Consider the following 55,554-nt stretch of genomic DNA (forward strand, 5'->3'; position numbering starts at 1 on the left):
ACCGCGTCGGCCGAGCTCGTCGCGCAAGCCGGGGTCGTCCGCCAGGCGCAGCACGGCTGCGGCGAAGGCCTCGGGATCGTTGGGCGGCACGCAAAGAAATGCCCCGGTGGCTTCCCGCAGGCGCCACAGCACCGTTCCGGGCAGCGCCGTGGCGACGAAGGGCCGCCCCACCGCCATGATGTTGAACGCCTTCGAAGGCACCGCGAACGCCGCGGCGTCGGGGTTCTGCGGCACCAGATGCACGTCTCCGGTGGCCAGCGCCGGGCCGAGGGACTCGTCCGGCTGCAGCTCGGAGAGCCGGATGTTGTGCAGGCCCAGCCTTTCGACCTCACCGGCCAGCGCACCGATCTGGCTGCCGCTGCCACGCAGCACGACCTCGATGTCGGGTCGGCGAATCATCAGCAGCTCGGCAAGGGCGATGACCTGGCCCAGGCCCTGCTTGCGGCCGAAATTGCCGCTGTAGAGAATCCTGACCGGCCCGGGGGCCGGCGGCCCGGCTGGTCGCACGCGATCGGTGTCGACCCACAGGGGCACGACCTCGATCGGCGCAGTGACGCCGATGCGGCGCAGGTGATCGCCCATCTCCTGCGACAGCACCACGACCAGGTCGACGCGGTTGAGCACCAGACGCTCGCAGGCACGCATCAGGCCGGCGAGTCCGCCGCCCTTGACCATGCCGAGGCCGGCGGCCAGCCCGGACTGGATGTCGTGCACGATGGCGACGCAGACGCCGCCTCGGCTTCGCGCGGCGACGCCCAGCGCCACGCCGAGCACCGAGGGGCAGAGCGCCAGCACCACGCGATGGCGATCGAAGCGGCCGATGGCCAGCGAGCCCAGGCCGCGCAGCAGGAACCCGACCTCGTTGGCGATGCGCGCGGCAGCCGACGGGCGACGCGGTGTGCCGCTCGGCACGCGCTCGACCCGTACGCCATTGAACTCCTCGCGCAGGCGAACGCCATCGCGATAGTCGGGAAACACCTCGGCCATCGGATAGTGCGGCAACCCGGTGACGACGGTGACGTCGCGACCGGTGCCGGCGAGGAACTCGGCCATGTCCGCAGTGAACGGCGCCGAACCGATCAGCTCGGGTCGATAGTAGCGCGTGACGAACAGGACCGGCGACGGCGAGACCATGCTGGTCGTCACGCGATCCTCGCCATGGTCGCCGGGCGCGGGTAGTCGTAGAGCGGCGTGCCGTACGCATACTGCCGGTACTGCTTGGCGACGACTCGCGAGAGCACGACGCCGGCGACGTCGCCCTGCGCCTCGAAGATCTGCTTGATCGCCTCGAGCACCGCCTCGCGGCGCGTGTGGCCCCAGCGCACGACGAACACCACCTTGCTGACCAGCCGCGACAGCGCCAACACCTCGGCGCCAACCAGCACCGGCGGCGTGTCGAGGATGATCGAGTCGTAGTCCGGCTCGAGCGCCGCCAGCATGTGGCGCATGCGATCCGAGCTGATCAGGTGCGATTGGCGGGGATTCCAGTTGCCCGCCGGCATGACGTCGACGCCCGACAGCGTGTCGTGGTGGATGGCGTCGGTGAGAACCGTGTCCTTGTCTCCCAGCACGTTGGCCAGCCCGACGCGGTTGGAGCAGCGGAAGGTCTGGTGCAGGCGCGGGCACCGCCAGTCGCAGTCGATCAGCAGCACGCGCTTGCCGTTGCTCGCCATGAGCCGGCCGAGCGAGGCCACCATGACCGACTTGCCCTCGGCCGGCGCCGCCGAGCTGAACAGCACGGTCCTGGGCGACTCGGCGGCCTCCGACAACTCGAGCCCGATATGGAGGCGGCGCAGCGCCTCGCTGAAGGCGGAAACCGGCTGGCGCAGAACGTGAACCGGCGCCGGCGTGCGGCCGGCCAGATGCGGCACAACCGACATCACGGGCAGGCCGGTCGTGCTGACGACCTGGTCGGCCCGGCGGAAGGTGCGGTCACTCCCTTCGCGCAGCAGCGCGATGGCTGCACCGGCCATCAGGCCGGCGAGCGTGCCGACGAAGACGATCAGCATCTTGGGCGGATAGCTCGGCGCCACCGGCGGGCTGGCGGGCGACACCAGCTTGGCATTGGCCTGCTGGAAGTCCTCGATGCCGATCGCCTGCTTGGCCCGCTGCAGCATGGCCTCAAGCAGGCTGCGGTTGACCGCGGCGTCGCGCTCCAGCGCCTCGAGCTGGATCGAGGCGTTGTTCACGGTGCCCATCGTCTTCTTCAGGCGCTCGAAGTTCTGGTTCAGCGATTCGTAGCGCGCCGCGGTCTGCCTGGCCTCGCGCGCCAGGCCGTCGATGGTCTTGGCGATCTCGGCCCTGACGCGGGCGGCGATATTGGCGGCGTCGGCGCGCGCGCTGCGCATCATCGGGTGACGCTCGCCGTAGGAGGCCGACAGCTCGGCCGCCTTGCGCTCGGCGGCGGCCTGAGCCTGCTTGAGCGAGGCGATCAGCGGCGAGCGCAGCACGTCGGGCACGCTGTCGTGGTCCTGGCCGCCGCGGGTCAGTTCCCTGGCTTCGCGCAGCCGGGCCTCGGCCTCGACCTTCGCGGTCTGCGCCGCGAGCAGCTGCGTGTTGAGTTCGCTGAGCTGCTGGGCGGTGACGCTGCCGCTCGAAGCGCTCTTGTACAGGCCGTGCTCGCGCCGATAGTCCTCGACCGCCTCGTCGGAACGGCGCACCTGCTCGCGCAGCTCGGTGATGCGATTCATCAGGAACTGCTCGACGCGGCCCATGGAGGCGATCTTCTCCTGACGCTGGGTCTCGAGGTAGACCTCGGCGAGCACATTGGCGAGCGACGCGGCGGTCGCCGGGTTCTCCGACTCGGCCCTGACGCTCAGCACGTGGGAGCGGCCCAGGGTCGAGACGTCGACCCGCGACAGCAGGATGTCGATTATGCGGTTCTCGGCGGCGGCCGCCGCCGCCGCCGGATCGGGCGCGGTCGGAGCCGGCTTTGGCCGCCGCTCGTCGAGCCACTCCATCCAGTCGTCCGGCAGGTACCGGGCCGGATCGAGCACGCGGGTCCATGCCGCTGGCTGGCGGGGCGGCGGGTTGAACTCCGGATTCTCGCGCAGCCTCAGTCGCTCGATCACCTGCTTGGCGAGGATGCGCGACTGCAGGATGAAGCCTTCGTTCTGCACACGCTCGGCATCGGGGCTGACGTCGTTGACGGCCGCTTCGATGTTGAAGGCGCGAGGGCCCTGGATGCCGACCAGGACTCGCGCCTCGGCGACGTAGCGCGAGGGCAGGGACAGCGCGACCGCCGTGGTGGCCGCGGCGAAGACGAACGCGCAGGCCAGCACGATCCGCCGCTGGCGCCACAGGCGCCGCAGCGTTTCGAGCAGACCCTCGTCCTTCTCGGGTGCCGCCAGCTGCACTGGATCAACCGCGAGCGTGCGACGTCTCGGCTGATACTCGCGTAGCTGGAAGCGCCGTTGCGGCAAATGTGGTCGACGCTGCCCATCTGTCATCAGAAGTACCGTTCTCGCACCAGGATGGTGTCGCCGGGCCGGATCACCGTGTTGGAATCGGCAACGACACGGACGATCTGTCCGTTCTTGTCGGTGCGCTTGATGTAGAAGGAATTCTCGCGTGCGCGGTAGGTGTAGCCGCCGGCGAGGGCGACCGCATTGAACACGCTGATGCCGGAGACGTAGGGATAGCTGCCGGGGTTGCGGATCTCGCCGATGATGTAGAATGGCCGCTTGCTGGCCACCTCGACGCTGACGCTGGCGCCGCGGATGTAGTCGGGATCGAGCTTCGACTTGATGGTCCGCTCCAGCTCGCCGGGCGTCATGCCGGCGGCCCTGATCTGGCCGGCCAGGGGGAAAGACAGCATGCCGGCGTTGTCGAGCGAGTAGTCGCCGGTCAGATGATTCTGCCCGTAGACGATGATGCGCATCTTGTCGCCCGGGTTCAGCCGATAGCTGCCCGAAGCGTCGCCGCCCGCGCCCGCGATGCCCGGACCGCCGGCGTATTGCAGGGCATCACCGTCGTCCGCCGCGATGATGGGCGTGTTGTCCGTGTCGCACGCGGCCAGCGCGATCGCGCCGATCAGAAGACCACGACGCGACATCGAGAAGGCGTTCACGACCTTGTATGTCATCTCACCACCTGTAGCGCTAAGTGACGGTCGCTCGCCCGAATGGGGCACAGCTCCCTTGAAGCGGATTCTTACCAACGGGCGGCGCGCACTCGGTGTGACCAAACCGGGGCATCGGCGGATGCTTCAGGCGCGGCCGTACTGGTCCTCGACCCGCACGATGTCGTCCTCGCCCAGGTACGGGCCGGACTGCACCTCGATCAGCTGGAGCGGCAACTTTCCGGGGTTCTCCAGGCGGTGCTCGGTGCCTATCGGGATGTAGACCGACTCGTTCTCGCGCACGAGCATGCGCTCCTGCCCGCGCTGCACCAATGCCGTGCCCTGGACGACGACCCAGTGCTCGGCGCGATGGTAGTGCTTCTGCAGGCTGAGCTTCGCGCCGGGCTTCACCATGATGCGCTTCACCTGGTAGCGCAGCCCGGCGTCGACCGTGCGGTAGTAGCCCCAGGGCCGATAGGTGGTGACGTGCGTGACGGGCTCGGACCGGTTGCGCTGCCGCATGGCCTCGACGAGTTCCGACAGCTCGCCGGCCGTGTCTGCGTCGGCCACCAGCACAGCATCGTCGGTGGCGACGATCACGACATTCTCGACGCCGATCGCGGCCACCAGCCTGCCATCGGTGCGGATGTAGGAATCGCGCACCAACCTGGTCACGACATCGCCGCGCAGCACGTTGCCGTCGCCGTCGGGTTGGCTGATCTCGCGCAGCGACTGCCACGAACCGACGTCGCTCCATGACATGTCGACCGGCACGACGGCGGCGCGATCGGTGCGCTCCATCACCGCGCGGTCGACGGCGATCGCGGGCGCTTCGGCGAATGCCGCATTGTCGAGCCTGAAGAAGTCGAGATCCTGCCGACCGGCGCGGACTGCCTTCTCGCAGGCCTCGAGCATCGCCGGGTTCAGCCGCGCCAGATCCTCGATGAAGGCGCGGGCCCCCAGCAGGAATATGCCGCTGTTCCAGTAGAACACGCCGCTGTCGACGAAGCGCTGCGCGGTCGGCCGGTCCGGCTTCTCGACGAAGCGTTCGACCGCGAGCACCTCGGGCGAGCCGTTCGCCGCGTCGCCGCCCTGGATGTAGCCGTAGCCGGTGTCGGGCCGCGTCGGCTTGATGCCGAAGGTGACCAGCATGCCGTTCTGCGCCGCGCCGAGGCCGCGCCGGATGGCGTCGTGGAACCGCGGCAGTGAGGCGATGACGTGGTCCGAGGGCTGCACCAGCATGAGCGCGTCGGGATCGCGGTCGAGCAGCCACAGCGCGGCGGCGGTGATGGCGGGGCCGGTGTTGCGCGCCAGCGGCTCGAGCAGGATGGCCTGCGGCTTGACGCCGACCTGCTTGAGCTGCTCGTCGATGAGGAAGCGGTGCTCCTCGTTGCAGATCACCAGCGGGCCGGTGAACCCGACATCGTCGAAATTGCGCAGCGCCGTCTCCTGCAGCAGGGTGCGGTCGGAGACCAAGCTCAGCAGCTGCTTGGGATACGATGCCCGCGACAGGGGCCACAGCCGCGTGCCGGAACCGCCGGACAGGATGACGGGATGGATCTGCGCCGAGCCCGGCTCCCGGAACCGCGCGAGGTTGGCGATGGTGTCCATGACTCGTGCGCTCCGTCGTTGCAGTGCTGCGACTGAAGCTAGGAGCGCGAGTCAGGGTCCTCCAGTGTTCAAACTGTGTTCGCCCGGCGACCGACTTTCAGCCGCCGTTGCGCGGCAAGGTCACCGTCACGGACAGGCCGCCGCCGAGACGATTCGCCGCCGTCACCCTGCCGCCCAGCGCCTCGACGTTGCGCCGCACGATCCACAGGCCGAGACCTCCATGGCCGGTGTCCGGCATGGTCCCCTCGCCGGGCGGGCGCGGACGCAGCGAGAAATAGCGCTCGAAGATGCGGTCCAGCTTGCGCGGGTCGATGCCGGGACCCTCGTCGTCGATCTGCAGCTCGATCGTCTCGTCGTTCTGCGTGAGCGTCACGACGATGGTGCCGCCGGGCGGCGTGAAGCTGATGGCGTTCTCGAGGATGTTCTGCAGCACGATCTCCAGGACGCCCTCGGCGGCTCGAACCATCACGCGCGGCTCGAGCCGGCGAATCAGGCGCACGTCGCGGCTGGCCATCAACTCCCGGAAATGCAGCACCGACACGCCGATGATCTCGGTGAGGTTCACGGTCGAGCGCGGCGCCTCGATCAGGTCGGCGGCGTTGTTGTCGAGGTGCTGCGCCGCCATCACCAATGCCGTCAGGCGATCGACCGACGCGTCGACGATCTCCAGCGCGCGCTGCGCGCGCTGGTCGGTGGGCGGCATCGCCCGGCGCACCGGCTCGAGCGAGGCCCGGATGGTGGCGAGCGGCGACTTGAAGGAGTGCGCATTGTCCTCGGCCGACTGGCGGATGTCGCGCGCCACGCGGTGCACATCCTCGACCAGGCGGTCGAAGTCGCGCGCCACGCTGCCGAGCTCGGGCACGATGTTGCGCTTGGCGAAGGCGTCCTCGCCGATGCGGCCCTGGCGCACCTCGTGCGCCACCTCGCGGAACTGGCGCAGGCTGCGGCGGATGCTGAAGGCGGTCAGCACCGCCAGCAGCAGGAGCACAGCGCAGATGATGGCGGCGACGCGCACCGGCCGGGTCTCCCAGTAGGGCTGGCCGATCGACGTGCGCAGGAACTCCGCGGTGCTGTGCGTCGACACCAGCACCCAGCAGCCGCGCTCGGTGCGCACCGGCACGATGGAGGTCAGCAGCTCGATCGTTCCGTCGGGCTGCCTGTAGCGGATCTCGCCGGGCAGATCCGCGACGCAGGCATCCGACAGCCGCGGGAGGATGCCGCGGTGGTTGAGCTCGTCGAGATCGGACTGCAGCTGCGCGGCGTGGATCGCCGGCGCGGCGGCGACGAAGAGGAAGCCGCCGCCACCGTCGTCCTCACGCGCCGGCTGGAACAGCAGCTTCAGGGCCATCCCGTCGGTCGCGTGCCTCAGCAGCTCGTCCGCCAGGTTCGGGTCGCCGGCGGGCATTCGCGCGAGCATCGGCGTGATCGCCTGGGCGATCAGCCGGCTACGGTCCTTCACCGAGCGGGTGACGAGATCGCGCATGTGCCGGTCGGCCGCCTCGAACTGGCCGTAGAGGATCACCGGCAGCACCGCGCAGATCACCGTCAGTCCCGCGAGCTTCAGCGTCAGCGACGCGCTGAGGCGGCGCGCCGAGGCGCGCCACCCCGGCCATGCCCCCTTCGCCTCAGGCGGCGTGCTGGGCCGGCGGACGGCCCCAGCGGTAACCGAACGACGGGAAATTCTCGATCTCGGCAAAATCGGGATCGATGGCGCGGAACTTGTTGCGGATCCGCTTGATGGAGGATCGGACGTTTGTTCGATAGCCATCCTCGCCGCTCCCCGCGATGAAGCCTTCGTAGTGCATGCAATCGTAGACGGCGCGATACGTCACGTGCTCGCCGACATTGGAGGCGAGCAGGCGCACGATGTTGAACTCGGTCAGGGTCAGGTTGACATCGAACTCGTCCCAGTAGGCGCGGCTGACGTGCGGCTTCAGCATCAGGCGGCCGCAATGCAGGATCTCGCCGGTCTCCATGACCGCCGGGCGCTTCGCCGAGTCGACGATCAGCCGCAGACGCTTGGCGAGGATCGGCACGCCGCGCGTCTTGTCGACAAAGTCGATCGCGCCGCGGTCGAACGCCATGTTTTCGTGCGCCGGCGAGGCGCGCCCGGTCAGGAACACGACGGGCACGACGATCCCCTTGCGCCGGAGCTTGGGCAGCAGGTCGATGCCGGACAGCGCCGGCAGGCTCCAGTCGAGCACGATGACGTCGGCGCTGGCGCCGGTGGCGAGGTGATCGAGCATCGCCGCGCCATCGGCGAAGCTGTCGACGACGAAGCCATGCTCGGCGAGCTCCGCGACGACGACCTCGCGATAGTGGTCGTCGTCGTCGACGAAGATCAGCCGGGTTGGTCCGACCTGGTCGGCGACGCTACCGAAGCCGGGCGCGAGACTGGAGCTGTCCGAGACAGAGTCGCTTTCCTTGATCTGTGTTGTCATCGCTCCTGACCTCATAGGCAAGGGTTGTGAACTTTCTCGTCTGGACATCGGGATAGAGGGAAACGTCCAGGGCGCACTGCCCGTTCCGGTAGCGCCACGTTTTTCCCGGCGCGCGATCCTCCTCGCTTGTGGGCGCGCCGAACCGCGCGCGGATATCGCCCTCGCTCTGGCCAACCAGGCTGAGGGGCGGTGACACGGTCTCCTCCTTGGCGGGAGCCGAGAGCTCCTTCGGGCTTGTCGTGGCCTTCGGATCGCCAACGTCGGCCACGTTGCGCCGCGGCGCGGGGGAAGCCGCGGGCGTCGGCGAGCGTGCCGGCCGGGACGAGGCGAATGGCGACTGGGCCGTCAGTCGGCCGAAATCGCGTCGCATGTCGCGGGAGAACTCCTCGCACCCCGAGAGCAGCAGCCCTGCAACACCGATGAAATGCGTGAGCCGCCTCGTGCGTATCATTGCCGTTCCTGCTGTGTGAGGCGCGGGACTCGGAATCGACTCCATGCAACCGACATGCCCGGGCGTCAGTCGGCGATGACGCTCGAGATTGGGCAACGGGTCCCGCGGTGCCGTAACGCCGGCAAACTGATCCTTGATTCTTGGCAAGTTTGGGGCGACAGGCCCGCCTCGACCGAAGAGTCGCAGGCTCCCATGTCACAGAATGAACACCGACGGCGGATGGTCATCGGGCCTCGCGGTGGGGTCTTGCCGGTTCAAGGATGTCCACAGCCCGATGAATGCGCCGCGCTGCCCGCCGGCCCGGAACGCATGCAGGCTGTGTATGGTGTCGCATCGCATGTGCCAGGCGGGAAGGAGAACCAGCAATGCAACGAAACCAACGCCGCGCAGTTCCGTCGGCGAAGGAATCCGCCGCTCGCGAGCCGGATAAAGGGCTACTTTGCACGGGGCCGGCATCGTAGGGTGGGGGTGTCGATGCGCGGCGAAGGGTAGGTGGAAGTGGCGGGACACGTCATGGTGAGGGCGGGAATCGCTGTGCCGGTGATCCAAGTCCGGCCTTGGGCGCCATTTCGTTCGAAGGCGAGGTAGGCTTTGCCCGCTACCGCCTCCAACGCTTCGTCCGAGCCGGCGCCGGTGAGCGTCAGCCCGTACACCGCGACCTATCTCGACGAGGCGGCGGAGATCGTCCGCCGGCTGGATCGCGCCCAGATCGACTCCATGGTGCGCATTATCGCCGGCGTGCGCGCCGGCGGCGGGCGGCTGTTCTTCCTCGGGGTCGGCGGCAGCGCCGGCAATTGCTCGCATGCGGTCAACGACTTCCGCAAGATCGCCGGCGTCGAGGCCTATGCACCGACCGACAATGTCTCGGAGCTGACGGCGCGCATCAACGACGACGGCTGGGACACGGTCTTCGCCAACTGGCTGCTGGGCAGCCGCCTGGGCGCCAAGGACGCCGTGTTCATCTTCTCGGTGGGCGGCGGCAACCTGGAGAAGAATGTCAGCCCCAACCTGGTGCGTGCGCTGGAACTCGCACGGAAGGTGGGTGCCCGGATCATCGGGGTCGTCGGCCGCGACGGCGGCTACACGGCCAAGGTCGCCGACGCCTGCGTGATCGTGCCGGTGATCAATCCGGGGACGATCACGCCGCATACCGAGGCGTTCCACGCCGTGGTGTGGCACCTGATCGTCACCCACCCCGAGCTGAAGGCCAACGAGATGAAGTGGGAATCGACCCGGTGAGCAGGAAAGCCTTCAGGATCAAGATCTTCATGGACGGCGCCGACATCGAGCCGATGAAGGCGGCCCACAGGGCGGGCACGGTGAAAGGCTTCACGACCAATCCCACCCTGATGCGCAAATCGGGCATCACCGACTACGCCGCCTTCGCCAGGGCGGCGATCGCCGCGATCCCGGATCTGCCGATCTCCTTCGAGGTCTTTTCCGACGACTTCGCCGCCATGGAAGCCGAGGCGCGCGTGATCGCGTCCTGGGGCGGCGACACCTTCATCAAGATCCCGATCACCAATACGAAAGGCGAGTCGGCCGTGCCGCTGATCGCCAAGCTGTCGGCCGAGGGCTTTTCGCTCAACGTCACGGCAATGATGACGCTCGCCCAGGTCGAGGCCGTGGCCGCGGCGGTGAGCCCGGGCAGCCGCACGATCGTGTCGGTGTTCGCCGGGCGTATCGCCGATGCCGGTGTCGATCCGGTGCCCGTGATGCGTCAGGCCAAGGCGGCGCTGGCCGGTCTGCCCAAGGCCGAGCTGCTGTGGGCCAGCCCGCGCGAGTTGCTGAACCTGGTGCAGGCCGACGAGATCGGCTGCGACTCATCACCATCACGTCGGACATCCTCGCCAAGGTGGCGACGATCGGCAAGGACCTCGACCAGTTCTCGCTGGAGACGGTCAAGATGTTCCACAACGATGCCAGGGCGGCGGGCTTCAAGCTGATCTGATGGCCGGGTCGTCGAGGTTGCGCAGGAAGTCGCGGCCGATGCGTGATGCGGCGCCATAGCTGTAGTGGCCCTTCGCGAACAGCGAGCGGAACCGGTCCTGGCGCGCCTCGTCGTCGGCGGTGTACACGGCGGCGCCCCCTAGCCGTTCAAGCATCTCCGTGGTCAGGGCGAGAATCTCGGCCGGCGTGTTGTTGACGATCTCCAGCCCTTCCTCCTCGTACTGCTCGCTGAAGCGATAGTTGCCGGCCGGCGATCGCAGCAGCGATCCGACGGACAGGAACGCGCCGTCGCGCTTCAGCCGCTTGGGGATGGCGAGGTCGTCGATGCCGATGCCGTAGACGCCCGACAGTGGCGCCTGGTTGGCGAGGGCGCAGGGCTTGCCGAAGGTCGCCGCCAGGATGTAGAGGCCCGACGAGTTGCCGAGCATGAAGCGGCATTCGGCGGCGAGGAACACATCCATCCCGGCGCTCTTGTGCGGCGAGAGCGCGTAGTCGATCACGCCGGAAATCGGCGGCGATAGCGGTCGCATCGTCGGATCGCCGACGCGAATGCACCAGCCGCCGGCCGCGACGATCGCCTGCATCGCCGGCACGTAGTCGTGAATGTCGCTATTGCGGTAGCTGTGCAGATGCTCATCGTGCGGCGAGTAGCCGCCTTCACGCGAATGCACGCAGACGAACCAGGCACCCTCGGGCACACCCATCTTCGCCAGGAGGGCGCGCCCTGCCTGCCGCTGGGGCGGCGGCAGCTTGAGCAGCGGATCGCGCCTGCCCCAGTTCCGGTGGGTCGTGTAGCAGGTGGCGGTGTCGTTGATGGCGACGGCGTAGGCGATCAGGAAGCGGTCGAGAAAGGGGTACTGCTGCAGCGGCCGCAGGAAGCGCATGAGCCGCGGGCTGCGCACCACGATATAGTGCTGGCGCCACAATTCGAGCAGGCAGGGATTGGCGATCTTGTCCGGATCCGCCAGCAGGACGGTGATCTCCCGCCGGCGAGCGAGCATCTTGTCCTTGGCGTAGCAATCGGGCTCCAGAGCCAGATGACCGATCCGTTCGGGGTGAGTCAGGCGGATGAAGCGGATGCGCAACAGCCAGACCAGGCGGGCCAGCACATTGTAGGCGATCCGCCTGTAGTAGATTTTCGGCACCCTAGCTCTCGGCGAGGTGGACGGGGTACACCGACACACGTAAACCGGGGAACGGGTTCAAGTCCACCTATGAGCGCACGCTTGATCGGTTACGCCGGCCTGACCCATCTCGGCTTGTGCTCTGCCGTCGGCGCGGCGACGAAGGGCCACAATGTTGTGGGCTATTCTGAGGACCGCGAGCTGGTCGCTCGGATCGAGGCCGGCCGGCTGCCTGTCGTCGAGCCTGGACTGGATGCCGCCTTCGCGGCCAACCGCGCACGGCTTTCCTTCAGCAGCGATCCTCGGATGCTTGCGGATTGCGAAGTCGTCTATGTCGCGCTCGACGTGCCCACCGACGATGCCGGCGGCAGCGACCTCGCGTCGATCAACGCGTCGCTGTCGGGCATTGTGCCCGCTATCGGGCCGCAGGCCACCCTGGTCATTCTCAGCCAGGTTCCTCCCGGCTTCACGCGTCAGGTCGCCTTCGACGCGGACCGCCTCTACTACCAGGTCGAGACGCTGGTCTTCGGACGCGCACTGGAGCGCGCGACCTTGCCGGAACGCTTCATCGTCGGTTGCGCCGATCCGGCGGCGCCATTGCCGCCGGCCTATCGCCGCTTCCTCGAAAGCTTCGGCTGTCCGATCCTGCCGATGCGCTACGAGAGCGCCGAGCTGGCCAAGATCGCGATCAATTGCTTTCTGGTCGCGAGCGTCTCGACGACGAACACGCTGGCAGAGCTTTGTGAGCGGATCTCGGCCGACTGGTCGGAAATCGCGCCGGCCTTGAGACTCGACGCGCGCATCGGGCCGTCGGCCTATATCACGCCGGGGTTGGGCATCGCCGGCGGCAACCTGGAGCGCGACCTCGCGACGGTGATGCGGCTGGGCGATCGCGAAGGCACCGCCACCGGCGTGATCGCCGCCTATGTCGAGAACAGCCGCCACATGAAGGACTGGGCCTATCAGGTGCTGAAGCGAGTGGTGCTCGACACGGTGAAGCGACCGCGGCTGGGCGTGCTGGGCCTCGCCTACAAGCAGGACACGCACTCGACCAGGAACAGTGCGGCGATCGGCCTTATCGGGCGGCTGCGCGATGTCGAGATCAGGGTCCATGATCCGGTCGTGCCTGGCACCGCGGCACCCGGCGCGACGGCCGTCGATGCGGCGGAAGCCGTCGCCGATGGCGCTGACGCCGTCGTGCTGATGACGCCCTGGGCTGCCTACCGCGCGCTCGACCCGGCCGCGTTGGCCAAACGCATGCGCGGTCGAGTGGTCATTGACCCATACCGTCTGCTCGATGCCGAGAAGGTTGCGGCAAGCGGCCTGGCACTTTATTCGATCGGCCGACCGCCGATCCTGCCGGGAAGGGACTGACCATTCTCACGCACACGCGTTCGCCCGCCGCTTCGCCGTCGCGAACGGTTGTGATCGGCGCCGCGGGCTTCGTCGGCCGCGCGGTGGCCGACAATCTCGCCTCGGTCGGGAACGATGTCCTGCGACTTTCGCGCGCCCGGGTCGATCTTGATGCCGACAGCGCGGCGGGCCAGCTGGTCGAGCGGCTTCAGCCCGCGGATTGCGTCGTGATCGCCGCGGTGAAAGTGCCGTGCCGGACATCGGACATGGTGGTCCACAACCTTGCGATGATGGCCCGGATCGCCAATGCCTTGAAGGCGCGTCCGGTCGATCACGTCGTGTATGTCAGCTCCGACGCGGTCTATGCCGACAGCGATGCGCCGCTGACCGAAGACTCGTTCAAGGGGCCGGATAATCTCTACGGCATCATGCAGCTCACGCGCGAGATCATGCTGCGCGAGGCGGTGCCGCCGTCCGCGCTGACTTTCGTGCGCCCGACCATGATCTACGGCGCCGCCGATCCGCATGGTGGCTACGGCCCCAACCAGTATTTTCGTCTTGCGCGGGCGGGCAAGGACATTGTGCTGTTCGGCGAAGGCGAGGAGCGGCGCGATCACGTCTTCATCGGCGATGTCGCAGACGTCATCACGCGCATCGTGCGGCAACGCTCGATCGGCGCCATCAACGTCGCGTCAGGCGCCGTGCATTCATTCCGGTCGATCGCCGAGCAGGTCGCCGCGCTGCATGGCGACAAGATCCGCGTGACGGGCACGAAGCGCACGGGACCGATGCCGCATGGCGGCTTTCGACCCTTCGATATCGGCGCCATCGGCGCGGCGTTCCCCGACCTGCGGATGACCCAACTGCCGCAGGGCGTCGAACGCCTGCATCGCGACCTCGACGGCTAGAGATGGCGAAGCTCGATCTGCTGGGCAGGCTGCCTACGACCCGGCGCAACGTCGCGGCGCGCGCGACGGCGAAGTCGCCCGAGCTGGTCGCGCGTGCGATGGAGTTCGGCTTCGACTATTTCGACGGCTCGCGCGACTGCGGCTATGGCGGTTACCGGTACGATGGACGCTGGGTGCCCGTGGCACAGGATATCGTGGCGCATTACGGGTTGCGCGCCGGTCAGCGCGTGCTCGATGTCGGCTGCGCCAAAGGTTTCCTGGTCAAGGACATGATGGGCGCCTGCCCGGGTCTCGATGTCCGGGGTCTGGACATCTCCCACTACGCGCTCAGCCATGCCGAGCCCGAGGCACAGGACCGGCTGGTTCGCGGCTCGTGCGATCAGTTGCCATTCGCCGATGCCAGCTTCGATCTCGTCATCGGACTTGATGTCATCCACAATCTCGACCGTGCCGGCGTCGTGCGTTCGCTCAAGGAGTTCGAGCGGGTCGGGCGGGGGCGCAGCTATATTCGCGTCGACAGCTACCATACCCCCGAACAGCGTGCGGCTTTCGTCGACTGGGTGCTGACGGCGCGTTTCCACGACTATCCACAGGGCTGGGAGGCGGTCTTCGCCGAGGCCGGCTTTCGCGGCGATTGGACATGGACGGTCATTGCCGCCTAGAAGGGCGGCGGTGATCGGGCGGGAGGATGCGCGCTTTGGGCAAGAAATGGGTCATCCTGGGGGGCGGCGGCTCCTTCGGCATCCACAGCGCCTTCTGGCTGCTGGACAACGCCGATCCCAAGAAGGTCATCGGCGTCGGGCGCAATCCGTTGCGCCCCGGTGCGTTCTCGCTGGGCATCGAGGAGCGCAAAGGCTTCGAGTACCACGCGCGCCATGTCACCCATGAGCTCGACCTGCTGCTCGAGCTGCTCGACAGGGAGAAGCCGGAGATCATCGTCAACTTTGCCGCGCAGGGCGAGGGTGCGGTGAGCTGGAAGAACTCCTGGCGCTTCTTCGAGACCAACAGCATGGCCCTGGCACGGCTCTGCGAGGAGCTGATGAAGCGCGACTGGCTGGAGCGCTTCATCCATATCGGCACGTCGGAGATGTACGGCTCGGTCGACAAACCGGCCGACGAGGAGACGCCGATCAAGCCGTCCTCGCCCTATGCCGCCTCGAAGGTCGCCTTCGACATGTACCTGGTGTCGGTATTCCGGTTTCTCAAGTTCCCGATGAACGTGATCCGGCCGTCGAACGCCTATTGCCCTGGCCAGCTGCTGCATCGCGTGGTGCCGAAGACCGTGGTGATGGGACTGAAGGGCGAGAAGCTGCCGCTGCATGGCGGCGGCAAGGCGGAGAAGTCGTACATCCACGCGCGCGACCTCGGCCGCGCCATCCAGCTGGTCGCCGAGAAGGCGCCGCTGGGCGTGATCTACAACGCGGGGCCGAAGGATCCGACCTCGATCCGCGAGGTCGTCGAGCGCACCGCCAAGGCGCTGGGCATCCCGTTCGAGAAGCTGGCCGAGGTCACCGAGGATCGGCTCGGTCAGGACAGCCGCTACTGGCTCGACAGCACGCGCATCAAGACCGATACCGGCTGGGAGCCGCAGATCGGCTGGGATGAGGGCTTGGGCGAGATGGTGGCCTGGGGCCGCAAGTATTTCGACCAGCTCAGGGACTGGCCCACCGACTACGTGATGCGCGCCTGATGCCCGACAACACCCGCCTCGAACTCTTTCGGCAGATGCTGCGCATCCGGCTGATCGAGGAGCGCATCGGCGATCTATACGCCGAGCAGGAAATGCGCTGCCCGACTCATCTGTCGATCGGCCAGGAGGCGCCGCCGGTCGGCGTGTCCGCCCATCTGCGTCGCGACGACCTCGTCTTCAGCGGCCACCGCAGCCACGCCCACTATCTGGGCAAGGGCGGCGACCTGAAAGCCATGCTGGCGGAGCTCTACGGCCGTGAAACGGGCTGCGCCGCCGGCAAGGGCGGCAGCCAGCACCTGATCGATCTCGACTGCGGGTTCATGGGCTCCGCACCGATCCTCGCCAGCACCATCTCAGTAGGCGTCGGCGCCGCCTGGGCGGCGCGGCTCGACGGACGCGATCAGGTGGTCGTGGTCTATGTCGGAGACGGCGGCACCGAGGAGGGCACCTTCCATGAGGCGGCGAACTTCGCCGGCACGCACAAGCTGGCCGTCGTGTTCGTGTGCGAGAACAATCTCTACTCGGTGCACTCCGCGCTCGATGTGCGGCAGCCTGAGCGGCCGATCCACGCACTGGCGCCGGCGCACGGGCTGCACGCGCTGCACGGCGACGGCAACGATGTCGACGCCGTTCACGACCTGGGCGGCCAGGCGGTCGCGCGCGCGCGGCGTGGCGAGGGGCCGAGCCTGATCGAGTTCGCGACCTATCGCTGGCGCGAGCATTGCGGTCCCAACGAGGATCTGGATCTGAAGTACCGCAGCGTCGAGGAGTTCAGGGCCTGGCAGGCGCGTGATCCGGTGCGCGTCTATCGCGACAGGCTCAACGCCGCGGGCGAATTGACCGCGGAGGCCGACAAGGCGATGTCCGCGGCGATTGCCGCCGAGCTCGACGAGGCCGTCGCCTTCGCCAAGACGAGCCCGTTTCCCGCGCCGGACGCGCTGGCGCGCTTCGTGTACCCCTCGTGAGCCAGGCACCGATGACGCGTCAGTTGCGCTATTTCGAGGCACTTCGCGAGGCGCACGCCCAATTGCTGGCGGACGACCCCCGGCACTGCGTCCTGGGCCTCGGCGTGCCCGGGCCGACCGGCGTGTTCGGTACAACCAAAGGGCTACAGGACGAGTTCGGCAAGGACCGCGTCTTCGACATGCCGGCATCGGAGAACGCGATGACCGGTATCGCGATGGGCCTGGCGCTGATGGGCCGCCGCCCGATCATCGTGCACATGCGCGTCGACTTTGCGGTGCTCTCCATGGAGCCGTTGGTGAACCAAGCGGCGAAGTGGCACTACATGTACGGCGGCAAGCTCAAGGCGCCGCTCACCGTGCGCATGATCATCGGCCGCGGCTGGGGCCAGGGGCCGCAGCATTCGCAATCGCTGCAGGCCTGGTTCGCGCACGTGCCCGGGCTGAAGGTCGTGATGCCGACCACGCCGCACGACGCCAAGGGCATGCTGATCGCCGCCGCGCGCGACGATGCGCCGGTGATCGTGCTGGAGCACCGCTGGCTCTACAACGTCGCCGGGCCGGTGCCCGACGCGCCCTACGAGGTCGCGCTCGACAAGGCCGCGATCATGCGCGGGGGACGCGACATCACGCTCGCCGGCACCTCGTACATGACGCTGGAAAGCCTGAAGGCGGCCGATCTGCTGGCCCAGGTCGGCGTCGATGCCGAGGTCGTCGACCTGCGTTCGATCGCGCCCATCGACACGGCGACGCTGTGCGACTCGGTTGGCCGCACCGGCCGGCTCATCGTGTCGGATACGGGGCACGAGTTCTTCGGCGTCGGCGCCGAGGTGATCGCCGCCGTGACGGAGAGATCCTTCGGCGCGCTGAAGTCGGCGCCGCTGCGCATCGGCCTGCCGCACATCCCGACGCCGACGACGCCGGCGCTGGCCGACCTGTACTACCCGCTGGCACGCGACATCGCCGCAGCGGCGCTCAAGAGCCTGGACTCGAGCCGCGAGTTGCCGCCGGACGATAGCGATCCGCGCAAGTGGAAGGACGTGCCGGACCCCTCATTCAAGGGGCCGTACTGACGTCCTTGAGGTGCGAGCAAACCGCCAGCAGGTAGTGCGCCATCGGGTAGTAGCCGGTGTGCACGACCTCGTCGTTCATCGAGAAGACGAAGACGGTGTGGAAGTATCGCTCCATCACCCGTTTGAGGTCGTCGCCGCTCTTGCAGTTGACATGGCCAGCCTTGCTCTGCGGTGAGGCATAGGCCTGCGACTCCAGCGACGGCATGCCGAGGATGGCGATGCCGGCCGGCCCGAGAGAGGCGCAGAAGTTCCCCAGGAACGCGGCTTCGTCCTTCGGCTCGACATGCTCCAGCACGTCGAGCGCATAGGCCGCGTCGAATGTGCCGGGCACCGGACCCTGCAGCATGTCGTGCACGAAGGCGGTGAGCGGCCAGTGCGGATCGGCCCGTTCGTGCACGTCGGCAATGAACACCGGATCGAAGTCGACGGCCGTCAACTTGCCCACGGCCTGCTGCACAATGCGGGTGGCGAAGGCGTCGGCGCAGCCCACCTCGAGCACGTTCTGGCGGCCCGCCAGCAGCTTGGCGACGAACTTGTAGCGCGCCAGCGTGAAGAGCGTGCGCTTGGGATCCTGGCTCCAGGATTCGTTGGCCATCAGCCCGAAGCGTGCGACGCCGTGGGTCTCCTTGACCTTGAACAGCAAGTCGTACTGCGGCTCTTTGGTCTTCGGCGGCTGGTCGCTCAATCAGGCCTCCATCGACCGCAGCGTGGCGCTGATCCAGACATCGTTCTTCAGATTGCCGGGGCCGCCGCTGCGGCACAGTGCCTTGAAGTGCGCGTACTCGGCCGCCCAGGTCGGATCGTCCTGCACCAGCGTCACGGATTCCTCCGGCGGCCGGCCGGCCGGCAGCACGCGGCGGCGATGACGAAAAGTCGAGGGGCCCCATTTGCACAGGCTCTCGATATGGGCGCTGCCGTGTTCGGCCAGCACGTCGCAGGTGAAGTGGTTGCGCCAGCTCAGCATCGTCATCTCGAGCTGGATGGCGATGCTGCCGGCGCTGCTCAGCACGACATGGTCGGGGCTGCGGTTCTCGAAGCGGTTGGCCACGGTCAGCGAGAACGGCGCCTCGGGTGCGCCGAGCCAGAAATGGATGGTGTCGAGCAGGTGCGAGCCGAGATCGGCCAGCACGCCGCTGCCGGTGTCGCGCCAGGCCGAATCGCGCACCAGCCGCGCCGTGCCGTTGCCGTAGAACAGGCGTACCGAATAGAGGCGGCCCAGCGCGCCGCTGTCGACCAGCGCCTTCATGCGCACGAAATGCGGTTCGAAGCGATGGTTGTACGCAGTGTAGCAGACCGCGCCGGTGGCCGCGGCGGCGTCGATCACGCGTTCGATCGCAGCGCCGTCGCCGAGCACGGGCTTCTCGACCAGGAGGTGCTTGCCGCGTCGCGCGAGGTCGAACATCAGCGCCAGCTTCGGCCCGTCGGGAACGCAGAGCAGCGCCGCGTCGTAGGAGTCCGGCGGCACGTCGGCCAGGCTGCGATAGTCGGCGGGCTGCACCGGGTCGACCGTCGCCACGACGTCGGAGCCGGCGGCGGCCCGCCGCTTGGCACCCTGCACGCCCATGCCGACGACGACGACACGCATGATCGCCTCAGATCTCCGCGCGGCTTTCCAGCGCCGCGAGCCTGGCCAGCACCGCGTCGGGCGTGACCGGGATGTTGCCGTCGTACTCGCACTCGATGGCGGCGGCGACCGAGCCGAGGATCGAAGCGATCACCGAATTGCCGCTGACCTTCAGCGCCAGGGTGGCGTAGGCGAGCAGCGCGTCGCCGGTGCCGACGGCGTCGGCGACCACGTCGACGAAGCTGTCGAGCACGAAGAACTGCGCGCGTTCGCTGGGCACCTCGACCTCGCCACGGAAGGTCATCAGCCCACGCGCGCCCAGCTTCAGCATCAGCACCTTGCATCCGGCCTCGCGGTAGAGCCTGGAGCCCAGCGGACGCACCACCGAATCCTGGTCGGCCAGCGCGAAGCGCGCCTCCTTCTCGTTGGGTGTGATCAGGTCGAAATCCTTGAAGTCGAGAATGTTGCCCCAGCGGCTGGCGACCTGGCTGTCGCCGACGCGGAAGACGCCGGCGGGGATGGCCTCGATCAGCGCCGGGACAGTGCCGCGGTTGAAGATGCCATGGCGGAAATCGCTGAACACGATGGCGTCGGTGTTCAAGCCGCGGACCTGCTCGGCCATGCGCGCGAGCACGCGGTCGGAGATCGAGCGGTTGTCGAGCGTATCGACCTTCAGCAGGCGATAGCCGTCGGCGACGAAGGCGTTCTTGTTGGTCGTCGGCCGCGTGCGATCGACGATGGCCTTGACCGTGACGCCCGCCCGCTCGAGGTCCTCGAGCACGAAGTCCTTCAGTGGATCGTCGCCCAGCACGGTGGTGAAGGCGACCTCCGCGCCGGCAGCGCGCAGGTGCTTGGCGACGATGCCGGCGCCGCCGACGAAGTCCGTCTTGCCGGCGTAGCGCACCGAGAAGGTCGGCGTCTTGGCGTTGGCGCCGATCAGCTCGGTGTGGGTCAGCGTATCGACGATGGTGTCGCCCACGACATGGACCTTTGTGCCGACGGCATCCGCCAGGGTCCGGCGCAGATCGGCGAAGCCGACGCTCTCCGCGCGCATCAGAAGCGCCAGCTTCTCGACCGAAAGGTCGGGCAGCTTGCTCTCGATGATCGCCGAGGAGGAGAACACCACGTCGCCCGGCGTGAAGATGATCTCGCCGCCGTAGCTCTCGACGCTGTCCTTCTCCTCCTGCGTCCTGGGCGGCAAGGGGCCCGAGCCGTACTCGTAGCCCTTGACGAAGAAATCGGGCTGGATCAGGCGGATGTTCTCAATCGGCGTGGCGTTGCGGTCGATCACCACGTGGTCGACCATCTCCAGCGCGGCGAGGTTCATGGCGCGCAGTCCCTCGGGCACGTGCGGCCGGTAATTGGCCTTCAGGATGTGCTCGTCGCAGGTCACGCTGACCACCAGCACGTCGCCCTTCTCGCGCGCGTAGAGCAGGTGGCGGATATGGCCGGGATGCACGATGTCGAACGTGCCATGGCACATCACCACGCGCTTCTTGCGCGGGAACGCGCCCACGACCTTCGCCAGCTCCTGGGCGGTGCGGATCTTGCGGTTGAATGCGCCTTCCAGCAGCGTCTTCATGTCTTCGCCATGTAGCGGTGCCACGATTGCGTGGCGGCTTCGATCGAGGCCGGATCCCACAGCGGCGCCTCGCGCCAGTACTCGATCTCGGCGAGGATGCGCGACACGCCGTCCTCGAAGCTGACCTTCGGCGCCCAGCCGAGCTCCTGGCTGATGCGCGAGATGTCGGCCCAGGTGCAGTCGGGCTCGCCGGGGCGCTTGGGGATGTGCACCGTCCCGCCGCCCAGCAGCTCGACCAGGCGGTTCACCGATTGCGGCCTGCCGGCGCCGAGGTTCCAGTAGCGGCCGGCGAATTCCGACTCGGCGGCGGCCACGAAGGCCGCGGCGACGTCGGTGACGTAGAGGAAGTCGCGCCGCTGCGTGCCGTCGCCCACCACGGTGAACGGCCTGCCGGCCAGCTTCTGCTTGAGAAAGACGCCGAATACCGCGCCGTAGGCGCCCGAGGTGCGCGAGCGCGTGCCATAGGCGTTGAAGATGCGGATGGCGTTGAACGGCAGGCCGTAGACCTTGTGCCAGTGGAAGCCGGCCTGCTCGCCCATCCACTTCGACAGCGCGTAGGGATACTTGGCGTCGATCGGATGATCCTCGCGCGTCGGCACGGCGGCCAGGCCGTAGCACGACGACGAGGCGGCGTAGACGAACTTCGCCACGCCGGCGTGCCGCGCCGCCTCGAGCACGCGCACCGTGCCCTGGACGTTGACGTCCATGTACTCGGCCGGCGCCTCGATCGAGGGCACGATGTCGCCGATGCCGGCGAAATGCAGCACATAGCGCGCGCCCGCGAACAGCGCGTCGTCGGGCGCCACGCCGCGGATGTCGCGGACCTCGACGACGACGTCGGGACTGGCCGCGTGCTGCTCGAGGTTGCGCTCGCGCCCGCCGTAGAGGTTGTCGATCACGTGCACCCGGAAACCGCGCGCGACCAAGAGGTCGACGGCGTGGCTGCCGATGAAGCCGGCGCCGCCGGTGACGACCGCGAGCGGCCTGGCCGCGCTCACGCGGCGTTCCGCTGCTTGATGGTGCGCACGTTGATGTAGCCGGGATCGTCCATGCTGCCGGGCAGCTTGCCGGCGGCGAAGGCGCGGCAGAGGTCGCGCACCGCGTCCTCGATGTTGCGCCTGGGCGTGAAGCCCAGCACCCGCCCGACCTTGTCGGAGTTGATGTGGTAGGAGCGGTTGTCGTTGGTCTCGGTGCGCTCGATGGCGATCGGCGCGCGTTCTGGCATCTCCTGCTCGACCACCTTCTTCACCATCAGGGCGATGTCCATCACCGTGTGGTTCTCGTAGCCGATGTTGAAGGTCTCGCCGGCGATCCTGTCGGCCGGCGCGCGCAGCATCACCAGATAGGCGTCGACCATGTCCTCGATGTGCAGGTTGGGCCGCTTCTGCGCGCCGCCGAACACGGTGATCTTGCCGCGGTTGACCGCGTGGTTGGTCAGGATGTTCACCGTCAGATCCAGCCGGCAGCGCGGGCTGTAGCCGCACAGCGTCGCCGGCCGGATGGTGACGCAGGTGAAGCCCGGCCCCTGGTGCTTCCACAGCAGCGGCTCGCACAGGCCCTTGTACTTGTTGTAGAGCGTCAGCGGCACCAGCGGATGGTCTTCGGTGACCTCCGGTGCGTCCGACACGCCGTAGACCGAACTCGACGAGGCGTAGATGAAGCGCTTCACGCCGGCCTGCTTCGACGCCAGCACCAGCGGCTCGAAGCAATCGTAGTTGATGCTGGTCGACAGCTTCTCGTCGAGCTCGAAGCTCGGGTCGTTGGAGATGCAGGCCATGTGGATGACCGTGTCGCAGCCGGAAACCGCCGTCTCGAAGGTCGTGGCGTCGCGGATGTCGGCGTCGAAGGTCGTGAGGTGCGGCTGGGCCGCGATCCTGTTGCCGAACAGCATGGAATCGTAGAGCACGACCTCGTAGCCCTCGGCGATCAGGCGCGGCACGAGGACATGGCCGACATAGCCCGCACCGCCGGTGACGAGGACGCGTTCACGCTTGGCTTCGCTCATGGATTCTTTCCACACGGTGTCGAAGAGGAGTCTAGCAACTGGGCGACGGCGTCGGCGAGGTCCGTCGCCACCAGGTCGGGGGTGTGGCGCAGCGATTCGGCATAGCCGCGATCGATGAAGATAGTGCGGCATCCGGCGTTGCGGCCGGCGCCGATGTCGCGCCAACGGTCTCCGATCATCACGCTCGCCGCCAGGTCGATCTTCCAGTCCCGCGCCGCGTCCAGCAGCATGCCGGGATTGGGCTTGTAGCAGGGACACTCGTCGACGCAAGTGCAGACCCGGATATCGTCCACCGGCACGGCCTCGCGCAGCCGCGCATGCATGGCCTCGAGCGTCTCGCGCCCCAGCAGGCCCTCGCCGACATCCTTCTGGTTGGTTGCGACAATCACAAGGAAGCCGGCATCCCTCAGCCGGCGCACCGCGGCCGACGCCTCGGGCAGGACGACGAAATCCTCGAGCCTGCGCGGCGCGTAGGGACGTCCGTCGCGGACGATCGCCTGGTTCAGCACCCCATCGCGGTCGAGGAAGGCGGCACGGGCCATGGCGAAAGCCTGTACCGTGGCCGCCGCGACGAGTCCATGATCCGGGCCAGATCGGGAGAGAGGAACCCATGGCGAAACTGGGATATCTGCTGCCGACCCGCGAGCGGGTCATGGAGGGCCAGGACGAGACCGGCTCGCTGCTGGTCCTGGCCGAGCGGGCCGAGCGGCTGGGCTTCGACTCGCTGTGGGTCGGCGACTCGCTGCTGGCGCGGCCCCGCCACGACCCGTTGACACTGCTGGCCGCCGTCGCAGCGCGCACGCGCAAGCCCGAGCTGGGCACCGCCGTGCTGCTGCCGGCCCTGCGCAATCCGGTCGTGCTGGCGCAGCAGGTCGCCACCCTCGATCGTATCGCCGAGGGCCGGCTGATCCTGGGCATCGGCATCGCCAGCGACGTACCCAACATTCGCGCCGAGTTCGTGGCCGCCGGCGTGCCGTTCGAAAAGCGTGTCGGGCGCATGGTCGAGGGCATCGCGCTGGCCAAGGCCCTGTGGAGCGGCAAGCCGGTCACCTGGGAAGGCCGCTGGTCGATGAAGGACAGCGTGCTGGGGCCGACGCCGCACCGGCCCGGCGGTCCGCCGATCTGGCTGCCCGGCTCGGTCGCCGCTGCGCGGCAGCGCTGCGGGCGGCTCTACGACGGCTGGTTCCCCAACGGCCCGGAACCGCACGAATACGGCCCCCAATGGGCCGAGGTGAAGGACGCCGCCAGGGCGGCCGGCCGCGACCCGGCGAGCCTCGCCGCCGCGATCTACGTCACCCTGGCGGTCGACGATGACGCCGCGCGCGCCAACGCGCGAATGGACGCCTACCTGGAGCAGTACTACGGCATGGCGGCGGCGATCATGCGCAAGCGCCAGAGCTGCTTCGCCGGTTCGGCCGCCGGTGCCGCCGCCTGGCTGAAGGGCTTCGCCGATGCCGGTGCCACGCATCTCGTGGTGCGCTTCGCCGGCGACCATGAACGGCATCTCGACATCGTCACCGCTCTGCGCCAATCCCTGAAGTGGTAGGAGTTCGACGCATGTTCTCTCGACACATGCATATTTGGCATTGTGTCGGGCTATAATGCGAGCATATGCTCAATCGATCGTTGAGCGGGGATAACCGTTCTGATTTGCAGAAGTAATGAAACTTGTGTCGCCACGTTGGCAGCTACCTGACAATTGTTACCGCATATTCCGATCCCCCTCTGAGGCTTTGAAGAATCTGTCCGGGCGACGCCAGGGGACGTCACATGGGCGATTGGTCGATCGCCGAACGTCAGGCACCGGCCTCCACAATGGAGGTTGGAGTCACCACCATCATCGATGCGATCGACGAGGGTGTCGTCGCGGTCGATCGGGCGTGGTGCGTCCAATATCTCAACAGCGCGGCGGCCTACCTGCTCGGGCTCGATGCGCCGGCGCTGCTCGGCCAGCCGCTGCTGCACGTCCTGGGATTGACCAGCGAGGCGCTGCTCGCGCCTGAAGGGCATAGCGCGGGCTTCAGCCTGTGCTGCGCGCGGCCCGGCGCCTGGCTGGAACTGCGCAGCCATGTCCACGCCAAGGGCGGGCTGGTGTTCCTGCGCGACGTGTCGCTCGACCGCGACGCGCACCTCGCCGGCCTGGCCGAGGCGCGTGCCCGAGAGGCCCGGCGCTCGGTCAACGAGGGCCTGTTCGCCACCTCGCTCGACCTGATCCTGGTGGCCAACAGCCAGGGCGACCTGATCCGCATCAGCCCCAGCAGCAGGGCGATCCTGGGCTACGGCCCGGAAGAGATGGCCGGCCGCAGCGCGATCCATTTCATCCACCCCGACGATCTCGAAGCTACCCGTGCGGAAATGCGCGCCGCGCGCCGCGGCCGCGTCATGCGCCAGTTCGACTGTCGCTATATGCACAAGGACGGTCGGGCGGTGTCGCTGCACTGGACCGGCGTCTGGTCGGCCGTCGATGCCCAGCACTTCTTCATCGGCCGCGACCTGACCGAGCGGCTGGCGGCTGAGGAGCGCGTGCAGCGCTCGCAACGGCTCGAGGCGATCGGCCAGCTTACCGGCGGCATCGCGCACGACTTCAACAATCTGCTCGGCCTGGTGATCAGCAGCCTGGAGCTGCTGCTCGATCGCACCGATCTCGCCGAGGACACGATGGAGCACGCCGCCGCCGCGCTGCACGGCGCGCAGCGCGGCGCCGACCTGGTGCGCGGCCTGCTCGCCTTCGCCCGCCAGCAGCCGCTCGAGCCGCGCACCGTCGACGCCAACGCCCTGCTGGGCAACACCGCGCGCCTGCTCGGCCGCATGCTGGGCGGCAACATCGTCGTCGAGTTCGACGGCGCGGCCGATCTGTGGCCGGTGCATATCGACGCGCCCAATCTCGAATCGGCGATCGTCAATCTCGCGGTCAACGCGCGCGACGCGATGCCGGACGGCGGACGGCTCACCCTGTCGACGCGCAACGCGACGCTGGGGCAGGGCGATCAGCACGACATGCCGGGCTTCGCGCCGGGCGACTACGTCGCGGTGACGGCGACCGACACCGGTGCCGGCATCCCGCCGGAAGTCATGGGCCGCATCTTCGATCCGTTCTTCACCACCAAGGAGCCGGGCAGGGGCACCGGGCTCGGGCTCAGCATGGTGTTCGGCTTCGTCAAGCAATCGGGCGGTCACATCCATGTCGACAGTGTCGTCGGCAGGGGCACCAGCGTGCGGCTCTATCTGCCGCGCGCGGTCGTTGAGGACAGCGCCGACGAGCAGGCGGCGGCCGCGGCGCAATCGACGCCCGCGGCGCGCGAGCGCATCCTGGTGGTCGAGGACAACGCCGCCGTGCGCCAGATCGTGCTCGTCCAGCTGCGCAAGCTGGGCTACGCCACGATGGAGGCCGACCGGGCCAGCGCCGCGCTGGCGCTGCTCGACGCCGGCGAGCCGTTCGACCTGCTGTTCACCGACCTCGCCATGCCCGGCGGCATCAGCGGCCAGGCGCTGGCGCGTGAGGCCCTGTCGCGCCGCGGCGATCTCAAGGTGCTGTTCACGTCAGGCCTGCCCGGCACGCTGGCCGGCGTCGAGGGTGGCGCCGACGCGATCCTCGCCAAGCCCTATCGGATCGACACGCTGGCGCGCAAGATCCGCCAGGTCCTCGATTCGTAGAGGATCGAGCGGTTGGTCGGACGCTCCTGTCATCCCGAGCGCAGCGAGGGACCCAGGGAAGCGGCCTAGATCCCTCGCTGCGCGCGGGATGACAGGGTGAATCCGATGCTGCGCGCGTCGCGCTGGTATTTCGGCCAGCGGCGAAACGATCGCCGCGCCGTTCGGCGCATGACTTCGCCGTCAACCACAGCGGAGTTCGCCATGCCTGCCCTCGACAATGCCAAGCCGCCGGTCTGCGGCACCGTCGCATTCACCATCACCTGGGAAGCCAAGCCCGGCGAGGTGGATGCTCTTCTCGACGTGCTCGACCGCATGACCGCGGCGGTCCGTGCCAACGAGCCCGGCACCCTGCAGTTCCGCCCGCATCGCTCGCCGGACAACGACCACGTGTTCTTCCTCTACGAGCTCTTCGTCGACCAGGCGGCCTACGAGACGCACCTCGCGACGCCGCACTTCCGGACGCTGATCCTCGACGAGGCGGTGCCGAAGCTGGCGCGGCGCGAGCGCGTCGCCTTCACGCCACTGGCGTAAGCCGGCGCGTCGTGGCTTGATGTCCTCGCCGCGAGCGAGGACATCAGGTGAAGCGCGTTCTGGTGACAGGCTTCGAGCCGTTCGACAACGACACCGTCAACCCGTCGTGGGAGGCGGCGCGGCGCGTCGACGGCTGGCGTTGCGAGGGCCACGACGTTGTCGCGCGGCGCCTGCCCTGCGTCTACCGCGCCATCCGCCCCCAACTTGGCGCGCTGATCGACGAGCTGTCGCCCGACATCGTGATCGCGCTGGGTCTCGCCGGCGGCCGCGTCGACTTCTCGCTCGAACGCGTGGCGATCAACGTCGACGACGCGCGCATTCCCGACAACGCCGACGAGCAGCCGATTGACCGGCCCAGCGTCGAGGGCGGCCCGGCGGCGTATTTCGGCACCCTGCCGATCAAGGCGATCCTGCGCCGCGTGCGCGCTGCCGGCATCGCGGCCTCGGTGTCGAACAGCGCCGGCACCTTCGTCTGCAACCACACCTTCTACGTAGCGCGCCACCTCGCTGAGACCGGGCGGCGGAAGTTCCGCGCCGGCTTCATCCACGTGCCCTATCTGCCGGAGCAGGCCGCGCGCCATCCCGGCGCGCCGTCGATGTCGGTGGACACGCTCGTCGCCGCGCTGAGGATCGCCATCGAGACGTCGATCCGCATCGAGCAGGACGAGCTCCTCGCCGCCGGCGCGACGCATTAGGGGCAGGCTGCTCGGAAGCCCTCGCTGTCATTCCGAGCGCAGCGAGGAATCCAGGTGTCTTCGCTGGATTCCTCGCTGCGCTCGGAATGACAGGGTCATCATTCGACCACGAAGGTCATCGCATCGCTCAGCCAGCGCGAGTGACCGTATTCGATCGGCACGCCGTCGGGATCGATGTTGACCGCTTCGGTGACCAGCACGGCGCGGCCGCGGCCGACCTCGAGCAGGCGCGCGTCGGAGGCGGTGATCAGCGCCGCCGAGACGCGCGTCCAGCGCCGCGAGTAGTCGGCCACGCCGCAGCGGCGTAGCGCAGCCGTCACCGAGCGCTCGGCCCGCCACGCCTCGCCGATGCGCGCGAAGCGCCCGGCGGGAAAGTAGTGGCTGCCGATGCCGGCCGGCTTGCCGTCGACCAGGGCGCGCGCGTCGAGGCGCAGCAGCGGCGTCTCGGTCGGCACCGAAAGCGCCAGCGCAATGTCGGGCGTGGCGCGCACGTTGTGCACGCTCAGCATGTCGCGCGCGCCGACGCGGCGCGAGCGCTCGATGGTCTCGCTGAAGCGCGCCCGCTTGCCCAGCGCGTAGTCGAGCGGCGGGTCGGGCACGAAGATGCCGCGGCCCTGCTCGGCGCGCAGCACGCCCTGGCCCTCGAGATGCTCGATCGCCTGGCGCAGCGTGTGGCGGTTGACGCCGAAGCGCTCGGCCAGCGCGTACTCGCCCGGCAGGCGCGCGCCCGGCTTCCACTCGCCGTCCTTGACCTCGGTCCGCAGCGTATCGGCGATGCGGCGCCACAGCGGGCGAGGGTCGTCATCCACGGCCATGTCACGCAACCTTCATGGGGATATGGGCAATAGGCCTTGCGGCCATGGTTCCATGCTTCTATACTTGTATAGACAAGTAAGGGTTTTGTCGAGATGGAAAAGATCGACGCGCGCAGATCCTGGCTGGCCGTGCTGGCGCGAGCCGAGCGGACGAAGCTGGAAGAGGCGCTGAGTGGCCTGTCGCCGCGACCCCGCTGGCGGGTGGTCAAGCCGGCGGAATCCGGCCTGGCGATGGTGCGCGGGCGCGCCGGCGGCGCCGGCCAGCAATTCAACATCGGCGAGATGAGCGTGGCGCGCTGCGTCGTGCAGGTCGAGGGTGGCGCGGTTGGCGTCGGCTATGTCGCCGGCCGCGACCGTCGCAAGGCCGAGCTGGTCGCCGTGCTCGACGCGCTGCTGCAGGACGGCCCGTTCGTCGAGCGCCTGAAGCGCGATGTGATCGTGCCGCTGGCCGATCGCCAGGAGGCCTCGCGCCGGCAGGTGCTGTCGAAGGCGGCGGCGACCAAGGTCGACTTCTTCACCATGGTGCGCGGCTCATGAGCGGGATCCTCACACCGACCCAGGCGGCGCTGTCGCCGGGCTTCGCCGAGCCGGTGCTCGACGCCCAGGCCGCGTTCCGCGCCACGCTCGAGGCGATGTCGCGACCCGGCCGCATCGAAGAGCTCACGATGCGCATGGATCCGCCGGCCGGTCTCGACCCGGCGACGGTGGCGGCCTGCCTGACCCTGCTCGACATCGACACGCCGGTGTGGCTGGCGCCGCATGCGGCCGCCGATCGCGCCGCGGCGTGGATCGCCTTCCATACCGGCGCGCCTTTGGTCGCCTCGGCTGGAGACGCCGCCTTCGTCGTCGTGCTCGATGCCGGCTCGCTATCGGCGCTCGATGACTTCGACTGGGGTACCGACGAGGAGCCGCAACGTGGCGCGACGCTGATCGTGCAGGTGCCGGTGCTCGCAAGCGAAGGCGGCTGGAGGCTCAGCGGACCGGGGATCGCGACACGCGCAGCGTTGCATGTCGGCGGATTGCCTGAAGCCTTCGCGGCCCAGCGTCGCGCGATGAACGGCGCGTTCCCGCGCGGCGTCGATATCCTCTTCACTTCAGGCGCGCGCCTTGCGGCGCTGCCGCGCACCACCATCCTGGAGGCCTGACATGTATGTAGCCGTGAAGGGTGGCGAACGGGCGATCGCCAACGCGCATGCCTGGCTGGCCGAGTCGCGGCGCGGCGATCCCGACGTGCCCGAACTCAGCGTGGCGCAGATCCGCGAGCAGCAGAAGCTGGCGGTCGATCGCGTCATGACCGAAGGCTCGCTCTACGATCCCGACCTCGCGGCGCTGGCGCTCAAGCAGGCCTGCGGCGACCAGGTCGAGGCGATCTTCCTGCTGCGCGCCTATCGCACGACCCTGCCGCGCTTCGGCGCCACCCTGCCGATCGACACCTCGGCGATGACGGTGCGGCGGCGCGTCTCGGCGGTGTTCAAGGACATCCCGGGTGGCCAGATCCTCGGCTCGACCTTCGACTACACCCATCGCCTGCTCGACTTCGCGTTGATGGCCGAGGGCGAGCCGGCGCCGGCGCCGTCCGCTGCGCCGCCGGAGGAAACGCGTCTGCCCGGGGTGATCGACGTGCTCAACCGGGAAGACATTATCGAGATCGAGCGGCCCTCGCCGGGCGATCCGGCGCCGCCCGACCTGACGCGCGAGCCGCTGCGCTTCCCCGCTCCGCGCGCCATGAGGCTGCAGAACCTGGCGCGCGGCGACGAGGGCTTCGTGCTTGCGATGGGCTACGCCACGCAGCGCGGCTACGGCCGCACCCATCCCTTCGCCGGCGAGATCCGCCACGGCACGGTCTCGGTCGAGATGGTGCCGCCCGAGCTGGGCTTCGCCGTCGACATCGGCGACATCGAGCTCACCGAGTGCCAGATGGTCAACCAGTTCGCCGGCTCGAAGAACGAGCCGCCGCAATTCACCCGCGGCTATGGCGTGAGCTTCGGCCACGGCGAGCGCAAGGCGATGGGCATGGCGCTGGTCGATCGCGCCCTGCGCGCGCAGGAGCTCGGCGAATCAACGGATGCGCCGCCCAACGACATCGAGTTCGTGCTCTATCACAGCGACAACGTCGAGGCGCAGGGCTTCGTGCAGCACCTCAAGCTGCCGCACTACGTCGACTTCCAGTCCGAGCTCAACGTCGTGCGCGCCATGCGCCGCGACGCCGAAGCGGCGAAGCAGACGGCGCTGAAGGAGGCCGCGGAATGAGCCGCGCCAAGGCGAATACCTTCCCCCGCTTTGCAGGCAGCGCGATCGCCTATGGCCGATTTGCTCGGGTCTCTCCTTCCCCCGGAGGGGGAAGGTGCCCGAAGGGCGGAAGGGGGACGTTGAAGACGGACACCCGTTTCGTTGAGGCATCCCCCTTCCGTCGCGCTGCGCGCGCCACCTTCCCTCTCCGGGGGAAGGTATCAGGGGGGCGGTGCCCATGAACGCCGGCCCGACCAACGCCACGGTCGACGAGGGCTACAACTTCGCCTTCCTCGACGAGCAGACCAAGCGGATGCTGCGCCGCGCGATCCTCAAGGCCGTCGCGATCCCTGGCCACCAGATCCCGTTCGGCAGCCGCGAGATGCCGCTGAGCTACGGCTGGGGCACCGGCGGCATCCAGATCACCGCCGCGGTGATCGGCCCGTCCGACACGCTGAAGGTGATCGACCAGGGCGCCGACGACACGACCAACGCCGTCAGCATCCGCTCGTTCTTCCGCCGCATGACCGGCGTGGCGACGACGGAGCGCACGCCCGATGCCACCATCGTGCAGACGCGCCACCGCATCCCCGAGACCAAGCTGGTCGAAGGCCAGATCCTGGTTTACCAGGTACCGATCCCCGAGCCGCTGCGCTGGCTGGAGCCGCGCGAATCGGAGACGCGCAAGATGCACGCGCTGGCCGAGTACGGTGCCATGCACGTGAAGCTCTACGAGGATATCGTGCGCTTCGGTCGCATCGAGACGGCCTACGACTATCCCGTTATGGTCAATGGCCGCTACCTGATGCGTCCGTCGCCAATCCCGAAGTTCGACAATCCGAAGATGGACCAGATGCTGGCCTTGCAGCTCTTCGGCGCCGGCCGCGAGAAGCGCATCTACGCCGTGCCGCCCTATACGCCGGTGAAGTCGCTCGACTTCGAGGACTATCCCTTCCAGGTCGAGAAGTGGGACCAGCCCTGCGCGCTGTGCGGCGCCGACGACTCCTTCCTCGACGAGATCATCACCGACGACAGGGGCGGGCACATGTTCGTGTGCTCCGACACCGACCACTGCGAGCAGCGCCGCAACGCTGGCCATCAGGGCACGGGCGCGCCCGAGTCCTACGTCGCCGCTGTGGAGGCCGGCGAATGAGCGAAACGCCGATCCTCGAGGTGAAGAACCTCACCAAGCGCTTCGGCCTGCGCGCCGCCGTGCGCGAGGTTTCGCTCGAGCTGTGGCCCGGCGAGGTGCTGGGCATCGTCGGCGAATCCGGCTCGGGCAAGACGACCCTGCTGAACTGCCTCGGCGGTCGCATGCCGGCGGACATCGGCGAGGTGCTCTATCGCACGGGTGATGGCCGCGAGGTCGACATGCTGGCGCTGAGCGAGGCCGACCGGCGCCGTCTGCTGCGCACCGAATGGGGCTTCGTGCACCAGAACCCGCGCGACGGGCTGCGCCTCGACGTCAGCGCCGGCGGCAATGTCGGCGAGCGCCTGATGGCGCTGGGCCAGCGCCACTACGGCAATCTGCGCGACACGGCGCTCGACTGGCTGCGCCAGGTCGAGATCGACGCCGCGCGCGTCGACGACAAGCCGCGCGCCTTCTCCGGCGGCATGCAGCAGCGCTTGCAGATCGCGCGCAATCTCGTGACCCATCCCCGTGTGGTGCTGATGGACGAGCCGACCGGCGGCCTCGACGTCTCGGTGCAGGCGCGCCTGCTCGACCTGCTGCGCCGCCTGGTGCGCGATGTCGGCGTCTCGGCGATCATCGTGACGCACGATCTCGGTGTTGCGCGCCTGCTCGCCGACCGGCTGATCGTGATGCGCGAGGGCCGGCTGGTCGAAAGCGGGCTCACCGATCGCCTGCTCGACGATCCGCAGGAGCCCTACACGCAGCTGCTGGTGTCCTCGGTGCTGACGGTATGACGATGATCACAACTCATACCTTCCCCCGGAGGGGGAAGGTGGCGCGCAGCGCCGGAAGGGGGATGTCGAAGACGGACTCTTGCGTTTGTCTTCGACATCCCCCATCCGCCCTCCGGGCACCTTCCCCCTCCGGGGGAAGGGAAGCTCCCAAGCCATCGAGTCCGACTCATGAGTAGTCAACTTCCCGCCATCTCCATCCGCGGCCTGCGCAAGAGCTTCACCCTGCATCTGCGCGGCGGCATCCGGCTCGACGCCTTGCGCGGCGTCGATCTCGACGTGCACGCCGGCGAGTGCGTCGTGCTGCGTGGTCCCTCCGGCGCCGGCAAGAGCAGCCTGATGCGCTGCGTCTACGGCAACTACGGCGCCGATTGCGGCAGCCTGGTGATCCGCGACAGGAGCACCGAGATCGACATGGCGTCGGCCGGGCCGCGCTACGTCGCGAGCCTGCGCCGCGACACGATCGGCTATGTCAGCCAGTTCCTGCGCGTGATCCCGCGCGTCTCGACGCGCGACGTGGTGGCCGAGCCGATGCTGGCGCGCGGCGTCGATGCCGACGTGGCGCGCGGCAAGGCCGAGGCGATGCTGGAGCGGCTCAACATCCCGCACCGGCTGTTCGACCTGCCGCCGGCGACCTTCTCCGGCGGCGAGCAGCAGCGCGTCAACATCGCGCGCGTCTTCGCCGCCGGCTTCCCGATCCTGCTGCTCGACGAGCCGACCGCGTCGCTCGACGACGCCAACCGCACCGTGGTGATCGCGCTCATTCGCGAGGCGCGCGACGCCGGCGCGGCGGCGATCCTGGCGATCCTGCACGATCCGGTGGCGCGCGAGGCGGTGGCGAGCCGGATCTTCGAGCTGCAACCGGGGACTTCAGTGGCGGAGGCTGCGTAATGGCCGAGATGATCCTCAGCGGTGCCAGGGTGGTCGGCCCCGATGCGGTGATCGAGGGCAGTGTCGTCGTGCGCGACGGACGCATCGCCGAGATCGCGACGGGCGCCGCGCGCAGCGGCGAGAGCTTTGACGGCGACTATCTGCTGCCGGGCCTCGTCGAGCTGCATACCGACAACATGGAGCGCCACTTCGCGCCGCGGCCGGGCGTGCGCTGGCCCGGCGTCTCGGCGGTGCTGGCGCATGACGGGCAGATCGCGGCGGCCGGCATCACCACGGTGTTCGACGCCGTCGGCATGGGCACGGTGCGCGGCGACGACGATATTCGCATCGCAGCCCTCGACGAGATGCTGGCGGCGGTGAAGGCGGCGCGCGCGGGCGACATGTTCCGCGCCGATCACCTGTTCCACCTGCGCTGCGAGACCAGCTACCCCTCGGTGCTCGAGCGCATCGCGCGGCTGATCGACGATCCCACCGTGAAGCTGTGCTCGGTGATGGACCACACGCCGGGCCAGCGCCAGTTCACCCGCGAGGACAAGTTTCGCGAGTACTACAAGGGCAAGTTCCAGTTCACCGACAGGGAGCTCGACGCCTACATCGCCACCCAGAAGGAACGCTGCGAGCGCTGGAGCGCGCCCAACCGGCGCGGCATGGTAGCGATGTGCAGGGCGCGCGACATTCCGCTCGCCAGCCACGACGACGCGACGCCGGCGCATGTCGCCGAGGCGGTGGCCGACGGCATGGTGGTGGCCGAGTTCCCGACTACGATCGAGGCGGCGCGCCTGTCGCGCGAGGGCGGCATGAAGGTGGTGATGGGCGGCCCCAACCTGGTGCGTGGCGGCTCGCACTCCGGCAACATCTCGGCCGGTACGCTCGCGGCGCAGGGCCTGCTCGACATCGTCTCGTCGGACTACGTGCCGGTGAGCCTGCTCGAATCGGCGTTCCAGCTGGCGCGCGACCTGCCGGAGATGGGCCTGGCGAAGACGGTGCGCACGGTGTCGCAGACGCCCGCCGAGGCGGTCGGACTGGACGATCGCGGCGCGATCGTCGAGGGGCGGCGCGCCGATCTGGTGCGCGTGGCGGTGATCGGGGGCCAGCCGGTGGTGCGTGCGGTCTGGCGCGAGGGGCGGAGGATCGCATGAGGTACACGGTCGACGGGCTGTTTCAGCTGCTCGAGAAGCGGGGCGGCTCGGCCTATGGCGGCGAGCGCATCTCGCAGCTTGCTCACGCGCTGCAATCGGCGCAGCTCGCCGTCGAGGCGGGCGATCCGGCCTCGCTGGTGATCGCCGCGCTGATGCACGACATCGGCCACCTCGTCGGCAAGGGCGACGAGGGCCTGGCCGAGAAGGGCATCGACGCGCGCCACGAGGCGTCGGGCGCGCTGGTGCTCGAGCAGGTTTTCGGCAAGGCGGTGGCCGAGCCGGTGCGCCTGCATGTCGATGCCAAGCGCTATCTGTGCTTCGCCGAGGCCGGCTACTGGGACTCGCTGTCGCAGGGCTCAAAGGTTTCGCTTCAGGTGCAGGGCGGGCCCTTCGACGCGGCGCAAGCCAAGGCATTCATGGCAAGCCCCCATGCCGCCGACGCGGTGAAGCTGCGCCGCTACGACGACCTCGCCAAGGTGAAGGACAAGCCGACGCCCGGGCTCGCCGAGTTCCGTGGCTGGGCCTCGCGCCTGACCGCGGATGCCTGACGGCAGGCGGCTCGTGCTCGTGGTCGGCGCGAGCGGGGTCGGCAAGGACAGCGTGCTCGACGGCGCGCGGGCGGCGTTCGCGGCCGACCCGCTCGTGGTCTTCGTGCGGCGCGTGATCACCCGGCCGGACGGCTCGGGCGGCGAGGACCACATCGCCGCCACGACCCCGCAGTTCGCCGCGCTGAGCGAGGCAGGGGCCTTCACCATGCACTGGCCGGCCAACGGGCTGCGCTACGGCCTGCCGCGGCGCATGGACGACGACCTGGCCCGCGGACGCGTCGTCGTCGCCAATGTCTCGCGCCAGGTGCTCGACGAGGCGCGGCGGCGCTACATCGGCCTGACTGTGTGCGAGATCACGGCCTCGACGGATACCTTGCGCGCGCGCCTGGCGGCACGTGGGCGCGAGACGCCGGCCGAGATCGAGGCGCGGCTGGCGCGCGTCGGCGCACCAACTCAAGGGATCGATGTCGTGACGATCGCCAATGACGGCGACCTCGCCGATGCGATCACCGCCTTCGCCCGGCTGATCGGTCAGTTGCTGCCGGTGAGCGCGAAGCCCCTGACCTGACGGAACGGCGCGCCCGGCTCCGGCTCGACGAACAGCCACAGCGTGTCGAGGACGAAGGGCTGCACCAGCGACGGCGCGAAGTACCGTCCCAGCCAGTCGATCAGCGTCGCGCGCTCAGCCGCCGGCAGGCGGCAGGTCAGCGTGAAGTGCAGCCGGAAATCGTCCATCACGTAGGGATAGCCCCAGCGCGCCAGGTTGGCCTCCTGCGCAGGCGTCAGCCCGTGTGACCGGCGGCGCGACAGCTCGGCCGGGTCGGGCGGCCGGCGAAAGCCGTCGAAGGCCCCGACGATGTCGGCGGCCAGCGCCGTCAGGGCGGGCGGGGTAGCTACCGGCCGCAGCGCGATGAATCCGGAGAGGTCCTGTACCGACAGCTTTCCCAGATCGACCGGCGCCGTGCGCGCGCCGTAGGCCTCCAGCGCCGCGACCAGTTCGGCCTCGTGCCGGCCCTCGGGCAGCCGGAAAGGCGGCTTGAGCGTGCCATGGAAGCCGTAGCGGTCGGCCTCGCGGGTGATCGCCACCACCGCCTCGAACGGCATCGCCAGGGGCAGGGGTTGCGGGCGTGGCAGCCCGGTCAGCGCATCGCGTCCCAGCCAGGCGGCGGCCTGGTCGGCGAGGGCGGAGTGGGGGGCGGGGGCGGCGTAGAGAGCGTAGCGGTAGGTCACGATCATCCTGACAGGCGATTTCCCCACTGTAACAAGGTGTTGCAGCGGATCGCAGCGGCTTCTGCCGGGCCCGCCCATGGGCTGGGAGACACGCATTGTGACGCGATGCGACACTGACAATGTCGCCGCGACCTGTTAACAGATCGTTTCAACCTCTCTAACCGGACAACCGGACGCCATGCTTCAGGCAGGCCTTGTCATATCCGGACTGATCGTCGGCTTCGTGCTGGGCACGTTCGGCGAGTACTGGATCCATCGCGGCATGCACAAGCGCTGGGTCGGGCGGTTCCTGATGAAGCGCCACGGCGACCACCATGTGGAAGGCCTGGGACAGGGCGTGCTGCAGGAGTTCCGCGACTATTCGGCCGGCGCGCTGATCGCGGCGGCGCTGTTCGTGGCGCCCGACTACTACTTCGTCACCGGCGGCTGGTTCGCCGGAGCCGCCGTGGCAGGCGCGGCGATCCATGCGATCTTCGCCGCCTGGTGCCATCAGGCCCAGCACGAGGATCCGCGACTGCTGCCCTGGCAGTCGAATACTCCGGTCCACTTCGTTCACCACAAGCGCAACCAGCCCGGGCACAATTACGGCATCAGCGTCGACTGGTGGGACCGCGTCTTCGGGACATACAAGCCCGAGCCCGGCTGGCGGGCGCTGATGGACCCCGATGCGCCGCGCCGGCCGTGGTGGCGGCTGGACTGGACGGACCATCGCCCATCGGTCCGCCCCCCGTCGGCCCGCGGCGGCCGCGCCTGAGGCGTCGCCACCACCCCATCCCGATCCTCCCGCGTTCTCCCTCATGACCGCCACCGGCCTCAGCGTGACGATCGCCGCCATCTTGTGGTGCGTGGCGACCGGCTGGCATGTCGCGACCCATCTGCTGGCTCTGGTGCGCCACCGCAGGCCGGCCGGGGAGCTGCCGCCCGCCTCATCCTTCACCATCGTCGCGCCGATGGTCGGCGATGGCGACGCGTCCGCGGCCTATGTCGCCGCGCTGGTGGACTTGGCCAAGGCCGGCGCCGAAGTACTTATCTGCGTTGAGGAATACGATGATCCCGCCGCCGAGCGGGTGACCCTGCACTGGACCTACCTGACCGGCGAGCCGCCGCCGCTGCTGGTCGGCCGGGCCACGGTCTCGTTCAATCCCAAGGTCAACAACATTGCCAAGGGGCTGGAAACGGCGAGCCGACCGCTGATCATCGTCATGGACAGCGGCAGCCTGCTGCGGGTCGACGAGCTGCGCGCCATGGGCGCCATGATCAACGAGCGTACCGGCCTGGTGCAGGGCCTCAAGCCGCCGCGCGGCGCGCGCAACTGGGCCGCCGAGGCCGAGTGCACGATGCTCAACGGCTACACCGCGCGCATGATCTTCGCGCTCGACAAGCTCGGCATCCAGGCCGCCTGCGGCGGCATCCTTCTGTTTTCCCGCGCCGCGTTCGAGAGGATCGGCGGAGTCGATGCCCTCTCGCGCGAGATCGCCGAGGATTTCTCGCTGCTCGCCGCGGTCAGGGACGCCGGGCTGCGCACCACGGTCGCCGATGTGGTGCCGGCGTACCCCAGGCCGTACCGGCGCTGGAGCGACATCTGGGGCCGCCAGGTGCGCTGGGCGCGCCTGCGCTGGCTGATGGTGCCGGTGACGGTGATCCTCGAGCCGCTGCTGAGCGGCACGGTCTCGATGGTCGCCGCCCTGATTGCCGGACCGGCCTTCCTGCCGGCCTGGCTCGACTGGCTCTCGGTCGGCGGCATCGCCGCCATCGTGGTGCTTCACTGGGGAATTTGGATCGGCGCCGAGCTGTTGTTCCTGTCGGGCCGCGGCCTGCACCGGTCGTGGCGGCAGATACCTTGCATCATGCTGCGCGAGACGCTGATGCTGCCGATCGCCATCCACGCGCTCAGCGGCCGCGACATCAAGTGGCGCGACGTCGACGTCGTGGGCGGCTGGCGCGAGCAGCGGGCGCGGGCAGCCAGCAGCGGCGGGGCGGCGGCATGAGCCCGCCGCCGGTCAGGGTCGAGGTGACCCGGCTGGGCGATGGCGGCGCCAGCCTGGCGGCCGTCGCCGGCCGATTGGACTCGGCCACGGTCTCGACCATCGAGCATGCGCTGCTGGCGCCCATCCAGCGCGGCCAGGGCGTCGTATACGATCTCGCCGATCTGAGCTACATCAGCGCCGCCGGCGTGCGGCTGATCGTGGCCGCAGTGCGCCGGGCGGAGGCCGCGCAGGCGCGCGTCGCCTTCGCGTGCGTACCGGCGGAAATCGCAGAGACGCTGACGGTCAGCGGCTTCGCCATGTTCCTGCACATCTTCGACTCGCGCGACGAGGCGGTGGCGCATGTGCGCGGTGGTGGCTCCTGATGGGTGCGAAGCGGCCGGCCGGCGCCGCGAGGGCGATTTTTCGGTTGCCATGCGGCGGCGGTCGGTCTGAATACGCAGGGGATCAAGGGAGATACCGGGTGCCGTCGACACGAGCAGGAAGCCGGACCAGCCGCATCGTTGCCCTGGCGCTGGCCGCTTTGCTGGCGGCGTGCGGCGACGACACGATTCCGGCCTCCGGACCCGACATGAACGCGGTGGTCCCGGGCAATCCGCTCAACCTGCCGTTCGACATCTACGATCTGACGCCGCAGACCATCGACGCCATCGTCAGGGCGCCGACCGCGCCGGCGGTGAGCGCGGCCCGGCCGCAGCGCGGCGCCGTGCCGGCCATCATCGTCGCCCCGGGCGACGTGCTGCGTGTGCGCATCTTCGAGCCGTACGACGGCAGCATCTACGCGCCGCTGCAGAAGGGCGGCTCGGAGGTCGGCCTGCTGCGCGTGGCCGAGAACGGCACGATCAGCGTTCCCTATGCCGGCAATGTGCCCGTCGCCGGCGTCGGCCTGCAGACCGTCGAGCAGCGCATCGTCGCCAAGCTGACCGGCCGCGCCTACCAGCCGCAGGTCGTGGTCGAGCTGGCCGTCGACCGCTCCAACACCTACGCCGTCTCCGGCGACGTCAAGCAGCCCGGCCGGTACTCGCTGCTCGAGGGAGCCAAGACGCTGGTCGACGCCATCAACCGTGCCGGCGGCACGACGCGCGCGCCCAACCAGCACGAGGTGGTGCTCAAGCGCCGCGGCGTCGAGTATCGCATCCCGATGAGCGACCTGCTGGCCGGCGGCGACATCATGCTTCAGCGTGACGACACGCTGGTGGTCAGCACCAACATCAAGGCCTTCACCGCGCTGGGCGCGGTGCTCAAGAGCGGCAACATCGAGATCAACCGCACCAAGGTCTCGCTGCTCGAGGCGCTGGGCGAGGTCGGCGGGTTGAGCGACGAGCGCGCCAACAAGACCGGCGTGTTCGTGTTCCGACCGCAGGATTCCTCGGCCTTCGTCAGGCCCCTCGACCGGCCGGTGGTCTATCGCCTCGACTTCGCCAAGCCGGCGTCGGTCTTCGTCGCGCAGCAATTTCCCATGCATCCGCGCGACGTGGTCTACGTCTCGAATTCGCCGCTTTACGAGGCCAACAAGGTGCTGTCTGTCTTCGGCACCTTGTTCAACTTCGGCCTGCGGCCCGCGACCATCCCGTAACAGGCCGGCGGCTCGCCGCCGGATCGGCCATGACGAATCGTCCAACCTCCTTCGCCGCCGCCTGGCTCGCGCCCGCCATTGCCGCGCTCGTCGTCGTCGCGGGCGCCTCGTCCCCGGCGCTCACCCAGAGCCGGGCCGACGCCGGCGATCGCCCGCCGCTGATCGTGCGCGGCTATACCGACGTGCCGAACGCCACCGTGCGCCTGGGCACCGCCTCGGGCGATGTCCTCATGGAGCTGCGCGTGCAGGATGGCCAGGCGGTGAAGGCCGGCGACGTGGTGGCGGTGCTGCGCGGCTACGAGAGCGTCGGCCGCTCGCTTAAGATCTCGGAGGCGCGCCGCGAGCTTGCGCGGCAGAAATACGAGTCGCTGCGCAGCGGCCCGCGCACCAAGGAGCTCGCCGGCCAGGAACAGGCGATCCGGCTCGCCGAGCTCAGCGCCAGGCGCCTGCAGATCGAGATCCAGCGCAGCGCGCTCCTGCCCGAGATCAAGCAGATCGACATCGAGACCGCCCAGGCCAAGGTCGAGCAGGAGCAGCGCAAGCTGTCGACCATGCGCGCGGCGCTGGAGACCGACCTGCAGACCGCGGCCGCCGAGCTGGCGATCGCCGACGCCGAGGTCGAGCAGCTGCGCAGCCAGCGCGAGAATTCGCTGATCCGCTCGCCGATCAGCGGCATCGTGCTGCAGATCTACGCCCGGCAGGGCGAGGTCGTCGGCGGCCAGGGCGTCGCCAAGGTCGTCGACCTCGCGCAGCTGCGCGTTCTGGCCGACGTCGACGAGGTGCAGCTCGACCGTGTCCATGTCGGCGGCCGGGCCGACATCAAGCTGCGCGGCCGCGACGAGCCCTACAAGGGCCGGGTCTCGCGCGTCGTGCCCTCGGTCAATCGCCTGCGCCGGCCCGACCCGGAGGGCGCCACGCCGATGGACGCGCGCGTCGTGCAGGTCGAGGTCGAGTTCGTCGAGACCGACCGCATTCCGCAGGTCATCGGCCGCGAAGTGCGCGTCACGCTGTACTGATGGTCGCGATCCCCTTCTTCCGGCCGCCGTCCGGCCTCGCTGGCCGGCTGTGGTCGTTTGGGGCGGACCTGCCCGCGCGATCGCGCCAGGCCTGGTCGGAGTTCCGCCGCGCCGTGCTGATCTCGGCCAAGCTGCCGCTGGGGGTGCAGCAGTTGCGCCGCCAGCGCACCAGCGCCTTGCTGGCGCTCGCCGGCGTCACCGCCAGCATCATCGTGATCTTCGCCCAACTCGGCATCGAGAACGCCATCTACGAGTCCTCGGTGCGCGTGCATCGCGCCGTGAAGGGCGACCTGGTGGTCGCCTCGGCGGGCTTCCAGTCGCTGCAGCTCTTCACCTATGTGCCGGTCGACGTGGTCGATGCGGTGGCGGCGCATCCCAGGGTGCGCGCCACCAAGATGCTGCATTTCGGCAACATGTCGATCCTGCACGAGGGCATGCGTTCGCCGCGCCAGATTCTCTACTACGGCATCGATGTCGAGCAGCCGGCGGTCGAAGTGCCCGGCCTGACCGAGAGCCTGCACAAGCTGCGCATTCCGCGCCGTCTGCTGTTCGACCGCATGTCGCGGCCGGTCTATGGCGATCTGGTCGAGCGCATCGCGCGCAGCGACGAGACGGTGGTGCTGGGCCCGCGCGACGCGCAGCAGCTCTACCGCCAGATGTTCGCCGTCGGCACCTATGCCCTCGGTCCGAACATCCTCAACGACGGCTCGCTGATCACCTCGGACTTCACGCTGTCGGAGATATTCGGCTACCAGCTCGACCGGCCGGCCTTCATCGCCGTCGACCTCGTGCCGGGCACCGATGTCGGCGACGTCGTCAGCGACCTGCGGCGAAGCCTGGGCCGGCGCGCCGATGTCTTCCTCAAGCACGAGTTCATCGAGCGCGAGCGCGCCTTCTGGTCGCGCGACACGCCGATCGGCTACGTCACCAACCTCGGCTTCTTCCTCGGCGTCGCCATCGGCATGGTGTTCATCTACTACGCCAAGTACCAGATCATCCGCTCCTACCTGCCGGAATACGCCATCCTGAAGTGCTTCGGCTACGACCGCTGGTTCTTTCTCTCCGTCGTCATCCAGATCGGCGTCTGCGTCATCCTGCCGTCGCTGATCCTGGGCTCGGCGATCTCCTGGGGCATCTACGCCGCGGCCGAGAGCGCCACGCGGCTGGGCCTGTCGCTGGGCATCCGCGAGCTGTCGCTGGCGCTGGTCGCCGCCGTCATCATGACCCTGGCCTCCAGCGTCTTCGCGCTGCGCCGGCTGAACAAGGTCGACCCCGTCATGCTGTTCGACTGACCGTCATGGCGAATACCCCCACATCGGACGAAGAGCGCGCCGTCGTGGTCGAGGCGCGCGGCCTGAACCATTCATACGGCACCGGCCCGCGCAAGGTGGATGTGCTGTTCGACATCGACATGGAGGTTCGCGAGGGCGAGATCGTCATCGTCACCGGCCCGTCGGGCTCGGGCAAGACGACGCTGCTGACCATCCTCGGCACCATGCGCCGGCCGACCGAAGGGCAGGTGCGCGTGCTGGGCTACGACATGGTGAACGCCACGCCGGCCGATATCGAGGCGATCCGCGGCCGGCTGCGCTTCCTGTTCCAGCGCCGCAACCTGCTGGCCTCGCTCAACGTGCTGCAGAACGTCGTCGCCGGCGTCGCCATGACGCCGCTGACCCATGCCGGATGGGACGAGACGCGCGCGCGCCATCTGCTGTCGCTGCTCGGCCTGGGCGACAAGGCCGACGCATGGCCGGACGAGCTGTCGGGCGGCCAGCAGCAGCGCGTCGCGGTGGCACGCATGCTGATCGGCCTGCCGGACCTGATCATCGCCGACGAACCGACCTCGGCGCTCGATCGCCTTGCCGGGCGCATCGTCGTCGACCAGCTGCGCGAGCTGGCGCTGAAGGTGCGCTGCGCCGTGCTGCTGTCGACCCACGACGAACGCATCTTCGACGTCGCCACCCGCCGCCTGCACATCGAGGACGGCCGGATCTACCAGGTCGGCTAGGGCGACGCGCCCAAGATCAGATTCGCCCTGTCATCCCGAGCGCAGCGAGGGATCCAGGGAAGCTGCCTGGATCCCTCGCTGCGCTCGGGATGACAGTTGCGCTTGACTGCCCGCTCGTCGCTCTATGCCGGCGACTTCGCCAGCCGGAAGATCTCCTCGCCGACATTGTGCCAGGTGCGGGGCTGGTAGCGCGCGGCGATCAGCGCCGAGCAGTCGCGGCGGTACTCGGCATCGAGCGCGAGGCGCTTGATCGCCGCCAGCCAGCCGGGCCCGTCGAGGTCGTCCAGATGCGTCGCCAGCCCCTGTCCCGCCTCGCGCAGCGAGGTGTTGTCGGCGGCGACGCAGGGCTTGCCGAACGACAGCGACTCGGTGATCGGCAGGCCCCAGCCCTCGTGGTGCGAGGGGAACACGGTGAAGGCGCAGTGGCGGTAGAGGTGGACCAGCTCAGCATCCGACGGGCCGTCGACGAAGCGGATATGCCGGCCCCACATCTCGCGGTCGCGCGACATCAGGTCGAAGACGTCGCGGTCGTTCCAGCCGCGCTGCCCGGCCAGCACCAGCGGCGGCGTCCTGTCGCCCAGCTCGGCGACGAGACGGCGCCACAGCCAGTACATGCCAACGTGGTTCTTGCGTGGATTGAGCGTCGAGACGTACAGGGCATAGCCGTCCTCGGGCAGCTCGAGTCCGCGCAGACGGCGGGTGGATTCGGCCTCGACCCTGTCCTTGAGGTCGGCGCACAGCGGCACGTGGTGCACCGGGATGTCGCGCTTGCCGGTCTCGCGGACATAAGCCGCCAGATCCTGCCCGACGAAGCGCGAGCTGACGCACAACCAGTCCGCGCAGGAAACCATGGCGTCGATGAAGCGGCGGAAATCGGCGGCGCCGTTCTCGTTGCTGACGAGCTCGGGCCGGCGGATCGGCATGATGTCGTGGACATAGACGCCCAGCCGCAGCTTGCCCGCCCGCCGCTTGCGGATCAGGTCGTCGATGGGACGCTGCCGCCACAAGATCGCCGGCACGAATATCGTGTCGCCGGCATGCATGGCGGGCGGCGCCTTCGCGGCCGGCCGCCGGCCGCGCCCGCTGTCGAGGGCGGCGACGCGGAAGCGGCCGAGCAGGGTATCGTAGCGCAGGACATGGCCGCCGCGCGCCACCAGCTCGCGGGCGATCTCGTGCTCGACCCTGGGGATGCCGGTGATGGGCTCTTGCGGCCCGTTCTTGCGCATCGACACGGCGACGTAGAGCGAACTCATGCGGGCTACTTCTTAGAGAGGAGCTTCGGAGGGGTCAATCGAGGCGCGCCCGATCCCAGTGCGCGAACTGCGCGCGCTCGAGCTCATGCGGACGCGGCCGGCCATGGAAGACGCACAGCCGCGCCGGCGGTGCGATGACACCGCCCGCGGCGAGGTCGGCATAGTCGATCACGGCGCCGGGCAGCGCCTCGTCGATCGCGCGCCAGGCGAGCCCGCGGCGGGCGAGCGAGGCCTCGATGAAGCCGCGCGGACCGACGGCGCGGTGGCGGTAGCGCCAATATTCCGGCAGCCAGGCGTGGCGGCGATGGATGAACGAGCAATCGACCCGCCACGCCATCACCGCGGCGTCGAGGCCGCCCTGGCGATGGCGCACGGCGCCGAACTCGCCGTCGAGCGCCGCGCGGGCCAGCTCGTCGAGCTGCCCCAGCACCACGGTGTCGAGGTCGAGATACAGCACCGGCCCGTCGAACAGGCCGGGCCGGAACAGCTCGATCTTCGCCCAGGCGCCGGGCCAGAAATCGCGCATGCCCACGTGATCGCAGGACACGGGGCTGTCCGACAGGCAGACGAAGCGGTGCGGCAGGCTCAGATGCGCGGCGACCGCGTCGCGCAGGACGTGCACGTACTTGGCGAAGAACGGCCCTTCGCGCTTGCCCCAGTACAACCCGCCACGGCGCAGGACGCAGGCGACGGTGAGCGGGGCGGTGCCCAGGCTGGCGCGGGCCATGCTCAGTACCAATGCTTCGACACCCAGCCCTCGACCTCGTGCGGCTTCGGGCGGGTCATCATCATGCAGATCCGCGCGTCATCGACGGGCATGCCGTATTCGCCGATGTCGAAATGGTTGATCACCTGCCCGGGCAGCAGGCGGTTGACGTACTCGATGGTGACATCGCGTTCGCGCAGGCGGCGCTCGGTGAAGCCCTGGTCGCCGTAGCTGCTGCCGCCACGGCGATGGACGCGCTGGTAGTGCTCGGCGCGCGAGGCGAACTCGCGGTAGATGAACGAGCAGTCCATGGTGAAGGCCATGACGCTGCTGTTGAAGTGACCGTCCCACGGATCGGTGACTGCCGCGAAGCCGACCTCGCCGGTGAGCCGCGCGACATCGCTCAGATCGCCGCAGATCACCGTGTCGAGGTCGAGATAGAGCACGGGCCCTTCGAACAGGCCGGGCCGGAACACCTCGATCTTGCTGTAGAAGCTCGGCCAGCCATGGGCCAGCGGAATGCGCTCGCAGGCCACCTCGACGTCGGTGAGGCAGACGAAGCGATGCTCGATCGGCAGGTGGCGGCGCACCGCGTCGCGCAGCACGCGCACGTATTTCGGGAAGTAGTCGCCGCCCGACTTGAATACGCTGGCCACCGTCAGCATCGCGCCCATCGCACGCCGCCTCAGTGCCAGTGCCGGGGAACCCAGCCGGCGGCGATCTCGTGCGGCTTGGGCCGGCCCATCATCAGGCAGACGCTGCCGGCCGGCTCGCCCGACTTCCCTCCGTCGTAGTTGTAGACCGAGATCACCCCCGGCAACGCGGTGTCGAGGTGGACGACGGGCACGCCGCGCTGATGCAGAACCGCCTCGGTGAAGCCCTGGTCGCCGTAGCTGCTGCCCAGCGCGATCAGGCCGTCGAGGCCGACCCGGCGCAGCGTGAACCAGACATGATGGTGCCATTTCTGAATCCATGCGCCGGTCTTGCTGAACGCCTCGAACACCGGGGAGCAATCGACGGTGAAGGACACCACGGAGCTGTTGAAGTGGCCGCCCTTGGGATCGCTGGTGCAACCGAACGGCGACTGCATCGCCTTCAGCGCCAGCGCGTCGATGCTGCCGTGGATCACCGTGTCGAGGTCGAAGTACAGCACCGGGCCCTTGAACAGGCCCGGGCGGTACAGCTCGATCTTGCTGTAGAAGCCCGGCCAGTTGGCGATCAGCGGGATGCGCTCGCAGGGCGCGTCCTCGACGTCGGTGAGGCAGACGAAGCGATGCGGCAGGCTGAGATTGCGCTTCACCATGTTGCGCAGAACCTCGACGTAGCGTGTCGAGTAGAGCCGTCCACCGGAGCGATAGACGCAGGCGACGGTGAGCGGCTCGTCGCCCAGGCGGGGCAGATCGGTGTTGGATGACATTGCCTGACGGGGTGGGGCACGGACGGACCGCGCGCTTGTAGCGGAAACAGGACGCTCCTGCCAACGGCCGGCCGCGACCAAGGGTCGCGAGGAAACGCAATATTACGCGATGTTACGGCCCCGGCCGCGCTGCGATCGGGCTTCATGTCGTGGGCGATATCTGTTAGGCGACCGCGATGCGTATCGCCATCGCGACGGATTGCTGGTTCCCCCAACTCAACGGCATCGCCCGCACCCTGGACGCCACGGTGCGCCAGCTGCGTGCCATGGGCCACGAGGTCCTGCTGCTGACGCCCGACGAGTTCGGCAGCATTCCGCTGCCGTGGTACCGCGAGGATCCCATCGTCTTCGCCTGGTATCCCAGGCTCGCGCGCCTGATGCGCGAGTTCAAGCCGGAGTTCGTCCATATCGCCACCCAGGGCCTGCTCGGGCTGTGCACGCGATTCTGGTGCTGGCGCCACGGCATGCGCTTCGCCACCGCCTTCCACACGCGCTTTCCCGAGTACGCCAGGATCCGCCACGGCATCCCCGAGGGCCTGCTCTACGGCTACATGCGGATGTTCCACGGCCGCAGCGCGCCGGTGCTGGTGCCCTCGCGGTCGCTCGCCGAGGAGCTGCAGCGGCACGGCTTCCGCAATCTGCGCATCTGGCAGCGCGGCGTCGACAGCGACACCTATCATCCGCAGCCCAAGACGTGGACGCAGTATCCCCGGCCGATCCACATGTATGTCGGCCGCGTCGCCGACGAGAAGAACATCGAGGCGTTCCTCAAGGTGCCGACGCAGGGCACCAAGGTGGTTGTCGGCGACGGACCTCAGCTGGCGACGCTCAGGCAGCGCTTCCCGGACGCGGTCTATCTCGGCAACAAGCAGGGCGCGGAGCTGGCCCGCTGCTACGCCGAGGCCGACGTCTTCGTCTTTCCCAGCCTGCTCGACACCTTCGGTCTCGTCGTGCTCGAGGCCCTGGCCTCGGGCGTGCCGGTGGCGGCGCTGCCCTCGCCGCATCTCGTGGAGATCTTCGGGCCGCACGAGGTCGTCGTGTTCGACGAGGATCTGGCGGCCGCCTGCCGCAAGGCGCTGACGATCTCGCCGCAGAAGTGCCGCGAGGTGGCGCTGAAATTCTCATGGCGCGCCTGCACCGAGCAGTTCCTGAACATCATCGAGGAAGCCAAGGCCGCGGCGTAGAGCGGCATGCCGTCCCATCGAGCCGCCTGTCATCCCGAGCGAAGCGAGGGATCTATGGCCGGCCTGGATCCCTCGCTTCGCTCGGGATGACAGGCGGCTCGAAGTTCCAGCTCGATGCTTTGGCCGCCCGCGTCAGCCGGGCAGACGCAGCGTCGCTTCGCCCATCGCGGCGATCGCGCCCTGGGCGTCGCGGGCCAGCAGGCGCAGGATGACGCGGTGCCCGTCCGCCAGCGCGTCGACCTTGGCGACGCGGCCGTCGCCGCTCAGCAGCGAGCCCGCCGGCACAGGCCGCGTGAAGCGGCATTCGAGGCTCTCGAGGACGGCGTCGGCGCGCCACTCCAGCGCCAGGCGCGAGAGGCGGCCCATCACCAGCATGCCGTGGGCGACCGGATCGGCAAGACCGATGGCGCGCGCCGCCGCGGCGTCGAGATGCACCGGATTGTCGTCGCCCGAGGCTCGGGCGTAGCGCGCGATGGCGGCGGCATCGAGCGGGCCCAGCGGCACCGCCGGCAGTTTTTCGCCAGGACGTGGCGCGCTCATCTCAGCCGCTCCCATGCGAAACCCGGCGCGGCGATGGCGATCTCGCTCTCGGCCTGGCAGACCGGCGCGCCGGCGGGCTCGCTCACCTCGAGCCGCACCAGCGCGAAGGGCCGGGCGTCGCTGGCGGGTGCGGCGCTGACGGCGCAGCGCAGCGTCTCGCCCGGCACCAGCGGGCGGTGATAACGGAAGCGCTGGCCGACATGGATCGGCAGCGAGCCGTTGGCCGGCAGGAAGGACGCCAGCGCCGCGCGGATCTCAGGATGGAACAGGAAACGGATCGGGAAGGTCGCCGGCACGGCCGACGCCGGCAGGCCCAGCGCCTCGGCGAAGGCCCGCACCTCTTCCGGCTCGACGGTGAGCGTGACGGTGGCCAGCGGCCCGGCGACCGCCCCGCTCATTGGCGTTCAGCCCGCGCGCTTGACCGTCAGCACGGCGTTCAGCCCGCCGAAGGCGAAGGAGTTGGACATCGCCGCGCGGATCGGCATGGCGCGCGCCTCGTTGGGCACGTAGTCGAGGTCGCACTTGGGATCGCGCTCGAGCCAGTTCGCCGTCGGCGGCGCGACCTGGTGTTGCAGTGCCAGCACCGTCGCCACCATCTCCAGCGCGCCGGCGGCGCCCAGCGCATGGCCGTGCAGCGACTTGGTCGAGGACACCGCGAGCCTGTCGGCGTGGGCGCCGAACACCAGGCGGATCGCCGCCGTCTCGACCGGGTCGTTGAGCAGCGTGCCGGTGCCGTGGGCGTTGACATAGTCGATGTCCTCGGGCGCCAGGCCGCCATCGGCCAGCGCGCCGCGCATCGCCAGGGCGGCACCGTTGGCGTCGGGCCGCAACAGGTCGCCGGCGTCGGACGAGGCACCGAAGCCCGCCATCTCGGCGTGGATCCGCGCACCGCGCGCCCGCGCTGCGTCCATGCGCTCGAGGATGACGATGCCGGCGCCGTCGCCCAGCGACATCCCGTTGCGGCCGCGCGAGAAGGGGCGGCAGGCGTCGGGCGTCAGCACCTTCAGCGCTTCCCAGGCATTGACGTTGGCGAAGTTCAGATTGGCCTCGGAGCCGCCGGTGATGGCGCGGTCGACCACGCCGGTGCGCACCATGGTGAGCGCCAGGCCCATGGCATGGTTGGCCGACGAGCAGGCGCTGCACACGGCGAAGGCGGGGCCGTTGACGCCGAACTCCATCGACACGTGGCTCGGCGCCGCATTCGGCATCGCCTTGGGGATGGTGGCCGCATCGATGCGCCGCTTGCCCTGGGCGTAGCGCTGATAGAACGCCTCGTTCAGGGTGCTGATGCCGCCGATGCCGGTGCCGAGAATCACCGCCGTACGCGGGCCGGCCACCTCGGCGGGACTCAGGCCGGCGTCCTTCACCGCCTCGCGGGCGGCGATCAGGGCAAACTGGGCGAAGGGGTCGAGAAAGGGCAGCTTGGCCGCGCTGAAATGGGCGCTGGCGTCGAAATCCTTGATCTGGCCGCCGATCCTGACGTGGAGTTCCTCGGATCCCGGGAATTCGAGGGGCTTGATCCCGCTGCGGCCGGCGCTCAGCCCGGACCAGAACGCGGCTACGTCCGGACCCAGCGCCGAGATGCACCCGAGTCCGGTGACGGCGACTTGGCTGGTCAAATGGCTTGTCCCTGCTGCTTGGCGCCGGACTTCTGGGCGTCGGCTTCGACGAGGCCGCTGACCACGCCGATGACGTCGCCGACATTGGCGATCTTCTGGATCGATTCGTCCATCGGCACGTAGATGTCGAACTTTTCCTCTATGCCGTTGAGAATCATGACCATGTCGATCGACTGCAGACCCAGGTCCTCGAGTGTCGCCGTGGCGGTGATCTTCGAGCGGTCGACCATGCCCTCGCGCGCGATCACATCGATGATCTGCTGCGCCAGGGGCGATTCCATGTCGACGGTAGTGCTCATTCCGAGTGCATCCTCACAATCGCTCCATAACTAGACCGCCAGCCGGGCCAAGTCTACCTGAGACATGGGGTGGAAAACGGCGGCGGCGGGGCGGCGTTCCCCGTCAGGTGGCCAGTGACCGCTCGAAGATGCGATAGGTCTTCGCTTTCACGCCGCCAATTCTCTCGATCATCCGGCGCATCGCCATATTCTCCTCCAGAATCCAGCCCAGCTCGACGGTCTCGATGCCGCGCCTCTTGCCGAGGCGATGGAGCTCCTCGATCGCCAGCATCGCCAGCCCGGCGCCGAGCGGACTGCCCTGATAGGCGCTGACCACGCCCATCAGAGGCACGCGGGAGGTGCGGAAGCGCCGGGTGAACAGGCTCCAGGCCAGGTGGAGCCAGTGCAACGGCAGCAGCCGCCCGTCATAGCCGGCGATCACCTCCAGGAGGTTGGGCACGGCGAAGATGAAGGCGGCCGCCTTGCCGTCCACCTCGATGATGACCGCGGAGTCCTTGCGCAGGACAGGTTGCATTTCCGAGGCCAGCGCGTCCATCTCCTCGACGGTGAACGGCACGAAGCCCCAGTTGCGCTGCCAGGCGTCGTTGAACACGCCGAGCACGGTGCGGACCTCCTGGCGCACCCTGGTCAGGCGCGGGCCGCGCACGGTGATCCGCCCCGCCAGCTCGCTGCGCTTGAGCATGCTGGTGCCGTAGCTGGTCGGCTCGCGGCCGATGTCGAAATCGTAGTCGTAGGTGTCGACCGCCTTGCCGTAGCCCGCCGCCGCGACGTGCCCGGCGAGATAGGGCGGGTTCCACGACACCAGGAACATCGGCCGATGCGCATGGCCTTCGATCAGCATGCCCATCTCGGCGTTGATCGAGGGATTGAACGGCCCGTTGATCCGCCGCATGCCGCGCGCGCGCAGCCAGTCCTCGGCGGCACCCAGCAGCGCCTTGACCACCGGGGCGTCGTCGATCGCGTCGAGGCAGCCGAAATGGCCGGTGGCGTCGTCGTAGCGCTCGATATGCAGGCGATCGATCTGTGCCGAGACTCGGCCCACCGGCTTGCCGTCGCGCCACGCCAGGAAGCGCGCGCTGTCGGCGTGCCTGAAGAACGGGTTCTTCCTCGGATCGAAGGTCTTGCGGCGATCGAAGTCCAGCGGCGCCACCCATCCCGGCATGCCGCGATAGAGCCTGCGCGGCAGCTGGATGAAAGTGGTGAAATCGGCGGCGCCGGAAAGCGGCCGCACCTCGATCGGGCCCGACATGCGCCGCCGAACTGGCCGGTCTGCCCTGCGATTGTCAAGCCGGTCAGGACGTTGACGCCCTCGCGGCCGCTCCCGAGACTGCCCGACAGGCGTGGAGGATCGAGATGAAGCAGCGCAAGCAGGCGATGATCGTGGCGGCCCAGCCCGAGCCGACGGAGGCGGGCGCCGAGATCCTGCGCGCCGGCGGCAACGCCGTCGACGCGGCGATCGCCTGCGCCCTGGTGCAGGGCGTGGTCGATCCGTTGATGTGCGGCATCGCCGGCTTCGGCAGCTGCGGCATCTACATGCCGGGCAAGAAGTTCCACGGTTACATCGACGCCCATGCGCCGGCGCCGCTCGCCGCCAGGCCCGACATGTGGGAACACCTGATCGAGGGCGAGGCGCGCGACGGCTACGGCTTCATCCTCAAGGGCCGGGTCAACGACATCGGCTACCAGTCGATCTGTGCGCCGGCCAATCTGCGCATGTACCACGACGCCCAGCGCGAGCACGGCGCGCTGCCCTGGGAACAGGTCGTCGAGCCGGCGATCCACTGGGCCGAGAACGGCTGGAACGTACGTCCGCACGTGCACTACTGGTGGTCGGACGACGGCGCCATGGGCCGCGCGCCCAACCACGAGCGGATCCGCTTCACATCCGCAGCGCGCGCGCTCTACTGCCGCGACGACGGCTCGCCCAAGCGCGTCGGCGACTTCGTGCGCAACCGCGACTATGGTCGCACCCTGCGGCTGATCGCCAAGGGCGGTGCCGACGCCTTCTATCTCGGCGAGATCGCCGATGCGATCGTCGCCGACATGCAGAAGCATGGCGGCCTGATCACGCGCGAGGATCTGCGTACCTGGACCACCAGTCGCAACGAGCCGCTGTGGGGCACGTATCGCGGTTACGACGTCTCGACCAACCGGCCGCCGGGCGGCGGCGTGATGCTGATCGAGATGCTCAACATCCTCGAGCAGTTCGACCTCGCGGCCATGGAGCACAACTCGCCGGAATATCTGCGCGTCGTCGGCGAGGCGATGAAGCGCGCCACCATCGACAAGGATCTCCATGTCGGCGATCCCAGGTTCGTCGACGTGCCGATCGATCGCCTGAACGCCAAGCAATACGCCAGGGCGATGGCCGAAGAGATCAGGAAGGGCGTGAAGGCGACGGTGCCGCGCTTCAATTCCGGCGCGCCGCGCAAGGACACGACGCAGGTCTCGGTGACCGACAAGGACGGCAACTGCGTGACCATGACCCACTCGCTGGGCATGCCCTCGGGCGTCATCACCGACGGGCTGGGCTTCATGTACAACGGCTGCATGGGCGTGTTCGACCCGCGGCCCGGCCGCGCCGGCTCGATCGCGCCCGGCAAGGCGCGATTCAGCTCGGTGGTGCCCTCGATCTTCTTCAAGGATGGCCGGCCGAACCTGATCATCGGCGCACCCGGCGCGACGCAGATCGCCATGGGCGTGCTGCAGGTCTCGCTCAACGCGCTCGACTTCGGCATGACGATGACCGAGGCGGTGAGCGCGCCGCGCTTCTCGGCCACCAGCGACGCCATCGACGTGTCCAACCGCATTCCGCGTGCGACGCAGAAGGCGCTGGAGGGCATGGGCTACGAGGTGATCCGCAACGCCTACACCTTCGGCTTCGCCGCCGTGCATGCGATCCGCGTGCACCCCGACGGGCTGGACGGCGGCGCCGATCCGGGCCACGACGGCATTGTCATGGCGGTTTGAAGGCGGCCCCGCAATCGGGCGTTACCGAGACAACCCAAAGAAAACACGGTTGCTTCCACATTGTTGAGGGGTCGGCAGCGTTGAGTCGCTGTTGGTCCCGTGTGGAGGCAAACATGTTGAGACGTGGATTCTTCGCCCTGGCCGCCGGCGCGGCCGCGCTGGGCGTCGCCGGCCTGACGGCCACCACGGCATCGGCGCAGAACTGGAACCTCGCCGTGCCGCCGCCTTCGCCGCGCTACGAGGCGCCGCCGCCGCCGCGCGGTGGCTACACCTGGGCACCGGGCTACTGGGGCTGGGACGGCCGCCGGCACGTCTGGCACCGCGGCCGCTGGATGCAGGCGCGGCGCGGCTACCACTGGGTGCCGGCGCAGTGGGTCGATATCGACCCGGGCCCGCGCCGCCGCTGGCGCTTCGTGCCCGGCCACTGGGAGCGGGCCCAGGCCTGGCGCCGCTACTAGCCTGCTTCCCCCGGGTGCGCCACTCGAGTGGCGCGCCCGGCCGGGCTGCAGGTCTCTGCGCCGTTGGGGCCGCGCCGCTCCAGCGGCGCTCATGATGCGTCGCTGGAGCGACGCGGCCCGAACGCAGGGGCAATCGCGGGCGCGGCTCACATCGCCTTGCGCATGTTGATCGAGGTCGGCTCGCTGAAGCCCGGGTGGGCGTCGCGCGAGATTTCGACATAGCCCAGCCGGGTGAACAGGCGCTGGTTGCCGGCGAGCGCGATGCGCACGCCCAGCAGCACGCCGGACGCGCCGCGCGACCGGGCCTCGGCCTCGACGGCGGCGACCAGGGCCTCGGCCACGCCGGTCCGGCGGTGCTCGGGCAGGACGGCGAGCCGTCCGAAGTACAGGTCCTCGCCCTTGTCGCGGTAGAGCACACACCCCACCGCCGTGCCGTCGCGCTCGGCGATCACCGCCCCCTGGCGGCCGACAAGCTGCCGGGCAACGCCCTCGGGTGTCTCGCCATAGGCGCTCGAATCCGGCTTCAGCTTGCCGCGATACTCGGCGAAGGCGGTCTGGATCAGGTCGAGGACGAGTTGCGCGTCGGCGGGCGCGGCGCGGCGAAGCGTGAGATCGGACATCAGTTCAGGATCGTACCGCCGTCGATATAGGCTGTCGATCCGGTGCGCGAGAGGCTCAGGCGCTGGGCGTAGCGGCCGGCGCGCCCCTCGATCGTGCGCGACTCGTGGCGCGGCGTCAGCCCGTCGCGCAGCGCCTCGACCAGCACGCGGCCATGGCACCCGCCCGGCGCCAGGCCCAGCAGGTCGAGGATGGTCGGCATCACGTCGGTGATGCCTGCCGGGCAGGGCGAGACGTAGCCCTCGCGGAACGGAGCGCCGCCGGCGGCCAGCCAGTTGTTGAGCTCGCGCGGGTGCAGTCCGCCATGCATGCTGCCGCCCACCGGAATGTCGTGGTCGTGATGCGTGCGGCCGCGCCAGCCGCCCGAACCCGGTGCGTCGTCGGTGGCGAGCGTGAACATCAGGTCGGCCGAACGGGCATGCGTCACGCCCAGCAGGGCGCGGTCGAGCGTGCCGTCGATCGGCCCATGCGTGCCATCGCCGCCGGACGCGAAGATCAGGCCGCACCAGGGCTGCTCGCGCAGGAAGGCGACGAGGTCGCGCGCCAGCCCGGCATCGCGCCGCCGCAAGGTGACCAGCGACGGCGAGCCCGAAACCACGGCCAGGTCGCCATCGCCCGATGCGCGCGTGTCGGCGCGGAAGCCGGCGGCGTTGAAGTGGCCGACGACGCCGACGCGCTCGTGCGTCGTGACGTGGCCATGGTCGGAGACGGTGATGATCGAGCGCCGATCATGGTCGGGCGCCGCCCGCCACGCCGCGACGATCTCGCCGAACGCCGCGTCGACGCTCCTCAGCGCCACCAGCGTCTCGGGCGAGCCGATGCCGCGGTAGTGGTAGGTCGTGTCGGGATCGGCGAACCACAGGATCGCCACGTCGGGATCGATCACCGGCAGGACATGGCCGAGATAGATGCGCTTGGCATGCTCGATGCGCGCACAGAGCGGGATCTCCGCCGGCGGCGGCGAGCCGAAGCGGTCGGCCAGCTCCTGCCACGAATCGGCGCAAGGTGCAGAATAGGCGGGTCCGTGCGCGGACCAGCGCAGCAGGCCGAGCTGCTCGGCCCTGTGGTTGAGCAGCCAGCTCGATCCGGTCGAGGCGGTCGACACTGTCGCCAGGCTCCTGCCCTCGGCGTGCAGCCGCTCGCCCAGGCTGGGCGCCGTCAGCAGCGCGCCGTTCCAGGCGCGGTCGGCGGCGACCAGATGCTCCATCTTCGACGTGTTGATGGCGTGCTCGGCGAAGACCTCGGCCGCGTGGAAGGCGTTGGCCACCAGCCCGTGCATGTCGGGCCGCTGGCCGGTGACCAGCGCCGCGGCGTTGACCCGCGTCTCGGTCGGGAACACCGCGCGGCTCTTCGGAAAGACGCTGTGCTGATCGGCGAAGCGGCGCAGATGCGGCATCAGGTCGGGCGTCACCATGTCCGGCCGCAGGCCGTCGAAGACGACGACGAGTACCTTGTTGTCGGCCATCACCGCTCCGT

At 68.9% G+C, this 55,554-nt stretch carries 56 protein-coding genes and 1 pseudogene (1 of these 57 running past the window's edge); 31 read left to right on the plus strand and 26 right to left on the minus strand.

Annotation, left to right across the window (positions count from 1 at the left end; all coding sequences use genetic code 11):
• The 6 genes from KF889_27255 to KF889_27280 form a co-directional block, all read right to left on the minus strand.
• Positions 1-1,146, minus strand: the 5' portion of a protein-coding gene (locus KF889_27255) for a glycosyltransferase (protein ID MBX3503158.1). It extends 87 nt beyond the left edge of the window; the window shows 1,146 of its 1,233 coding nt (coding positions 1-1,146); the start codon lies at positions 1,144-1,146; its stop codon lies off the left edge, out of view.
• On the minus strand, positions 1,143-3,356 hold the full coding sequence (locus tag KF889_27260) for a polysaccharide biosynthesis tyrosine autokinase (GenBank protein MBX3503159.1): 2,214 nt from the start codon (positions 3,354-3,356) through the stop codon (positions 1,143-1,145). The genes KF889_27255 and KF889_27260 overlap by 4 nt, the downstream gene beginning before the upstream one ends.
• Positions 3,357-3,448: 92 nt before the next feature.
• The gene (locus tag KF889_27265) at positions 3,449-4,084 is read right to left on the minus strand and encodes a polysaccharide export protein (GenBank protein MBX3503160.1); all 636 of its coding nucleotides are present in this window, start codon (positions 4,082-4,084) and stop codon (positions 3,449-3,451) included.
• 123 nt (positions 4,085-4,207) lie between these two features.
• Positions 4,208-5,671: a mannose-1-phosphate guanylyltransferase/mannose-6-phosphate isomerase gene (locus KF889_27270; protein MBX3503161.1), complete on the minus strand. Its 1,464-nt coding sequence runs from the start codon at positions 5,669-5,671 to the stop codon at positions 4,208-4,210.
• Between the two features lie 97 nt (positions 5,672-5,768).
• Positions 5,769-7,214 (minus strand): sensor histidine kinase, encoded by a 1,446-nt coding sequence (locus KF889_27275; protein ID MBX3503162.1) that lies wholly within the window; start codon positions 7,212-7,214, stop codon positions 5,769-5,771.
• Positions 7,215-7,296: 82 nt separating this feature from the next.
• On the minus strand, positions 7,297-8,112 hold the full coding sequence (locus KF889_27280) for a response regulator transcription factor (protein ID MBX3503163.1): 816 nt from the start codon (positions 8,110-8,112) through the stop codon (positions 7,297-7,299).
• Between the two features lie 1,084 nt (positions 8,113-9,196).
• Here KF889_27280 and KF889_27285 point away from each other — a divergent pair.
• Positions 9,197-9,802, plus strand: coding sequence for an SIS domain-containing protein (locus KF889_27285; GenBank protein ID MBX3503164.1), 606 nt, complete (start codon positions 9,197-9,199; stop codon positions 9,800-9,802).
• A 29-nt stretch (positions 9,803-9,831) separates the two neighbouring features.
• A pseudogene (locus KF889_27290) lies at positions 9,832-10,514 on the plus strand (transaldolase).
• Here the strand turns inward: KF889_27290 and KF889_27295 are convergent.
• A complete protein-coding gene (locus KF889_27295; protein MBX3503165.1) occupies positions 10,501-11,658 on the minus strand; it encodes a TIGR04372 family glycosyltransferase in 1,158 nt (385 codons plus the stop codon). The pseudogene KF889_27290 and the gene KF889_27295 overlap by 14 nt on opposite strands.
• Positions 11,659-11,727: 69 nt before the next feature.
• On the opposite strand from KF889_27295, the gene KF889_27300 reads away from it, so the two are divergent.
• From KF889_27300 to KF889_27325, 6 genes are read left to right on the plus strand one after another with little or no spacing between them, the layout of a single operon-like run.
• Complete coding sequence (locus tag KF889_27300; GenBank protein MBX3503166.1) at positions 11,728-13,011, plus strand: UDP-glucose/GDP-mannose dehydrogenase family protein; 1,284 nt, start codon at positions 11,728-11,730, stop codon at positions 13,009-13,011.
• A gap of 2 nt (positions 13,012-13,013) precedes the next feature.
• Complete coding sequence (locus KF889_27305; protein MBX3503167.1) at positions 13,014-13,898, plus strand: NAD-dependent epimerase/dehydratase family protein; 885 nt, start codon at positions 13,014-13,016, stop codon at positions 13,896-13,898.
• A 2-nt stretch (positions 13,899-13,900) separates the two neighbouring features.
• Positions 13,901-14,560: a class I SAM-dependent methyltransferase gene (locus KF889_27310; protein MBX3503168.1), complete on the plus strand. Its 660-nt coding sequence runs from the start codon at positions 13,901-13,903 to the stop codon at positions 14,558-14,560.
• Between the two features lie 35 nt (positions 14,561-14,595).
• Entirely contained in the window at positions 14,596-15,588 is a 993-nt protein-coding gene (locus KF889_27315) for a GDP-mannose 4,6-dehydratase (GenBank protein ID MBX3503169.1), read from the plus strand.
• Positions 15,585-16,553: a thiamine pyrophosphate-dependent dehydrogenase E1 component subunit alpha gene (locus KF889_27320; GenBank protein MBX3503170.1), complete on the plus strand. Its 969-nt coding sequence runs from the start codon at positions 15,585-15,587 to the stop codon at positions 16,551-16,553. The genes KF889_27315 and KF889_27320 overlap by 4 nt, the downstream gene beginning before the upstream one ends.
• Before the next feature lie 11 nt (positions 16,554-16,564).
• Positions 16,565-17,623, plus strand: coding sequence for an alpha-ketoacid dehydrogenase subunit beta (locus tag KF889_27325; protein MBX3503171.1), 1,059 nt, complete (start codon positions 16,565-16,567; stop codon positions 17,621-17,623).
• Here the strand turns inward: KF889_27325 and KF889_27330 are convergent.
• The 6 genes from KF889_27330 to KF889_27355 all read right to left on the minus strand — a co-directional run bounded on the left by KF889_27330 (position 17,607) and on the right by KF889_27355 (position 23,316).
• Positions 17,607-18,218 (minus strand): class I SAM-dependent methyltransferase, encoded by a 612-nt coding sequence (locus KF889_27330; protein MBX3503172.1) that lies wholly within the window; start codon positions 18,216-18,218, stop codon positions 17,607-17,609. The two genes, KF889_27325 and KF889_27330, sit on opposite strands and share 17 nt — an antisense overlap.
• A gap of 90 nt (positions 18,219-18,308) precedes the next feature.
• On the minus strand, positions 18,309-19,208 hold the full coding sequence (locus KF889_27335) for a Gfo/Idh/MocA family oxidoreductase (GenBank protein ID MBX3503173.1): 900 nt from the start codon (positions 19,206-19,208) through the stop codon (positions 18,309-18,311).
• Positions 19,209-19,215: 7 nt separating this feature from the next.
• The gene (locus KF889_27340; protein ID MBX3503174.1) at positions 19,216-20,769 is read right to left on the minus strand and encodes an adenylyltransferase/cytidyltransferase family protein; all 1,554 of its coding nucleotides are present in this window, start codon (positions 20,767-20,769) and stop codon (positions 19,216-19,218) included.
• Positions 20,766-21,767: a GDP-mannose 4,6-dehydratase gene (locus tag KF889_27345; GenBank protein ID MBX3503175.1), complete on the minus strand. Its 1,002-nt coding sequence runs from the start codon at positions 21,765-21,767 to the stop codon at positions 20,766-20,768. The genes KF889_27340 and KF889_27345 overlap by 4 nt, the downstream gene beginning before the upstream one ends.
• Positions 21,764-22,774 carry an SDR family oxidoreductase gene (locus tag KF889_27350; GenBank protein MBX3503176.1) on the minus strand — a complete coding sequence of 337 codons (1,011 nt, stop codon included), beginning with the start codon at positions 22,772-22,774 and terminating at the stop codon, positions 21,764-21,766. The genes KF889_27345 and KF889_27350 overlap by 4 nt, the downstream gene beginning before the upstream one ends.
• The gene (locus KF889_27355; GenBank protein MBX3503177.1) at positions 22,771-23,316 is read right to left on the minus strand and encodes an HAD family hydrolase; all 546 of its coding nucleotides are present in this window, start codon (positions 23,314-23,316) and stop codon (positions 22,771-22,773) included. The genes KF889_27350 and KF889_27355 overlap by 4 nt, the downstream gene beginning before the upstream one ends.
• A 68-nt stretch (positions 23,317-23,384) precedes the next feature.
• Between KF889_27355 and KF889_27360 the strand changes: the two genes are divergently transcribed.
• The 4 genes from KF889_27360 to pcp all read left to right on the plus strand — a co-directional run bounded on the left by KF889_27360 (position 23,385) and on the right by pcp (position 27,654).
• Complete coding sequence (locus tag KF889_27360) at positions 23,385-24,320, plus strand: LLM class flavin-dependent oxidoreductase (GenBank protein MBX3503178.1); 936 nt, start codon at positions 23,385-23,387, stop codon at positions 24,318-24,320.
• 224 nt (positions 24,321-24,544) lie between these two features.
• Positions 24,545-26,428 carry a PAS domain S-box protein gene (locus KF889_27365; GenBank protein MBX3503179.1) on the plus strand — a complete coding sequence of 628 codons (1,884 nt, stop codon included), beginning with the start codon at positions 24,545-24,547 and terminating at the stop codon, positions 26,426-26,428.
• Positions 26,429-26,629: 201 nt separating this feature from the next.
• A complete protein-coding gene (locus KF889_27370; GenBank protein MBX3503180.1) occupies positions 26,630-26,959 on the plus strand; it encodes an antibiotic biosynthesis monooxygenase in 330 nt (109 codons plus the stop codon).
• A 47-nt stretch (positions 26,960-27,006) separates the two neighbouring features.
• Positions 27,007-27,654: a pyroglutamyl-peptidase I gene (gene pcp, locus KF889_27375; GenBank protein ID MBX3503181.1), complete on the plus strand. Its 648-nt coding sequence runs from the start codon at positions 27,007-27,009 to the stop codon at positions 27,652-27,654.
• Positions 27,655-27,752: 98 nt separating this feature from the next.
• Here the strand turns inward: pcp and phnF are convergent, their stop codons facing one another.
• Positions 27,753-28,469, minus strand: coding sequence for a phosphonate metabolism transcriptional regulator PhnF (gene phnF / locus KF889_27380; protein ID MBX3503182.1), 717 nt, complete (start codon positions 28,467-28,469; stop codon positions 27,753-27,755).
• Positions 28,470-28,562: 93 nt separating this feature from the next.
• On the opposite strand from phnF, the gene phnG reads away from it, so the two are divergent.
• From phnG to phnN, 9 genes are all read left to right on the plus strand, one after another.
• A complete protein-coding gene (phnG, locus tag KF889_27385; protein ID MBX3503183.1) occupies positions 28,563-29,006 on the plus strand; it encodes a phosphonate C-P lyase system protein PhnG in 444 nt (147 codons plus the stop codon).
• Between the two features lie 29 nt (positions 29,007-29,035).
• Positions 29,036-29,614: a phosphonate C-P lyase system protein PhnH gene (phnH, locus tag KF889_27390; protein ID MBX3503184.1), complete on the plus strand. Its 579-nt coding sequence runs from the start codon at positions 29,036-29,038 to the stop codon at positions 29,612-29,614.
• 1 nt (position 29,615) lies between these two features.
• Positions 29,616-30,719, plus strand: a complete 1,104-nt coding sequence (locus KF889_27395) for a carbon-phosphorus lyase complex subunit PhnI (GenBank protein MBX3503185.1) — start codon at positions 29,616-29,618, stop codon at positions 30,717-30,719.
• 217 nt (positions 30,720-30,936) lie between these two features.
• Positions 30,937-31,851, plus strand: a complete 915-nt coding sequence (locus KF889_27400; protein MBX3503186.1) for an alpha-D-ribose 1-methylphosphonate 5-phosphate C-P-lyase PhnJ — start codon at positions 30,937-30,939, stop codon at positions 31,849-31,851.
• Positions 31,848-32,624 carry a phosphonate C-P lyase system protein PhnK gene (gene phnK, locus KF889_27405; protein ID MBX3503187.1) on the plus strand — a complete coding sequence of 259 codons (777 nt, stop codon included), beginning with the start codon at positions 31,848-31,850 and terminating at the stop codon, positions 32,622-32,624. The genes KF889_27400 and phnK overlap by 4 nt, the downstream gene beginning before the upstream one ends.
• A gap of 168 nt (positions 32,625-32,792) precedes the next feature.
• Entirely contained in the window at positions 32,793-33,512 is a 720-nt protein-coding gene (gene phnL, locus KF889_27410) for a phosphonate C-P lyase system protein PhnL (GenBank protein MBX3503188.1), read from the plus strand.
• Positions 33,512-34,651 (plus strand): alpha-D-ribose 1-methylphosphonate 5-triphosphate diphosphatase, encoded by a 1,140-nt coding sequence (locus KF889_27415; GenBank protein MBX3503189.1) that lies wholly within the window; start codon positions 33,512-33,514, stop codon positions 34,649-34,651. The genes phnL and KF889_27415 overlap by 1 nt, the downstream gene beginning before the upstream one ends.
• The gene (locus KF889_27420; protein ID MBX3503190.1) at positions 34,648-35,199 is read left to right on the plus strand and encodes an HD domain-containing protein; all 552 of its coding nucleotides are present in this window, start codon (positions 34,648-34,650) and stop codon (positions 35,197-35,199) included. Before KF889_27415 ends, KF889_27420 begins: the two co-directional genes overlap by 4 nt.
• Entirely contained in the window at positions 35,192-35,767 is a 576-nt protein-coding gene (gene phnN / locus KF889_27425; GenBank protein ID MBX3503191.1) for a phosphonate metabolism protein/1,5-bisphosphokinase (PRPP-forming) PhnN, read from the plus strand. Before KF889_27420 ends, phnN begins: the two co-directional genes overlap by 8 nt.
• On the opposite strand, the gene KF889_27430 is transcribed toward phnN, so the two are convergent.
• A complete protein-coding gene (locus KF889_27430) occupies positions 35,731-36,435 on the minus strand; it encodes a DUF1045 domain-containing protein (protein ID MBX3503192.1) in 705 nt (234 codons plus the stop codon). The two genes, phnN and KF889_27430, sit on opposite strands and share 37 nt — an antisense overlap.
• A gap of 172 nt (positions 36,436-36,607) precedes the next feature.
• On the opposite strand from KF889_27430, the gene KF889_27435 reads away from it, so the two are divergent.
• From KF889_27435 to KF889_27465, 7 genes are all read left to right on the plus strand, one after another.
• Positions 36,608-37,183, plus strand: coding sequence for a sterol desaturase family protein (locus KF889_27435; protein MBX3503193.1), 576 nt, complete (start codon positions 36,608-36,610; stop codon positions 37,181-37,183).
• A 43-nt stretch (positions 37,184-37,226) separates the two neighbouring features.
• On the plus strand, positions 37,227-38,417 hold the full coding sequence (locus tag KF889_27440) for a glycosyltransferase (protein MBX3503194.1): 1,191 nt from the start codon (positions 37,227-37,229) through the stop codon (positions 38,415-38,417).
• The gene (locus KF889_27445) at positions 38,414-38,779 is read left to right on the plus strand and encodes an STAS domain-containing protein (protein MBX3503195.1); all 366 of its coding nucleotides are present in this window, start codon (positions 38,414-38,416) and stop codon (positions 38,777-38,779) included. Before KF889_27440 ends, KF889_27445 begins: the two co-directional genes overlap by 4 nt.
• Before the next feature lie 98 nt (positions 38,780-38,877).
• On the plus strand, positions 38,878-39,990 hold the full coding sequence (locus KF889_27450; GenBank protein ID MBX3503196.1) for a polysaccharide biosynthesis/export family protein: 1,113 nt from the start codon (positions 38,878-38,880) through the stop codon (positions 39,988-39,990).
• A 29-nt stretch (positions 39,991-40,019) separates the two neighbouring features.
• Positions 40,020-41,006 carry an efflux RND transporter periplasmic adaptor subunit gene (locus tag KF889_27455; protein ID MBX3503197.1) on the plus strand — a complete coding sequence of 329 codons (987 nt, stop codon included), beginning with the start codon at positions 40,020-40,022 and terminating at the stop codon, positions 41,004-41,006.
• Complete coding sequence (locus KF889_27460; protein MBX3503198.1) at positions 41,006-42,298, plus strand: hypothetical protein; 1,293 nt, start codon at positions 41,006-41,008, stop codon at positions 42,296-42,298. The genes KF889_27455 and KF889_27460 overlap by 1 nt, the downstream gene beginning before the upstream one ends.
• A 5-nt stretch (positions 42,299-42,303) precedes the next feature.
• Positions 42,304-43,014, plus strand: a complete 711-nt coding sequence (locus tag KF889_27465; GenBank protein ID MBX3503199.1) for an ATP-binding cassette domain-containing protein — start codon at positions 42,304-42,306, stop codon at positions 43,012-43,014.
• A 122-nt stretch (positions 43,015-43,136) separates the two neighbouring features.
• Here the strand turns inward: KF889_27465 and KF889_27470 are convergent, their stop codons facing one another.
• Genes KF889_27470 through KF889_27485 form a run of 4 tightly spaced genes read right to left on the minus strand, consistent with a single transcriptional unit; the run spans position 43,137 to position 46,390 of the window.
• Entirely contained in the window at positions 43,137-44,267 is a 1,131-nt protein-coding gene (locus tag KF889_27470; GenBank protein ID MBX3503200.1) for a glycosyltransferase family 4 protein, read from the minus strand.
• Between the two features lie 34 nt (positions 44,268-44,301).
• Positions 44,302-44,994 carry a hypothetical protein gene (locus tag KF889_27475; GenBank protein ID MBX3503201.1) on the minus strand — a complete coding sequence of 231 codons (693 nt, stop codon included), beginning with the start codon at positions 44,992-44,994 and terminating at the stop codon, positions 44,302-44,304.
• A 2-nt stretch (positions 44,995-44,996) separates the two neighbouring features.
• On the minus strand, positions 44,997-45,647 hold the full coding sequence (locus KF889_27480) for a hypothetical protein (protein ID MBX3503202.1): 651 nt from the start codon (positions 45,645-45,647) through the stop codon (positions 44,997-44,999).
• 11 nt (positions 45,648-45,658) lie between these two features.
• Complete coding sequence (locus tag KF889_27485) at positions 45,659-46,390, minus strand: hypothetical protein (GenBank protein ID MBX3503203.1); 732 nt, start codon at positions 46,388-46,390, stop codon at positions 45,659-45,661.
• Positions 46,391-46,566: 176 nt separating this feature from the next.
• On the opposite strand from KF889_27485, the gene KF889_27490 reads away from it, so the two are divergent.
• Positions 46,567-47,574, plus strand: coding sequence for a glycosyltransferase family 1 protein (locus KF889_27490; GenBank protein ID MBX3503204.1), 1,008 nt, complete (start codon positions 46,567-46,569; stop codon positions 47,572-47,574).
• A 132-nt stretch (positions 47,575-47,706) separates the two neighbouring features.
• Here KF889_27490 and KF889_27495 read toward each other — a convergent pair whose 3' ends face one another.
• The 5 genes from KF889_27495 to KF889_27515 form a co-directional block, all read right to left on the minus strand.
• Positions 47,707-48,114 (minus strand): MaoC family dehydratase, encoded by a 408-nt coding sequence (locus tag KF889_27495; GenBank protein MBX3503205.1) that lies wholly within the window; start codon positions 48,112-48,114, stop codon positions 47,707-47,709.
• Positions 48,111-48,512, minus strand: a complete 402-nt coding sequence (locus KF889_27500) for a MaoC family dehydratase N-terminal domain-containing protein (GenBank protein MBX3503206.1) — start codon at positions 48,510-48,512, stop codon at positions 48,111-48,113. Before KF889_27500 ends, KF889_27495 begins: the two co-directional genes overlap by 4 nt.
• 6 nt (positions 48,513-48,518) lie before the next feature.
• Positions 48,519-49,733 carry a beta-ketoacyl-[acyl-carrier-protein] synthase family protein gene (locus KF889_27505; protein MBX3503207.1) on the minus strand — a complete coding sequence of 405 codons (1,215 nt, stop codon included), beginning with the start codon at positions 49,731-49,733 and terminating at the stop codon, positions 48,519-48,521.
• A complete protein-coding gene (locus tag KF889_27510; GenBank protein ID MBX3503208.1) occupies positions 49,730-50,032 on the minus strand; it encodes an acyl carrier protein in 303 nt (100 codons plus the stop codon). The genes KF889_27505 and KF889_27510 overlap by 4 nt, the downstream gene beginning before the upstream one ends.
• 103 nt (positions 50,033-50,135) lie before the next feature.
• Positions 50,136-51,281, minus strand: a complete 1,146-nt coding sequence (locus tag KF889_27515; GenBank protein MBX3503209.1) for a hypothetical protein — start codon at positions 51,279-51,281, stop codon at positions 50,136-50,138.
• A gap of 125 nt (positions 51,282-51,406) precedes the next feature.
• On the opposite strand from KF889_27515, the gene KF889_27520 reads away from it, so the two are divergent.
• Positions 51,407-53,002, plus strand: coding sequence for a gamma-glutamyltransferase family protein (locus KF889_27520; protein ID MBX3503210.1), 1,596 nt, complete (start codon positions 51,407-51,409; stop codon positions 53,000-53,002).
• 113 nt (positions 53,003-53,115) lie between these two features.
• Positions 53,116-53,460 (plus strand): YXWGXW repeat-containing protein, encoded by a 345-nt coding sequence (locus tag KF889_27525; GenBank protein MBX3503211.1) that lies wholly within the window; start codon positions 53,116-53,118, stop codon positions 53,458-53,460.
• Positions 53,461-53,606: 146 nt separating this feature from the next.
• On the opposite strand, the gene KF889_27530 is transcribed toward KF889_27525, so the two are convergent.
• Both KF889_27530 and KF889_27535 read right to left on the minus strand, forming a co-directional pair.
• Positions 53,607-54,080 carry a GNAT family N-acetyltransferase gene (locus tag KF889_27530; protein ID MBX3503212.1) on the minus strand — a complete coding sequence of 158 codons (474 nt, stop codon included), beginning with the start codon at positions 54,078-54,080 and terminating at the stop codon, positions 53,607-53,609.
• Positions 54,080-55,543 (minus strand): alkaline phosphatase family protein, encoded by a 1,464-nt coding sequence (locus KF889_27535; protein MBX3503213.1) that lies wholly within the window; start codon positions 55,541-55,543, stop codon positions 54,080-54,082. Before KF889_27535 ends, KF889_27530 begins: the two co-directional genes overlap by 1 nt.
• Between the last annotated feature and the right edge of the window lie 11 nt (positions 55,544-55,554).

It is taken from the genome of Alphaproteobacteria bacterium (assembly GCA_019635875.1).
GTDB lineage: Bacteria > Pseudomonadota > Alphaproteobacteria > Reyranellales > Reyranellaceae > JAFAZJ01.

Bases quoted from the DNA above. Each gene is read 5' to 3' on its own strand.
- KF889_27350 (MBX3503176.1), bottom strand. From the start codon at position 22,774: ATGAGCGAAGCCAAGCGTGAACGCGTCCTCGTCACCGGCGGTGCGGGC.
- KF889_27470 (MBX3503200.1), bottom strand. From the start codon at position 44,267: ATGAGTTCGCTCTACGTCGCCGTGTCGATGCGCAAGAACGGGCCGCAA.
- KF889_27440 (MBX3503194.1), top strand. From the start codon at position 37,227: ATGACCGCCACCGGCCTCAGCGTGACGATCGCCGCCATCTTGTGGTGC.
- KF889_27510 (MBX3503208.1), bottom strand. From the start codon at position 50,032: ATGAGCACTACCGTCGACATGGAATCGCCCCTGGCGCAGCAGATCATC.
- KF889_27415 (MBX3503189.1), top strand. From the start codon at position 33,512: ATGGCCGAGATGATCCTCAGCGGTGCCAGGGTGGTCGGCCCCGATGCG.
- KF889_27435 (MBX3503193.1), top strand. From the start codon at position 36,608: ATGCTTCAGGCAGGCCTTGTCATATCCGGACTGATCGTCGGCTTCGTG.
- KF889_27420 (MBX3503190.1), top strand. From the start codon at position 34,648: ATGAGGTACACGGTCGACGGGCTGTTTCAGCTGCTCGAGAAGCGGGGC.
- KF889_27325 (MBX3503171.1), top strand. From the start codon at position 16,565: ATGACGCGTCAGTTGCGCTATTTCGAGGCACTTCGCGAGGCGCACGCC.
- KF889_27430 (MBX3503192.1), bottom strand. From the start codon at position 36,435: ATGATCGTGACCTACCGCTACGCTCTCTACGCCGCCCCCGCCCCCCAC.
- KF889_27335 (MBX3503173.1), bottom strand. From the start codon at position 19,208: ATGCGTGTCGTCGTCGTCGGCATGGGCGTGCAGGGTGCCAAGCGGCGG.
- KF889_27480 (MBX3503202.1), bottom strand. From the start codon at position 45,647: ATGGGCGCGATGCTGACGGTGGCCAGCGTATTCAAGTCGGGCGGCGAC.
- KF889_27310 (MBX3503168.1), top strand. From the start codon at position 13,901: ATGGCGAAGCTCGATCTGCTGGGCAGGCTGCCTACGACCCGGCGCAAC.
- KF889_27490 (MBX3503204.1), top strand. From the start codon at position 46,567: ATGCGTATCGCCATCGCGACGGATTGCTGGTTCCCCCAACTCAACGGC.
- phnG (MBX3503183.1), top strand. From the start codon at position 28,563: ATGGAAAAGATCGACGCGCGCAGATCCTGGCTGGCCGTGCTGGCGCGA.
- phnF (MBX3503182.1), bottom strand. From the start codon at position 28,469: ATGGCCGTGGATGACGACCCTCGCCCGCTGTGGCGCCGCATCGCCGAT.
- KF889_27465 (MBX3503199.1), top strand. From the start codon at position 42,304: ATGGCGAATACCCCCACATCGGACGAAGAGCGCGCCGTCGTGGTCGAG.
- KF889_27400 (MBX3503186.1), top strand. From the start codon at position 30,937: ATGAACGCCGGCCCGACCAACGCCACGGTCGACGAGGGCTACAACTTC.
- KF889_27370 (MBX3503180.1), top strand. From the start codon at position 26,630: ATGCCTGCCCTCGACAATGCCAAGCCGCCGGTCTGCGGCACCGTCGCA.
- KF889_27340 (MBX3503174.1), bottom strand. From the start codon at position 20,769: ATGAAGACGCTGCTGGAAGGCGCATTCAACCGCAAGATCCGCACCGCC.
- KF889_27300 (MBX3503166.1), top strand. From the start codon at position 11,728: ATGAGCGCACGCTTGATCGGTTACGCCGGCCTGACCCATCTCGGCTTG.
- KF889_27270 (MBX3503161.1), bottom strand. From the start codon at position 5,671: ATGGACACCATCGCCAACCTCGCGCGGTTCCGGGAGCCGGGCTCGGCG.
- KF889_27495 (MBX3503205.1), bottom strand. From the start codon at position 48,114: ATGAGCGCGCCACGTCCTGGCGAAAAACTGCCGGCGGTGCCGCTGGGC.
- KF889_27355 (MBX3503177.1), bottom strand. From the start codon at position 23,316: ATGGCCCGTGCCGCCTTCCTCGACCGCGATGGGGTGCTGAACCAGGCG.
- phnL (MBX3503188.1), top strand. From the start codon at position 32,793: ATGAGTAGTCAACTTCCCGCCATCTCCATCCGCGGCCTGCGCAAGAGC.
- KF889_27395 (MBX3503185.1), top strand. From the start codon at position 29,616: ATGTATGTAGCCGTGAAGGGTGGCGAACGGGCGATCGCCAACGCGCAT.
- KF889_27500 (MBX3503206.1), bottom strand. From the start codon at position 48,512: ATGAGCGGGGCGGTCGCCGGGCCGCTGGCCACCGTCACGCTCACCGTC.
- KF889_27280 (MBX3503163.1), bottom strand. From the start codon at position 8,112: ATGACAACACAGATCAAGGAAAGCGACTCTGTCTCGGACAGCTCCAGT.
- KF889_27475 (MBX3503201.1), bottom strand. From the start codon at position 44,994: ATGGCCCGCGCCAGCCTGGGCACCGCCCCGCTCACCGTCGCCTGCGTC.
- phnN (MBX3503191.1), top strand. From the start codon at position 35,192: ATGCCTGACGGCAGGCGGCTCGTGCTCGTGGTCGGCGCGAGCGGGGTC.
- KF889_27460 (MBX3503198.1), top strand. From the start codon at position 41,006: ATGGTCGCGATCCCCTTCTTCCGGCCGCCGTCCGGCCTCGCTGGCCGG.
- KF889_27535 (MBX3503213.1), bottom strand. From the start codon at position 55,543: ATGGCCGACAACAAGGTACTCGTCGTCGTCTTCGACGGCCTGCGGCCG.
- KF889_27530 (MBX3503212.1), bottom strand. From the start codon at position 54,080: ATGTCCGATCTCACGCTTCGCCGCGCCGCGCCCGCCGACGCGCAACTC.
- KF889_27520 (MBX3503210.1), top strand. From the start codon at position 51,407: ATGATCGTGGCGGCCCAGCCCGAGCCGACGGAGGCGGGCGCCGAGATC.
- phnK (MBX3503187.1), top strand. From the start codon at position 31,848: ATGAGCGAAACGCCGATCCTCGAGGTGAAGAACCTCACCAAGCGCTTC.
- KF889_27445 (MBX3503195.1), top strand. From the start codon at position 38,414: ATGAGCCCGCCGCCGGTCAGGGTCGAGGTGACCCGGCTGGGCGATGGC.
- KF889_27455 (MBX3503197.1), top strand. From the start codon at position 40,020: ATGACGAATCGTCCAACCTCCTTCGCCGCCGCCTGGCTCGCGCCCGCC.
- KF889_27330 (MBX3503172.1), bottom strand. From the start codon at position 18,218: ATGGCCAACGAATCCTGGAGCCAGGATCCCAAGCGCACGCTCTTCACG.
- KF889_27485 (MBX3503203.1), bottom strand. From the start codon at position 46,390: ATGTCATCCAACACCGATCTGCCCCGCCTGGGCGACGAGCCGCTCACC.
- KF889_27515 (MBX3503209.1), bottom strand. From the start codon at position 51,281: ATGTCGGGCCCGATCGAGGTGCGGCCGCTTTCCGGCGCCGCCGATTTC.
- KF889_27365 (MBX3503179.1), top strand. From the start codon at position 24,545: ATGGGCGATTGGTCGATCGCCGAACGTCAGGCACCGGCCTCCACAATG.
- KF889_27265 (MBX3503160.1), bottom strand. From the start codon at position 4,084: ATGACATACAAGGTCGTGAACGCCTTCTCGATGTCGCGTCGTGGTCTT.
- KF889_27525 (MBX3503211.1), top strand. From the start codon at position 53,116: ATGTTGAGACGTGGATTCTTCGCCCTGGCCGCCGGCGCGGCCGCGCTG.
- KF889_27360 (MBX3503178.1), top strand. From the start codon at position 23,385: ATGGCGAAACTGGGATATCTGCTGCCGACCCGCGAGCGGGTCATGGAG.